Below are 56369 nucleotides of genomic sequence, written 5' to 3'. Positions count from 1 at the left end.
GTCACCCCCGTAATCCCGCCTTGAAATTCCCCTCTTTTGCAGCACTCAAGGCCTTCTCGAACCTTATGGGCGATGTTCGGTGCGTTACCTGCACAGGTCCAGTGAACAGATATTTAATATTCGTTTATGGTCTAAATAAATCGATATTTATTCTTTTTAATCATTGAGAAATGCAGGCACAGTTGAGCTCAACACGCACTCATCAGGAGCAGCACCATGAGCCTCAGACTGGGCGACATCGCCCCCGACTTTGAACAGGATTCCAGCGCCGGCACCCTCCGTTTCCACGAATGGTTGGGCGATAGCTGGGGCGTGCTGTTTTCCCATCCGGCAGACTTCACCCCGGTGTGCACCACGGAGCTGGGGTTTACCGCCAGGCTCAAGGAGGCGTTTGCCGAGCGTGGCGTGAAAGCCATCGCCCTGTCGGTTGATCCGGTGGACTCGCACCACCGGTGGATCGAAGACATCAACGAAACCCAGAACACGCTCGTCAACTTTCCGATCCTCGCCGACGCCGACCGCAAGGTGTCGGACCTTTACGACCTGATCCACCCAAACGCCAACGACACCCTGACTGTGCGCTCGCTGTTCGTGATCGACCCGAACAAAAAAATTCGGCTGACCATCACCTACCCGGCGAGTACCGGTCGAAATTTCCACGAAATCCTGCGGGTGATCGACTCGTTGCAACTCACCGACAACTACAAAGTCGCCACCCCGGCCAACTGGCAGGACGGTGATGACGTGGTGATCGTGCCATCGCTCAAGGATGAAGATGAAATCAGCAAACGCTTTCCCAAGGGCTACCGTGCGGTGAAACCGTACTTGCGTCTGACGCCGCAGCCGAACAGGTAACCATTGAAGTCTTGTTGTTGATCGTTCCCCCCGTTCCGCGTGGGAATGCCTCTAGGGACGCTCCGCGTCCAGTGACGCGGAGCGTCACGGGCTGCATTCCCACGCAGAGCGTGGGAACGATCACCCAATACCGCAAAGCAGGGGTTTTCAGGCCGTTTCGACGGCCTTTTTTTATGCCTTGAAATCCGTCCTTTATATATCTCTATATCGAATAACCAAATGAATAAATATGATTTATGGATATATAAATCACCTGTTAAGGTCACTCCCATCACAGCGAGATCGCAAGCCGCGAATCGCTAGTACCGCTCAAGGAATCTTTTGAATGTTGGTCGTCTCACTCGGTGGCAGTCCTAGCCAACGCTCCCGTTCCGGCGTGTTGCTGGAGCGCTCCAAGCGCTGGTTGCAAGAGCAAGGGGTGGAAGTGGTGAGTTACCAGGTTCGCGACTTCCCGGCCGAAGACCTGCTGCACGCACGCTTCGACAGCCCCAAGGTTGTTGACCTGCTTCAACAAATTGAAAACGCCGACGGCCTGCTGATTGCCACACCGGTTTACAAGGCGTCGTTCTCGGGTGCACTGAAAACCGTGCTGGACTTGCTGCCCGAACGCGCACTGAGCCACAAGGTGGTGTTGCCAATGGCCACCGGCGGCAGCATCGCCCACATGCTGGCGGTGGATTACGCGCTCAAACCGGTGCTGTCGGCGCTGAAAGCTCAGGAAATGCTGCAGGGCATTTTTGCCGAGGACAGCCAGATCGCTTACGGCGAAGGCAGCGCCCAGGCGCAATTGACGCCGCAACTTGAACAACGATTGAACGAAGCGCTGGAGCAGTTTCTCAGCGCCATGGCGAGACGGCCCAAGCCGCTCGATCCGAACCTGTTGAATGAACGTTTGTTGAGTGCTCGCTGGAGCATTTAAACCTCGCCCGAAATTGAAGTACTCACCTTACTCAGCCGCCAACGGCCAAGCAGGTGCAGCCAAAACCCAACAGCAAAAAGGAGAGCGCTATGCGCACTGTCATTTTGCGTCGTGGTCTGGTCGCTCTGTTTGTTGCGGCTGTGTCCTTCGGCGCCATTACTCAAGCTCAAGCCGAGACGCTTCGGATCGGTTATCAAAAGTACGGCACGCTGGTGCTGCTCAAAGCCAAAGGCACATTGGAAAAACGCCTCGCCGCCCAAGGCGTGGATGTGCAATGGACGGAATTCCCTGGTGGCCCGCAACTGCTCGAAGGCCTGAACGTCGGCTCCATCGACTTTGGCGTGACGGGTGAAACCCCGCCAGTATTTGCCCAGGCTGCCGGTGCCGACTTGCTCTACGTCGCCTATGAACCTCCAGCACCGCACGCCGAAGCCATCCTGGTGCCGAAGGACTCGCCGATCAAATCGGTGAAGGACCTCAAGGGCAAGAAAGTCGTGCTCAACAAGGGCTCCAACGTTCACTACCTGCTGGTCCGCGCGCTTGAAGACGCAGGCCTCAAATACACCGACATCCAGACCGTGTTCCTGCCACCGGCCGATGCCCGCGCCGCCTTCGAGCGTGGCAGCGTCGACGCCTGGGTCATCTGGGATCCGTACCAGGCTGCCGCCGAACAGCAGCTGCAAGCGCACACCCTGCGCGACGGTCAAGGCATCGTCGACAACCATCAGTTCTACCTGGCCACCAAGCCTTACGCGCAGAAAAATCCCGAGGTGATCAAGACCCTCGTCGAAGAAGTGCGCGCCGTCGGTGAATGGGCCAAAGCCAATCCTGAAGACGTCACCCAACAGGTTTCGCCACTGCTCGGTCTGCCGGCAGACATCACCCTGACCTCAATGAAGCGCCAAGGCTTCGGCGCGATATTCCTCACACCTGAAGTCGTCGCCGCCCAACAGAAAATCGCCGACAGCTTCTATCAGCTCAAGCTGATTCCGAAGCAGTTGAGCATCAAAGACGTGATCTGGACGCCACCGGCAACTGTTGCCCAAAGCTCAGTAACCAAAGCGCAGTAATCCGATTCCCTTAGGAGACCACTCCATGAGCCTCAATATTTTCTGGTTCCTGCCTACCCACGGCGACGGCCATTACCTTGGCACCGCCGAAGGCGCTCGCGCCGTCGACCACGGTTACCTGCAACAAGTCGCGCAAGCGGCGGATCGTCTGGGGTTTGGCGGCGTGCTGATTCCTACCGGTCGCTCCTGCGAAGACTCTTGGCTGGTGGCCGCATCGCTGATCCCGGTGACCCAGCGTTTGAAATTCCTTGTCGCCCTGCGCCCCGGGATCATTTCCCCGACGGTGGCGGCGCGTCAGGCCGCGACGCTGGATCGTCTGTCCGGCGGCCGTGCGCTGTTCAACCTGGTGACCGGAGGCGATCCGGAAGAACTGGCCGGTGACGGTTTGTTCCTCAGTCACGAAGAGCGCTATCAGGCCTCGGTGGAATTCACCCGTATCTGGCGCCGCGTGCTGGAAGGCGAAACCGTTGATTACGACGGTCAGCACATCAGCGTGAAAGGCGCGAAGTTGCTCTATCCGCCGATCCAGCAACCGCGCCCGCCGCTGTACTTCGGCGGTTCGTCGGAAGCGGCGCAAGACCTTGCGGCAGAGCAAGTGGAAATGGTCCTGACCTGGGGCGAGCCGCCGGCCGCCGTGGCCGAGAAAATCGAACAAGTGCGCGCCAAAGCCGCGAAGCTCGGCCGTACCGTGCGCTTCGGCATTCGCCTGCATGTGATCGTTCGCGAAACCAACGCCGAAGCGTGGCAAGCGGCCGATAAATTGATCTCTCACCTGGACGACGAAACCATCGCTCGGGCCCAGGCGTCACTGGCGCGTTTCGATTCGGTCGGCCAGCAGCGCATGGCCGCACTGCATGGCGGTAGCCGCGACAATCTGGAAGTCAGCCCCAACCTCTGGGCCGGTGTCGGCCTGGTGCGCGGTGGCGCCGGGACAGCGCTGGTGGGTGACGGTCCGACCGTGGCCGCCCGTGTGAAGGAGTACGCGGAACTGGGCATCGACACGTTCATTTTCTCCGGTTATCCACACCTGGAAGAGTCGTACCGCGTCGCCGAGTTGCTGTTCCCGCACCTGGACGTCGAACGTCCCGAGTTACCCAAAAGCGCCGGTTACGTCAGCCCGTTCGGCGAGATGGTTGCCAACGACATTCTTCCCAAAGCCGCGTCCCAAAGCTGAGGCGCGTCATGAAGAAAATCATCCACAGCTTCGCGCCTTGGGCGTTGCCGGTGTTGTTGCTGGCGGTGTGGCAGTTGTCGGTGTCGGCGGGCTGGTTGTCGACGCGGATTCTGCCCGCCCCCATCGCGGTGATTGAAGCCGGCGTGAGCCTGGTGCGCAGCGGCGAAATCTGGACGCACCTGGCAATCAGCGGCTGGCGCGCCGCGCTGGGCTTCACCATTGGTGGCGGCATCGGTCTGGCGCTGGGCTTCATTACCGGCTTGTCGAAATGGGGTGAACGCCTGCTCGACAGTTCGGTACAGATGATCCGTAACGTGCCGCACCTGGCGCTGATTCCATTGGTGATCTTGTGGTTCGGTATTGACGAGTCGGCGAAGATTTTCCTGGTGGCGTTGGGCACTTTGTTCCCGATTTACCTCAACACTTATCACGGCATCCGCAACGTCGATCCGGCACTGGTGGAGATGGCACGCAGTTATGGCTTGTCCGGTTTCAGCCTGTTCCGTCAGGTGATTCTGCCGGGCGCGCTGCCTTCGATTCTGGTCGGGGTGCGTTTCGCCCTTGGCTTTATGTGGCTGACGTTGATCGTCGCGGAAACCATCTCCGCCAGTTCCGGCATCGGCTACCTGGCGATGAACGCCCGGGAGTTTTTGCAGACCGATGTGGTGGTGCTGGCAATTCTTCTGTACGCGGTGCTCGGCAAACTGGCCGACCTCGCGGCTCGTGGACTTGAGCGCGTGTGGTTGCGCTGGCATCCGGCTTATCAGGTAGCCAAGGGAGGTGCGGCATGACGGCTCAACAACCTCCGCGCCTGCTGCGTGGGATTCCGCTGGTGGTGCGCAAGCTGCAAAAAACCTTTGGCGCGCGGCAAGTGCTGCGTGAGATCGATCTGCACATTCCGGCCGGTCAGTTCGTCGCGGTGGTCGGTCGCAGTGGCTGCGGCAAAAGCACCTTGCTGCGACTGCTCGCCGGACTCGATCAGCCTACGGGTGGTCAATTGCTGGCCGGCGCTGCACCGCTGAGCGATGCGCGAGAAGACACACGGCTGATGTTCCAGGAAGCGCGTTTGCTGCCGTGGAAAAAGGTCATCGACAACGTCGGCCTCGGGTTGACGGGCAACTGGCGGCCGCAAGCGCTTCAGGCGCTGGAATCGGTCGGTCTGGCAGACCGTGCCAACGAATGGCCGGCAGCATTGTCCGGTGGGCAGAAACAACGTGTGGCCCTGGCGCGCGCGCTGATCCATCAACCGCGTTTGCTGTTGCTCGACGAGCCGCTGGGTGCGCTGGATGCCCTGACCCGGATTGAAATGCAGCAACTGATCGAACGGCTCTGGCAGCAGCATGGTTTTACCGTGTTGCTGGTGACGCACGACGTCAGTGAAGCGGTGGCGATTGCTGATCGGGTGATCCTGATCGAAGAAGGCGAAGTCGGCCTCGACCTGCTTGTGGAGCTGCCGCGCCCTCGGGTTCGCGGCTCCCATCGGCTGGCGGCGCTGGAAACTGAAGTCCTCAACCGCGTACTTGAACTGCCCGGTGAGCCGCCGGCACCGGAACCCGTTTCACCCTTGCCCACGCAATTGCGCTGGGCGCACTGACCCAAGTCTTACTCAACGACAGGAATTGACCTCATGACTATCAAAGCCATCAACGTTCGCAACCAGTTCAAAGGCTCCATCAAGGAAATCGTGCTGGGTGACGTGCTGTCGGAAATCGACGTGCAGACCGCCTCCGGCATTGTCACTTCAGTGATCACCACACGCTCGGTGAAAGAGCTGGAACTGGTGGTCGGCAGTGAAGTGATCGCGTTTGTGAAATCCACCGAAGTGTCGATCGCCAAGTTGTAAGCCCGTGGGCAAACAGCAACCCCGGAGGGTGTGAGCCCTTCGGGGTTTTTTATGTCAGGGCGCGGGGGCGCAGCGCCAACCTGCAGCGGGTGAATAAGTGCCGAGCGAAGACAGCACGCGCGGGTCGCTGAATAGCGCCTGCGCATTGGGGTCGATGTCTGCCGGCAACAAGGGCTGGCCGGTTAGCGCGGGCAACGTGGAATAGTCGATCTGCCACGGGGTTTGCCCGCCCTGGTGACGACCAAAGGACAATTCAGTCGTGAGCAGTTCGTGTGCTGCCGCAGCGCTCATGTGCTCACGCAAATGACCGCCGGGTGCCAGCGCGACAATCCGGCTGGCGGCAAACAGAAAGTAATCGCCGGCCAACACCAGGCAGGCAACTCGCACTGGATCATCGGCTGCCTGCAACCACTGACCGCGACAGATGCCGCGAGAGTCGGGCAGTCGCTCCCAGATTTCGTAGTAGTCATCGTCCAGGGCGGTTTCGATCAGGCGCTCACTGGTTTCAAAGTGCATGTGTCCGATGTCCTGCTCGGCGCTGGCAGGTTGATAGTCGAGTTTGCGATGCCACTGGCAAATGTCACCTTCGACCTCGGTCACACCGGCGAAGCCCTTTTGTTCGCTCAAGGTCAACAGGTCCGCGTGATTCAATTGTTCCAGGGGCAGCGCTGCGAGCGTGGCCGGCGGGATGCGCAGGTCGGCAAACAGGCGTGGGGTTTGCAGCCAGTACACCGCCGATTCGCTGTCGGTGCGCCCGGACTGGAAGGAGATCAGGCGTCGTTTCCACACGCCAAGGTAGTTGTCGGGTATGTGCGCCATGAGCAGAACACCTCGTTGCGTTATACGTCGCGCCTGGCCAGGTACGGCGGCAGGTACAGGCCCAGATAGGCATCAAATACGCGCATGCCTTCTTCGGCCATGCGTGGCGTGATCTGCTCGTGTTGTTGCACCGAGCGTGCGTAGACGCGGTCGCCAAGCTCCATGGCCAGCGCAAACACGTCGACGTCCGTGGGCAACTTCGGCAGTTCGAAGTGGTGATCGAAGAGTTTGTGCATCAAGTCGCCCAGTTCGATGTCGTGCTGGCGGTCAGCCTGGGTGACCTCGGTGAGGCCATGCTGCGCGAGGATCAATTGGCGAGCGGCGGCATCCTCGCTGTAGATCGCGAGCATGCGTTGTTCCACCAGTCGCGACAAATCGCGCCAGCTGTTGAGGGACGCATGATCGATGGGGGCTTGCAGGCATGCGCGGAACGCGGCGTGGACGTCGGCCGTCAAGGCTTCGAGCAGCGCCGGTACGCTGGCGAAAAAGTGGTAGACGGAAGAGGGTGGGATCTGCGCACGTTCGGCGACACTGTAGATCGACAGACTGGCCACGCCCTCGGCGGCCAGCAGTGTGCGGGCGGCATCGAGGATCGTATCGATCCGCGCCTGGCTGCGGGCGCGGGGTTTGCGTGGGGTGGCGAGTCGGGTCATCGAAGTCTCCTGCGGGGGCAGCGGGCATTGTACGAGGCGACTGACACCTTGTCTGTATGGGCACCGCTGCCCGGCTGGCAGGAGAAGGAAGGTCAGCCGCCGACGTTCACGGTGCGGTCATTGAGCGGTTGAACAGGGCGTGCGTTCATCGGGTACAACGCCTTAAAGGCCTCCAGCTGGGCATGGGACAATTGCACTGGTTCGGTCAGGATGTTCCAGCGCACCCCCTCGCTGCAGGGAGGGGTGGTTAGCGATCCCATATAGGAATAGTAGTGACGGTTGGCCGGCAGCAGGTCTGCGATGTTTTGCATGTCCAGCGTTGTCTGGTCGCCCACTTTTTTGGGCATTGCGGCAAGAATGGGTTCCAGTGCCGGGTTGTGGGCGCCTTCTTCAAACAGCACGGCAACTACGGCTAGTTCGCCGGCAGCGTTGCTGTGGACAAAATGCGCATCCAGCGGATAGGCGCGTCCCTGGATGTTTTCTTCACTGGGCGTATGAAAGTGAAACTGCACGAGCGAGTAGTCGCCGGTAGGCAAGGTGATACCGCCCGCGTCCTTTGGTGAAACCTGAATGGTGTGGCCATTGTTCAGGATGGTGACCGGGCTTGCCCGATAGTTAAAGGTCAGGGGGGCCAGGCTGACCTTGACCGCGCTACTGATATCGATGGGTGACTGCGCCTTGCCGGTTGAGCAGAGTTTGTAGTCACTCTTGAGGTCGCCCCAGTGCTCCGGGCCGGAGTGATCGCTGTAGGTCCAAGTGGAAGTGTGGTCGTCCCCGGCAACGGCAGGGATGCACATGCTAGCGCCGATCAGTGAAAGAGCTGCGCCCATCAGGATTATTTTCATGGTAATTGATCCTCAAAATTCAGGCGGGTGTCGAGTCTTGCCTGGCATACCAAAGTGTGAGATTCAAATGATGGCGAGTCTATGGTCTTTCTTGCGTGCAGCGCTCCAAAGGGGGACAAAAAAACGCCGCAGGCTGTGAAGCCGGCAGCGTTGTTTTTTACTGCAACCGCTTACACGGTATGCAGGTACCAGTTGTACTCAAGGTCGGAGATGGAGTGTTCGAACTCCTCCAGCTCGCTCTCTTTGCACGCGACGAAGATATCGATGTACTTCGGATCGATGTACTTGGCCATGACTTCGCTGTCGTCCAGCTCGCGCAATGCATCGCGCAGGTTGTTCGGCAGGCTTTGCTCGTTCTGCTCGTAGGAGTTGCCTTCTACGGGTGCGCCTGGCTCGATCTTGTTGGTCAGGCCGTGGTGCACGCCTGCCAGGACCGAGGCCATCAACAGGTACGGGTTGGCATCGGCGCCGGCAACACGGTGTTCGATACGTACGGCATCGGAAGAGCCGGTCGGTACGCGAATCGCCACGGTACGGTTGTCCAGGCCCCAGCACGGCGAGTTCGGCACGTAGAACTGTGCGCCGAAACGACGGTAGGAGTTGACGTTCGGGCAGAGGAAAGCCATCTGCGCGGGCAGGGTCTCGAGCACACCGCCGATCGCGTGACGCAGTGCGGCGTTCTGCTCGGGATCCTCGCTGGCAAAAATGTTTTTGCCGTCTTTATCAAGAATCGAGATATGGACGTGCAGACCGTTGCCCGCCTGGCCCGGGTAAGGCTTGGCCATGAAGGTGGTGTCCATTTCATGGTCGTAGGCGATGTTTTTGATCAGGCGCTTGAGCAGAACCGCGTAGTCGCAGGCCTTGATCGGGTCGGCCACGTGGTGCAGGTTCACTTCGAATTGCGCCGGGGCACTTTCCTTGACGATCGCGTCGGCAGGGATGCCTTGCTCTTTCGCACCTTCCAGAATGTCCTGGAGGCAATCGACGTATTCGTCGAGGTCGTCGATCAGGTAGACCTGAGTCGAATGCGGGCGTTTGCCAGAGATCGGCGAGCGTGGCGGCTGTGGACGGCCGTTCACGTTTTCCTGGTCGATCAGGTAGAACTCCAGTTCGAACGCGGCGCAGATGGTCAGGCCCATCTCGTCGAACTTGGTCACGACTTGACGCAGCACTTCACGGGGATCCGCGAAGAAAGGGTCACCTTCGAGTTCGTGCATGGTCATCAACAGCTGCGCGGTAGGGCGTTTCTGCCAAGGCTCATTGCACAGGGTGTCGGGGATTGGATAGCAGATTCGGTCAGCATCACCGATGTCCAGGCCCAGGCCGGTGCTTTCCACCGTCGAGCCATTGATATCCAGAGCAAATAGAGAGGCCGGCAGGTTGATGCCTTTCTCGTAAACCTTGTGGAGGCTGGTGCGTTCAATGCGCTTGCCGCGCACCACACCATTCATATCCGCAATCAGAAGGTCAACGTACAGAACCTCAGGATGTTCCTTAAGGAACGCGTTCGCTTCGTTAAGCTGAACGGCACGCGGGGGTACCGACATGATGCAACACCTTTGTTGTTAAAAATATCAATCATTGATCTCTTCGGATTCCAGTCAACCCGAACGGCATGCCGAAGTCAAGCGAGGCCTTTTTTGCCCTAAAAAAGCGCTCGTAAGGCTTTTTTGAGGCACTTTGGGGCGTTTTTATGCCTTTGAACGCTTTAGCCGACGCGGGGTTGAGCGGGGCGTGTTGTATTTTTTACGGGGGTGTTGTGTAAAAAAATGAACAAGGCTAAGCTCGATTCAAACCCATAACACCAATAATACCGGGGTGCTTCATGTCTCGCCTGCCGATAATCGGCATCACCGACTGCTCTAGGCAGATTGGTCTGCATGCTTACCACATCAGTGGCGACACTTGCGTCCGCGCCGTAGCCTCATCGGCTTCGGGCCCGCTCAAAACTCTGCGGTCGCTGGCGGCTCATCGGTCTGCGTCCGATATTCTGGACGGTCCTGATGGCACCCCCATTACGGTTACTCCATTCAATATAGAACCGATTCACAATAGCGGCCTGGCTATCGCACAGGACTCCGCTCGTGATTCTGCACGCCCGGCCGTTGGCGCGCAGTCCGCAAGAAACACGATAGCCTGTCGCAGACACCCGTTTCAACGCGACGCCGATGCGTCAAACATCGCCTGACTTGCAAGAGTCAGGAAACTCAAAGCCTAGAGGCATTTATGAGTAACAACCTCGACCAGCTCACCGATTGGTTGAAAGACCACAAGATCACAGAAGTCGAATGCATGATCGCCGACTTGACCGGGATTACCCGGGGCAAGATTTCGCCGACCAACAAGTTCATTGCCGAAAAAGGCATGCGCCTGCCTGAAAGCGTTTTGTTGCAGACCGTGACAGGCGACTACGTCGAAGACGACATCTATTACGAGCTGCTCGACCCGGCCGACATCGACATGATCTGCCGCCCCGACCAGAACGCTGTGTTTCTGGTGCCGTGGGCCATCGAGCCGACTGCCCAGGTGATCCACGACACCTACGACAAGCAAGGCAACCCGATCGAGCTGTCGCCGCGCAACGTGCTCAAGAAGGTCCTGAAACTCTATACCGACAAGGGCTGGCAGCCGATCGTGGCGCCGGAAATGGAGTTCTACCTGACCAAGCGCAGCGACGACCCCGACTATCCGCTGCAGCCGCCGATCGGTCGCTCCGGGCGCCCGGAAATCGGTCGCCAGTCGTTCTCGATTGAAGCGGCGAACGAATTCGATCCGCTGTTTGAAGACGTCTACGACTGGTGCGAATTGCAGGAGCTGGACCTCGATACGTTGATCCACGAGGACGGCACGGCGCAGATGGAAATCAACTTCCGTCACGGCGATGCCCTGTCCCTGGCCGACCAGATCCTGGTGTTCAAGCGCACCATGCGCGAAGCCGCGCTCAAGCACGACGTGGCGGCGACCTTCATGGCCAAGCCCATGACCGGTGAACCGGGCAGTGCGATGCACTTGCACCAGAGCATCATCGACATCGAGACCGGCAAGAACATCTTCTCCAATGAAGACGGGACCATGAGCCAGTTGTTCCTGCACCACATCGGTGGCTTGCAGAAACTCATTCCCGAGCTGTTGCCGCTGTTCGCGCCCAACGTCAACTCGTTCCGCCGCTTCCTGCCGGACACCTCGGCACCGGTGAACGTGGAGTGGGGCGAAGAGAACCGCACCGTGGGCCTGCGGGTTCCGGACGCCGGGCCGCAAAACCGCCGGGTGGAAAACCGTCTGCCGGGCGCCGATGCCAACCCGTACCTGGCGATTGCCGCGAGCCTGCTCTGCGGTTACGTCGGCATGGTCGAAGGCCTCAATCCGAGTGCCCCGGTGGTGGGCCGTGGCTATGAACGCCGCAACCTGCGCCTGCCGCTGACCATTGAAGATGCGCTGGATCGCATGGAAAACAGCTCAACCATCGAGAAGTACCTGGGCAAAAATTTCATTACTGGCTACGTCGCGGTCAAGCGGGCCGAGCATGAAAACTTCAAGCGCGTGATCAGTTCGTGGGAACGGGAATTCCTGCTCTTTGCCGTCTGATACGCCGGGCGCCGTCGTTGTCGGGCGGCGCTTTCACCTGATTTTTTAGGAGATTTACATGACCAGTAACAATCCGCAAACCCGTGAATGGCAAACCCTGAGCAACGATCACCACCTGGCTCCGTTCAGTGATTTCAAGCAGCTGAAAGAGAAAGGCCCGCGGATCATCACCAACGCCAAGGGCGTTTACCTGTGGGACAGCGAAGGCAACAAGATCCTCGACGGCATGGCCGGCCTGTGGTGCGTAGCGATCGGTTACGGTCGTGATGAACTGGCCGATGCCGCTAGCAAGCAAATGCGCGAACTGCCTTACTACAACCTGTTCTTCCAGACCGCTCACCCTCCGGTTCTGGAGCTGGCCAAGGCCATCGCCGACATCGCCCCAGAAGGCATGAACCACGTGTTCTTCACCGGCTCCGGCTCCGAAGGCAACGACACCATGCTGCGTATGGTTCGTCACTACTGGGCGATCAAGGGCCAACCGAAAAAGAAAGTCATCATCAGCCGCAAGAACGGCTATCACGGTTCTACCGTGGCCGGCGCGAGCCTGGGTGGCATGACGTACATGCACGAACAAGGCGACTTGCCGATTCCGGGCATTGTCCACATCGCACAGCCGTACTGGTTCACCGAAGGCGGCGACATGACGCCTGAAGAGTTCGGCGTCTGGGCGGCGAATCAGCTGGAAGAGAAAATTCTGGAAATCGGCGTGGATAACGTCGGTGCCTTTATTGCCGAGCCGATCCAGGGCGCCGGTGGCGTGATCATTCCGCCAGACACCTACTGGCCGCGCATCAAGGAAATCCTCGCCAAGTACGACATCCTGTTCGTGGCGGACGAAGTGATTTGTGGTTTTGGCCGTACCGGTGAGTGGTTCGGTACCGATTACTACGACCTCAAGCCCGACATGATGACCATCGCCAAAGGCCTGACCTCCGGCTACATCCCCATGGGTGGCCTGATCGTGCGTGACGAAGTCGTCGAGGTGCTGAACGAAGGCGGCGACTTCAACCACGGCTTCACGTACTCCGGTCACCCGGTGGCCGCTGCGGTGGCGCTGGAAAACATCCGCATCCTGCGCGAAGAAAAAATTATCGAGCGCGTTCATGCAGAAACGGCACCCTATTTGCAGAAACGTCTGCGGGAACTGAACGATCACCCGTTGGTGGGAGAAGTGCGTGGTGTCGGTCTGTTGGGGGCCATTGAACTGGTTCAGGACAAAGCCACTCGCAAACGTTACGAAGGCAAGGGCGTCGGCATGATTTGCCGCCAGTTCTGCTTCGACAACGGCCTGATCATGCGCGCCGTGGGCGACACCATGATCATTGCTCCGCCACTGGTGATTACACCGGCTGAAATCGATGAGTTGGTGGCCAAGGCACGCAAGTGTCTGGACCTGACCCTGAGTGCGTTGCAGGGCTAAGTGCTAGGCTCTGAGCGTAAGTGGCCGGGGTTTGTATCAAAACAGCTACTTTCGCTCAGCGCTGTCAGAAAGCGTGGCCTTTCCTTGAAAGACCGATGTGGATCTTGCCAGACTAGCCGCGGTTCCAGTTGCCCGGGTTCGGTCGCTGAAAACAAGTGGTTCAAAAAAGAAAAATTTGGAGCATTACGCATGAAGGCACTAGGTAAAAAGCTCGCTGGTAAGACTCTCCTTGCCATGTCGTTGATGGGGTTGATGGCGGGCGCGGTTCAGGCCGATGACAAAGTACTGCACGTGTACAACTGGTCCGATTACATCGCACCGGACACCATCAAGAAGTTCGAAGACGAGTCGGGGATCAAAGTCGTCTACGACGTGTTCGACAGCAACGAAACCCTTGAAGCCAAGTTGCTGGCCGGCAAATCCGGTTACGACATCGTCGTACCGTCGAACAACTTCCTGGCCAAGCAAATCAAGGCCGGCGTTTACCAGAAGCTGGACAAGTCCAAGCTGCCTAACTGGAAAAACCTGAACACCGACCTGCTCAAGGCGGTATCGGTGAGCGACCCGGGCAACGAACATGCCTTCCCGTACATGTGGGGCTCGATCGGCATTGGCTACAACGCCGAGAAGGTCAAGGCTGCACTGGGTGCCGACGCACCGGTCGATTCCTGGGACCTGATCTTCAAACCTGAAAACGCCGCCAAGCTGAAGTCCTGCGGTATCAGCTTGCTGGACTCGCCAACCGAGATGATTCCGGTGGCGCTGCACTACCTGGGCCTGCCAACCGACAGCCAGAAGAAAGAAGACATCGACAAGGCTGAAGCGCTGATCATGAAGGTCCGTCCTTCGATCGCCTACTTCCACTCGTCCAAGTACATCTCCGACCTTGCCAACGGCAACATCTGTGTAGCCGTGGGTTACTCGGGTGACGTGTATCAGGCCAAGTCCCGCGCGGCTGAAGCCGGTGACAAGGTCAAAGTCAGCTACAACATTCCGAAAGAAGGTGCTGGCAGCTTCTACGACATGGTCGCCATCCCTAAAGATGCCGAGAACGTCGAAGGCGCCTACAAGTTCATGACCTTCCTGCAGAAGCCGGAAATCATGGCTGAAATCACCAACGCCGTGCGCTTCCCGAACGGTAACGCGGCTGCCACGCCACTGGTGGATAAAGACATCACCGCGGATCCAGGCATCTACCCGCCAGCGGACGTGCTGGCCAAGCTGTACGCGATTGCCGACTTGCCGGCCGCGACCCAGCGGATCCTGACTCGCAGCTGGACCAAGATCAAATCGGGTAAATAAGGCGTAAAACCCTGTAGCAGCTGCCGCAGGCTGCGTCCAACTGCGAAGCAGTTGTGCTGTTGAAAACGCGGGAAGGTCCTTCGGACCTTAACGCTGCCTTCGGCAGCTGCTACAGGTATCTGCATAAAAGTTTTGCTGGAACGGTTTTTCGAGGGTAAGTTGCGCGCCGGTTTTGTTGCTGGGCAATCACGGTTGTCATGTAACGCGGGGCAACTTGGGCCCAACTAATTTTAGAGGACCTCCACTTGCCTATTTTTTCTTTGTTTCGCAATGCCTTGCTGGCTGGCGCTGGACTGACACTTGCCGTTAGTGTCCAGGCCGCCGGTACTGTGCATATTTATAACTGGTCGGACTACATCGGTCCGACCACCCTGGCTGACTTCCAGAAAGAGACCGGCATCAAGCCGGTCTATGACGTCTTCGACTCCAACGAAACCCTGGAAGGCAAGTTGCTGGCCGGGCGTACCGGTTACGACGTGGTCGTGCCGTCCAACCACTTCCTTGGCAAGCAGATCAAGGCGGGCGCCTTCCAGAAACTCGACAAGTCGAAGCTGACTAACTATTCCAACCTCGACCCGGTGCTGCTCAAGCGCCTGGAGCAGAACGATCCGGGCAACCAGTACGCGGTGCCGTACCTGTGGGGCACCAACGGCATCGGTTACAACGTCGACAAAATCAAAGCCGTGCTGGGCGTCGACACGATCGATTCATGGAGCGTGCTGTTCGAGCCGGAGAACATCAAGAAGCTGCACAGCTGCGGCGTGGCGTTCCTCGACTCGGCCGATGAAATGATGCCGACCGTGCTCAACTACATGGGCCTGAACGCCAACAGCACTGATCCCAAGGATTATGAAAAGGCCACCGCCAAGTTGCTCGCCGTGCGGCCGTACGTGACTTACTTCCATTCCTCCAAGTACATCTCGGACCTGGCCAACGGCGACATCTGCATCGCCATCGGTTTCTCCGGCGACATGTTCCAGGCCCGCAACCGTGCGGAAGAAGCCAAGAAAGGCGTGAACATCGTCTACACCATTCCCAAGGAAGGCGGCGCTCTGTGGTTCGACATGCTGGCGATTCCCAAGGATTCGGCCAACACCAAAGAGGCCCACGCGTTCATCAACTATTTGTTGAAACCCGAGGTGATCGCACAGGTCAGTGATTCTGTTGGCTATGCGAATCCCAACCCTGCTTCGGACAAACTGATGGAACAGTCCATCCGCACAGACGAGTCGGTTTATCCACCGCAAGCAGTCCTCGACAAGACCTACGTGTCGGTCGAATTACCACCGAATATTCAACGTTTGATGACCCGCAGCTGGACCAAGGTCAAGACGGGTAAATAGCTTCAAGGCTCAAACTATCCAAGGTTGGCTCACCTTGAGCGAACTGCACTCTTTTTTTCTGGGAGTTTCGTAAATGGCAGTTGCCTCCGGCGCCTATAAGAAAGCCCTCGAGGGCGACCAGTCACCTAAACAGGTGCTGGTCAAAATCGACCGGGTCACGAAAAAGTTCGACGAGACGATTGCCGTGGACGATGTGTCCCTGGAAATCAAGAAAGGCGAAATTTTCGCCCTGCTCGGCGGTTCGGGATCGGGCAAGTCCACGTTGCTGCGCATGCTCGCTGGCTTCGAACGGCCAACGGAGGGGCGCATTTTCCTCGACGGCGTAGACATCACTGACATGCCGCCGTACGAGCGGCCGATCAACATGATGTTCCAGTCCTACGCCTTGTTCCCGCACATGACCGTGGCGCAGAACATCGCCTTCGGCCTCAAGCAGGACAAGCTGCCTGCCGCCGAAGTCGATGCGCGCGTGGCCGACATGCTCAAACTCGTGCAGATGAGCCAGTACGCCAAGCGCAAGCCGCATCAGTTGTCCGGTGGCCAGCGTCAGCGTGTGGCACTGGCGCGCTCGCTGGCCAAGCGACCGAAGCTGTTGCTGCTCGACGAGCCAATGGGCGCCCTGGATAAAAAGCTGCGTTCGCAGATGCAACTGGAGCTGGTGGAGATCATCGAGCGCGTCGGCGTAACCTGCGTCATGGTGACCCACGACCAGGAAGAGGCCATGACCATGGCCGAGCGCATCGCGATCATGCACCTGGGCTGGATTGCCCAGATCGGCAGCCCGATCGACATCTACGAAACCCCGACCAGTCGCCTGGTCTGCGAATTCATCGGCAACGTCAACATCTTCGACGGTGAAGTGATCGACGACGCCGAAGGTCACGCGACCATTACCTGCAAGGACCTGGATCGCCAGATCTACGTGGGCCACGGCATCAGTACCTCGGTGCAGGACAAATCCGTGACCTACGCGATCCGTCCGGAAAAACTGCTGGTGACGCCGACGCAGCCGACCTGCGAATACAACTGGTCCAGCGGCAAAGTGCACGACATCGCCTACCTCGGCGGGCACTCGGTGTTCTACGTCGAACTGCCAAGCGGCAAGATCGTCCAGTCGTTCGTCGCCAACGCCGAGCGCCGTGGTCAGCGCCCAACCTGGGGTGACCAGGTTTACGTGTATTGGGAAGACGACAGCGGCGTGGTACTTCGCTCATGAACATGCGCAAATTCAAACGCCGCCTCAATCGAATAATTCCCGGTGGCCGTCAGCTGGTCATCGGGGTTCCGTTCATCTGGCTGTTCATGTTCTTCATGCTGCCGTTCTTCATCGTCTTGAAGATCAGCTTCGCCGAAGCCGATGTGGCCATTCCGCCGTACACCGAAATCTACAACTTCGTCGACCAGAAGCTGCAGGTGCTGCTCAACCTCGGCAACTACGCCATGCTGGCGGGCGACGAGTTGTACATCGCCGCTTACCTCGGCTCGTTGAAGATGGCGCTGATCAGCACCGTCCTCTGTTTGCTGATCGGGTACCCGATGGCCTACGCCATTGCCAGTGCCCGTAAAGAGCTGCAAACGGTCCTCGTGCTGCTGATCATGATGCCGACCTGGACCGCCATCCTGATCCGCGTTTACGCGTGGATGGGCATCCTCAGCAACAACGGTCTGCTCAATGGTTTCCTGATGAGCATGGGCTGGATCAGCGAACCGCTGCAGATCCTCAACACCAACCTCGCCGTCTATATTGGTGTCGTTTACTCCTATCTGCCATTCATGATCCTGCCGCTCTACGCCAACCTGGTGAAGCACGACCACAGCCTGCTGGAAGCCGCATCCGATCTGGGTTCTAGCACCTTCAACAGCTTCTGGAAAATCACCATTCCGCTGTCCAAGAACGGCATCGTCGCTGGCTGCATGCTGGTGTTCATTCCGGTGGTGGGCGAGTTCGTGATCCCGGAACTGCTCGGCGGCCCGGAAACCCTGATGATCGGTAAAGTGCTTTGGCAAGAGTTCTTCAACAACCGTGACTGGCCCGTGGCGTCAGCCCTGGCGGTGGTGATGCTGGCGATCCTGATTGTGCCGATCATCCTGTTCAACCGCAGTCAGGCCAAAGAAATGGAGGGCAAAGAATGAAGCGCTTCAGATTCTCAAGCTTGATGCTGGTGCTGGGTTTGCTGTTCATCTACGCGCCGATGCTGATCCTGGTGATCTACTCGTTCAACGCCTCAAAACTGGTGACGGTGTGGGGCGGCTGGTCGATCAAATGGTACGTCGGGTTGATGGACAACACTCAGTTGATGGGCTCGGTGGTGCGCTCGCTGGAAATCGCCTGCTACACGGCGGTGGCGGCGGTGGCGCTGGGTACATTGGCCGCGTTCGTCCTGACCCGTATCACCCGCTTCAAAGGTCGCACGCTGTTCGGTGGCCTGGTCACCGCACCGCTGGTGATGCCCGAAGTCATCACCGGTCTGTCGCTGTTGCTGCTGTTCGTGGCCATGGCGCAGATGATCGGTTGGCCACAGGAACGCGGCATCGTCACTATCTGGATCGCCCACACTACGTTCTGTGCGGCGTATGTGGCGGTGGTGGTGTCGGCGCGTTTGCGTGAGTTGGACTTGTCCATCGAAGAGGCGGCCATGGACCTTGGTGCGCGGCCGTGGAAGGTGTTCTTCCTGATCACCATCCCGATGATCGCGCCCTCGTTGGGAGCAGGCGGCATGATGTCTTTCGCGCTGTCGCTGGATGACCTGGTGCTGGCGAGCTTCGTCTCGGGGCCGGGTTCCACGACCCTGCCAATGGAAGTGTTCTCGGCGGTGCGTCTGGGCGTGAAACCGGAGATCAACGCCGTGGCCAGCCTGATTTTGCTGGCGGTATCGCTGATGACGTTCCTGGTCTGGTTCTTCAGCCGTCGTGCCGAAGAGAGCCGCAAGCGTGCGATTCAGCAGGCCATCGAAGAAGGCGCTGCCGACTCCTGGAAGCAACCGGACGTACGCCGCGCGCAGGCGCCGGAAGCGGCTTGATCTACGGATGATCGTTCCCACGCAGAGCGTGGGAACGATCAGTAACCCAAATCCCCTGTGGCTTCATGCCAACCAAGGGGATTTGCGGATGATCTCGACAAAGTTCATCGGCTTGAACCCCGCCTCGCTGTCGACCAGCACATCGGCGTTCACCGTGCCGAACGTGGTATCCGGCTTGTGTTTGAAGCCGTTGGCGAACGCACACAGGATGCATTCCTTGAAGCCTTCACCCCGTGGATGCGCATGCACCACCGCCTCACGCTGCACGGTGGAAAACGCCGCGTAGTCGATGCCCAGCACATCCATTTCAACCCCGGCGGTCACCAGCGCCACATTCGGGCGCAAGTGTTGCGGCACACCCGGTGTGGTGTGCAGCGCAATCGACAGCCAGACTTGCTCGATATCGTCGTCGCTCAACCCGTAAGGCTTGAGGAATGCCTTGGCGGCATTGGCGCTGTCGACTTCAAAACGTTCGTCATCGCTGCGATGTCCTTCCACCAGGCCCAGGTCATGGAACATCGCGCCGACGTACAGCAACTCCGGATCGTAGGCCAGTTGCTTGCGTTCACCGCTCAACGCACCGAACAGAAACACCCGGCGCGAGTGGTGATACAGCAAGTCGGACTCGACATCGCGGATGTATTCGGTGGTGGCCTTGGCCAATGCGCTGTCGGGAATGTTGATACCGGCAATGATGCTGCTCATGGGTGCTGTCCTCGTGGGCAACGCCGTGGCGGCGCTGATGGAACAAGTCTGTTGCGTCACCCAAAACCGGACAATCGATCCATGGCTGCGATCCTTGCCAATGAACCTGCATATCGCGCCAACCTCGCTTGTTGCGCGTGGATTGGCTAAGTTTGATGCAGATAATCGAATCACAAACGGCGCCTGTAGCAGCTGCCTCGCAGGCTCGGCAGCTGCTACAGGTCTTGCGGTGTAATCAAAGTATTGAGGGCGTTTCCCGCCATGAGTAAAACCGTAGCCATCGTGGTTTTTGCCGGGGTTCAGTCCCTGGACGTTACCGGTCCCATGGATGTGTTTTGCGAGGCCAACCGCTTCCTCGAACCGCAAGACCATTACCGGTTGGAGGTGATCGGTGTCGAGCATGGGATGATGCCGTGTTCCAACGGTTTGTCGCTCAATGCTCACCGGCATTTCAGCGACGCGCTTGAGGCGTATGACCTGCTGCTGGTGGCCGGCGGCCCGCAATTACCATTCCTGGATTTCGGTGCGGTGTTCGATGCCTGGTTGCGTGGTGCCTGCGGGCGGGCGCAACGTTTTGGTTCGATCTGCAATGGCGCGTTCATGCTGGCGCGGGCCGGCCTGCTTGATGGGCGGACCGTGACCACCCATTGGAGCGATGCTGCCGCGTTGGCACAGTTGTGCCCGTCGACCCGGGTCGAGGCGGATCGCTTGTACGTGCAGGACGGCGAGCTCTACACCTCGGCCGGGGTCACGGCGGGGATTGATCTGTCGTTGTACCTGCTGGCCAGGGATCACGGGCCGGAAGTCGCGCTGCACGTGGCCAAGCGTCTGGTGGTATTCACGCAGCGCTCAGGCGGGCAATCGCAGTTCAGCCCGTTCCTCACGCCCCACGCCGAACCCACGTCGGCGGTGGCGCTGGTTCAGCTCTACGTGCTGGCGAACCTCACCGGCGACCTGACCCTCGCTGACCTGGCGAATGCGGCCAACATGAGCACCCGCAACTTTTCCCGTGTGTTTGCCAAGGAAGCCAAAATCACCCCGGCGGAATTTGTCGAACAGGCGAGGGTGGACGCGGCGCGGGTGCTGTTGGAAAGCACCCATTCGCCACTGAAAACCGTGGCCTACCAATGTGGGTTTCGCGATGCCCAGCACATGCGCAGCGTGTTCAACCGCCGATTGGGGGTAACGCCACAGCAGTTCCGGCTGAATTTTTCTGCGATGGTTTGAGCAGGCATTTCTGTCGTTTGTGAGGGCCTCATCGCGGGCAAGCCCGCTCCCACATTGGACCGCGTTCGAGCGGACAACTCAGTCACTTGTGGGAGCGGGCTTGCCCGCGATGACGGCAGCCGAAACAACAAAAATCTACGGCGCAGCCCGCGCCGGCAAGAACTTCAACGTGCTGCGCGTATTGGCCGTGACTTCTTCATCGTTGAAGTGCGCCTCGTAATAAACCCCTTCGACATACGCCTCCGCCTGGTCATCGTAGTGGCTGTCGAACGGCACACCACTCTGGCCGACCGGGTTGATGGTCAGGCTGTGGGCCGGGTCGGCAAAGTCGACCAGGCGTCGCGTCGACGGGCCGTAAGTCACCGGCCACGGCGCCGGGCCGATTTTGGCCGAGAGGTTGTTCGGCACTTCATGCGTGCCGGGTGCCGCAAACGGCCCGACGTTGTAGATAAGGTCCAACGGCTTCTGCATGCCCAGTGGATGGCCGTGCGTCAGGGTGTGCGCCTTGCCCCACTGCCATTGAGCCGAATCCGCACCCAGCGTTGTCTTGAGGTGGGTGATGCTCGCTTGCCAGGCCACCTTGACCGTATCGGCGCGGGTTTCCTTGCCGAGGGTGTTGCGGTTGTCCCACCACGGCGAATCAGGCGTAGCGGCCAGACGTGGCAGCGCGGCGTCGATCACCCGGGTCGAGAGCAAAGTGTCGAAGAAATCATTGCCCAGTTCATCGTGCATCGTCGCGTCAGCCAGGTTGAACAGGAACTGGTTGAACAGCGTCGCGCTGGTCGAATCCAGCGGGTAATCGCCTTTCCACTGCGCCAGTTGTTCCACCAGTTTCAGTTCGGCGGGATCGCTGACGACTTCACGCAGTACCGGCAACAACGGCGCCAATAGACGCGGGCCGTAAGCCGTGGTGGTGCCCAGTTGCAGCTTCTGGCTGGCGTCGATGTCCCACTTCACGTTCTTGTCACTGAGCTGGCGATTGAGCTGCTGGCCGCGATCGGCAAGGTTGTAGTAACCGGGGATCTCCATGCCGGTCGGCGATAGCGGCTGGAAGTTGGCTGAGACGATATAGCCGCGTGGCGGGTTCTCTTCCTGCGGGTTGGCGCTGAACGGGTAAAAGCCGTCCTTGTCCGCCTGATTGGTGCTGCCGTCGAGGATGAAGCCGGGTTTCACCCCGGTCGGGCGTTTGGGCAGCAGAGCCGCCGCCCACCAGCCGATGTCGCCCTTGGCGTTGGCGTAGACAATGTTCAACCCCGGCGCCTGAACCTTGGCGGCGGCGGCGCGTGCCTTGGCCAGCGTGTCGGCGCGGTTGAGCTGGTAGAAACCTTCGAGAATCGGGTTTGGCGTTTCAAGGAACGCCCACCACATGGCCACCGGCGTCTTGCCTGCCGCGGTGCCGAGTGCATCATTGATGATCGGGCCATGGGGCGATTGACGCAGGGTCAGCGTGACCGGCTCCTGGCCCTTCACGGCAATTTTCTGTTCGGTGTTGACCATGTCCACCCACTTGCCGCGATACCAGACCTGGTTAGGGTTGTCCGGGTTGATCTTCTCGGCGATCAGGTCCAGATCGTCGTTCTGGAACATGGTCAGGCTCCAGCCGAAGTCCAGGTTGTGGCCGAGAAAGGCAAACGGCACCAAGGCCTGATGGTGGCCGTACAGCTCAAAGCCCGGCGCCGAGAGTTGTGCCTCGTACCAGACTGCGGGCACTGAAAAGCGAATATGCGGGTCGCCCGCCAGCAGCGGTTTGGCGCTTTTGGTGCGGTTGCCGGAAATCACCCAGGCGTTGCTGCCTTCGAATTGGGGCAGGCCATTGTCGGCCAGCGCTTGTTCGCTCAGGCGGGCGAGGGCGTTCAGGTCTTTCCAGTCACTGGCTGTCAGTGTCAGGGCAGGTTTGGAATGCCCCTTGGCCAATACGCCTTTGGGCTGCCAGTCGAGGTCGAAGATGTTCAGGTAGTCGGCGCCCAATTGGTCGCGCACGAACGTCAGCAAAGGTTCGGTGCGGAACGCCGCGGCAAAGCTGTATGCCATGTAGCCGGCGACGCTGATGCTGTCTTGCGCCGTGAACGGACGCTTGTGGATGCCCAGCACGTCGAACTCGGCGGGTGCGGCGTGAGTGTCCTGATATTGATTGATGCCATCCAGGTACGCTTCCAGCGCCTTCCATGCCGGCGACTGCCGATCCAGCGACGCCACGTAGCTGTCGGCCCGCTCACGAATGCGCAGGCTGCGGAAGAGTTTGTCGGTCTCGATCAGTTTCGGGCCGAGGATTTCGGCCAGTTCACCCCGGGCCAGGCGCCGCATGGCTTCCATCTGGAACAAGCGGTCCTGGGCTTGCACATAGCCGAGGGTGCGGTAGAGGTCGGCTTCGTTTTCCGCGCGGATATGCGGCACGCCACGCTCGTCGTAACGCACGGTCACCGAACCTTGCAGGCCTTGCAGTTCGACCAGGCCCTGACGCGACGGCTGTTTGCTGTACACATACCCGCCGACTCCGATGGCGAGCACGACAATCAGCAAGGCAAGTACGGTCAGGACGCGTTTCATGGTGACTCCTTGTTCTTATAGGTTTGCCGCCCGTGTGGGCTGCCAACATGTAGCACAGACCTTCCGTGGCGGGCATCGCGGTCCTGCAAAAGTCAGGAATGCCTTACTTCACTTCAACGGGCCATGGGCAGTAACAACCGATGGCCAGCGTATGGGTAGCGTTCACCGCGCGACCTTCGCTCAGTGCTTGCAGAATGGGTTCGATGAAGCTGTTGTTCGAATTGCAGGTCAGGCCTTCGCTGTACGGGCCGAAGTAGGCCAGTTTGCCGTTGCGGTCCCAGATCGCCACGGCCGGGCTGGCGGGAATCTGTTCGGAGCCCGGCAGGACGGTAATGGTTTTCAGGCTGCTCAGTGTGGCGGGTAACTGGCCATGGCTGCCGGGTTTTTGCACTGCATAAAACTCGACGCCCTGCGGTACATAGCGCTCGACCAGTTCGCTCAGGTGTTGTTGATTGCCGACGTTGCACGGGCAGGCCGGGTCCCAGAAGTGCACCAGCCGGATGGCGCCGGGGCCGGCGAGGTCGTCGGGCAGGCGCAGCGGGTCACCGGAAAATACCGCGGTGTGTTCGCTGAAGGCTCGCAAGTAGCGTCCTTGAAACCAGTCATACGCGGCCCACAGGATGCCGGCGCACACGAGGGCGAGCAGGCTGGCAAGCAGTGTGGTGCGATAGGCCGGGCGCATGGGTTTCAATCCTCGAAGGTCGGCTAGCTTGCCATGCTTGCCGCGACAGATGAATATCGCAGGCCTATAAAGTCTGTTTACCGCTCTGGAATCGTTCATGTCAGCGACGTTTGCCCCCGATCATTTACGCGCCAGCCTGCGGCCATTGGCCGAAGGGCAGCCGTTGTCGACCGAGGCCATGGCGTATCAGCGTTTTTATGGCCTGGATTTTCCGGGGCGTACGCTGCGTGGGGGGCTGGGGCGTTTCGAGGTCGATGGCTATGAATTGGTCAGCCAGTTCTGGTGGCCGGAGCGGGCGAAGGCGACGTTGTTCATGTTCCACGGTTTCTACGATCACACCGGACTCTACCGCCATGTGATCGAGTGGGCGCTGGACCAGGGGTTTGCCGTAATCGCCTGCGACCTGCCGGGGCATGGTCTGTCCAGTGGCGAGCGGGCGAGCATCAAGGCATTCGCCGAGTATCAGCACACGCTAGAAGGGTTGTTCGCCGAGGCCTTGTCCATCGATCTGCCGCAGCCGTGGCACCTGTGCGGGCAAAGCACGGGTGGGGCGATCGTGATTGATCATGTACTCAATCAAGGCTCTAACAGTCCCGCTCAAGGGCAGGTGATTCTGTTGTCACCCCTGGTCAGGCCTCGCGCCTGGGGTTGGTCCAAACTCAGTTATTACCTGCTCAAGCCTTTCGTCAAAGCCATCGCCCGGCGCTTCAGCGAGAACTCCAACGATCCTGATTTCTTGCCGTTCCTGCAGGCTGATCCTTTGCAGCCGTTACGCCTGCCCACGGCCTGGGTGGGGGCATTGGCGCGCTGGATCAAGCAGATCGAAGCCGCACCCAACAGCCCGCGCAGGCCGCTGATCGTGCAGGGGCAGGCAGACATGACGGTGGATTGGGAGCATAACCTTGGGGTGTTGAAGGCCAAGTTCGACCGGCCTCAGGTGTTGATGTTGCCAGAGGCGCGGCATCATCTGGCGAATGAGACGCTGGTGTTGCGGCAGGAGTATTTCGGGTTTTTGACCAAGCGGATCAAAGGCCGGAATTCATAGCGGCCGTTTTGGCCCCATCGCGGGCAAGTCGATCAGACAGCAAAAATCATTGGCTGAGGTTCGAAGTATTCTGCCCCACCGCCAACCCCGCCCGAATTGCCGCCAGTGCGGCCTGGTAATAGGCCTGGCCCTCGGTGGACTCGGCAAACGTGGCGAATTCTTCCAGTTCGTCATCCGACAGGTCGCGATACACGTAGAGCAGCGTGTTGTTCAGGTCGCTGCCGATCTGTTCCATCAAACGCTGACGCTGACCGTTCAACATCATCTGCGCCTGACCACCGCCCAACAGGCCGGGAATCATTGAACTCAGGCTGTCGGCCGCGACACCGGCAATGGCCAGGCTCACTTCAGCGCCCGCCTCGCGAGCGGGCAGGGCCTGGGCCAGGTGGCCGATGATCAATTGACGGCTATCGCTGGCCTGAACCTTGGGCAGGCCCTTGGCGTTTTTTGCCAGTTGATCACGACGGGTGGCCAGCAGTTCGGCGGCTACGACTTTTTTGCCCAAGGGCGATTGAAAGAAGGCCAATGCCGGTTTGGGATCAGCGAGGCTCTTGCGCAATTGCGCTTCGGCACGCTGATCGACGGACTGGGGAGCGAAACGCTGATTGCTGTTATTCACCAGCGCCTGAAACACGGCCGGTGGCAGGCTGCTTTCGTAGCGTTGTTGTGCGGCCGTGAGCGCGTCGTTGAAATGCGCACGTTGGTCTGGCCAGCCGGCGACTTTATACAACTGGTCGTGGCCGTCTGCCCAAGCGGGCAAAGCACAGAGCATCAACAGTGAAAAAAGCAAACGGCGCATAGGGACTCCTGTCGGCAGGCGACTATTCTCCGTGTGGCACCCGTACTTGTCGAGAATTCGTATCAACCCGCTGCGTGGCTCTGTCGGATTTTCAAGCACAGGAATACTATGCGCGGCATGCAAATACCCTCTGATCACCCGCTGCTGTTACGTATCGTTGATGACCTGGCTGCACATGGCTGGTCGCAGCAGAATATTTTCCTGCCTCTGGATCTGACCCGGGCGTTGGCGGCTGAGTGCCGTAAACGTGCAGCCGAGGGTGAACTGGCCCCGGCCGCCGTGGGCCGAGGCCCGTCATCGGAAGTTCGCGAGGGGATTCGTGGTGACCACATCCAGTGGATCGATCCGGGCCAGGCCGAAGCCTGCGACAGCTACCTGGCGTTGATGGACAGCCTGCGTGAAGCACTGAACCGCGGCTTGTTCCTGGGGCTGGAAGATTTCGAAAGCCACTTCGCGATGTACCCACCCGGCGCGTTTTACCTCAAACACGTCGACCGTTTCCGCGATGACGACCGGCGCATGGTGTCGGCCGTGGTGTATCTCAATGACGGCTGGCTGCCTGAACACGGTGGTCAGTTGCGCATGTACCTCGACGACGACCGCGCCTACGACGTGCAACCTATCGGCGGTTGCCTGGTGGTCTTCCTCTCGGGCGAAGTGCCCCACGAAGTCCTGCCCGCCACCCGGGATCGCCTGTCGTTGACCGGCTGGTTCCGGCGTCGGGGTAACGAGCCGTTCTGATCATGCAAAAGATTCTGGTAAGCCGCTGCCTGCTGGGCCATCGCGTTCGTTACGACGGCGGGGCGAGTGGGCCATTTGATCAGCTTCAGCAATGGCTGGATGAGGGCCGGGTCGTACCGCTGTGCCCCGAGGTGGCCGGCGGTTTGCCGACGCCGCGGGCCGCGGCGGAAATCCCGGGCGGGCAGGGCGGTGAAGTGCTTGATGGCCACGCCAGTGTGATCACCACCGAAGGCGCGGATGTCAGTGCCGAGTTTCTGTCGGGGGCGTATCAGGCGCTGGCACTGGTGCAACAGCATGGCATCCGCATCGCTGTGCTCAAGGCCAACAGCCCGTCCTGCGGGAATTTGCTGACGTATGACGGGACGTTCAGCGGCGTAAAGGTCAGTGGCGAGGGTGTGACGGCGGCGCTGCTCAAGCGCCATGGCGTGCAAGTCTTCAGCGAGCTGGAGTTGCCGCAAGCTGATGCCGCACTGAGCTCTCTCGACTGACACCCCCCCCCTTTGTAGGCGCGAGCAGGCTCACTCTTGCAGGGGTTAGTCATTTACCCTCTGTCAGGGCTTGGGCGACACACTCGCATCCGCCGTAAACCACTTCTTCTCCAGCGCCGCCATCCGGCCATCGTCCTTGATCCGTTGCAGCGCGTTTTCCAGGCTGGCGTGAAACGCCGGGTTACCTTTCTGAAACGGAATCGCCAGGCTCACGGGTGCGGCGGCTTTCGGTTTCGCATCAGTCAACGACTGCACCAGCAACATTGAGCGCGGTTCTTCTTTCTGCGCGATCAATTGCGTGGTGGTTTGAACGTAAGGTTCGCTGAAATCGAAACGATCCGAGAGCGCCGAGGTCACTGTAATGTGATTGATGGCGATGTCGTACTTGCCGCTTTCAACGCCAGTCAGCAGATCGCCCGAATCGGTGACGACGAAGTCGGCCCGTACATCGAGCTCGTTGGCCAGCAGTTGACCCAGCTCGACTTCGAAGCCGGTGAGCTTGCCTTCATCCTTGAAGTTGAAGGGCGGTGTATTCGCTTCAAGAGCGATGCGCAGTTCGCCGCGGTCGTTCACGTCGTCAATCAGTTCGGCATGAGCCAAAGGGCTCAAAAGGGGTAGCAGACAGATCAGGCCAGGCAAAAAGCGCATGGTCACTCCTTTGAATTTATTATCGCGACCCTCTGGTTCAGGTTCGCTTTGCTATGGTTGTCGAGTGCCTTCGACAACGATTGACCATGAAGTTGTATTGGTCACGCGGATTTTACGGAAAAACAGGAGAAGAGAATGAAAACCTTTATGTCACGTGCTGCTTTGGCTGGCCTGCTGATGGGTGTTTCGGTGTTGGCCAGTGCTGCTACACCGGCGCCCAAGGGGGCTGAAGTATCCATCGTTTCTCCTGAAGACGGGGCGACGGTGCCGCAGACTGTCGTCGTCAAGTTCGCGGTCGAGAACGTTGCGCTGGCGCCTGCGGGTGATACCACCAAGAACACCGGCCATCACCACTTGCTGATCGATGTCGATGAACTGCCAGCCGCCGGTGCGGCGATCCCCAAAGATGACAACCACAAACATTTCGGCAAAGCCGAGACCCAGGCTGAAATAACGCTGACGCCGGGCAAGCACACCTTGCAGCTGGAACTGGGCGACAGCAACCACATACCGTTCGATCCGCCGATCGTGTCGAAAAAGATCACCGTCAACGTGAAGTAACCTGCTCGGTATAAAGAACCGCGCCCATGAAAAAGGAGACCACTAGGTCTCCTTTTTTTGTCGCTCAAGTCGCTATCAGAACAACACGCGGCAACGAATGGTGCCGTTGATGTGCTGCAGCTTCTCTTGCGCCAGGTCCGAGTACTCGGCGTCGACGTCGATTACCACGTAGCCGACTTTCTCGTTGGTCTGCAGGAACTGACCGGAGATGTTGATGCCGTTTTCGGCGAAAACCTTGTTGATCTCGCTGAGCACGCCCGGAATGTTTTCGTGGATGTGCAGCAGACGGTGCTTGCCAGGGTGAGCCGGCAGGGCCACTTCCGGGAAGTTCACGGACGATACCGACGTACCGTTGTCGCTGTACTTGACCAGTTTCTCTGCCACTTCCAGGCCGATGTTGGCCTGGGCTTCAGCGGTGGAGCCACCGATGTGCGGGGTCAGGATCACATTGTCCAGGCCGCGCAGCGGGCTTTCGAACTCTTCGTCGTTGGAGCGAGGCTCCACCGGGAACACGTCGATGGCCGCGCCGATCAGGTGCTTGTCCTTGATGGCGGCAGCCAGGTGGTCCAGCTCGACCACGGTGCCGCGAGCGGCGTTGATCAGGATGCCGCCTTTCTTGATCGCGCGGATTTCCTTCTCGCCCATCATCCACTGGGTGGCGGCGGTTTCCGGAACGTGCAGCGAGACGATGTCGGACATCGCCAGCAGCTCGTGCAGGTTGCCTACCTGAGTGGCGTTGCCCAACGGCAGCTTGGTGATGGTGTCGTAGAAGTACACCTGCATGCCCAGGCCTTCAGCCAGGACCGACAGTTGCGTACCGATCGAACCGTAACCGACGATACCCAGCTTCTTGCCGCGGATTTCGAAGGAGTTGGCCGCGCTCTTGATCCAGCCGCCACGGTGGCAGGAAGCGTTCTTCTCAGGGATGCCGCGCAGCAACAGGATCGCTTCGGCCAGCACCAGCTCGGCTACGGAGCGAGTGTTGGAGTACGGTGCGTTGAACACCGCGATGCCGCGTTCGCGAGCCGCGTTCAGGTCAACCTGATTGGTGCCGATGCAGAAACACCCTACAGCCACGAGCTTCTTCGCGTGATCGAAGATCTCTTCGGTCAGTTGCGTGCGGGAGCGAATGCCGATGAAGTGCGCATCAGCAATCTTTTCCTTCAGCTGGGCTTCCGGCAGAGAACCGGTGAGGTACTCAATGCTGGTGTAGCCCGCCGCCTTGAGGACGTCGACAGCCGATTGGTGGACGCCTTCGAGAAGAAGGAACTTGATCTTGCTCTTATCGAGAGAAGTCTTGCTCATCTGCGTAAACCTGTATCCCGGAGAAAAATGGCAGGAAATGGTCAACAGATGCTGACCCGGACGGCAAGAAAGCCGTCGCCGCAGAACAGCCGTTGGGCACTATCCTGCGGGGTCGATATGCTAGCATAGGCGCCCCGCTAAACACTCATTCCTGCGACGTGAAGCGTTCTCAGGATGACCATGAATTGTTCGAGAGTTCTGTCGATGACCAATCCTGCCCTGATTGATGAGCTGAAGACCCTGGTTGAGCCTGGCAAGGTGCTGACCGATGCCGACTCCCTGAATGCTTATGGTAAGGATTGGACCAAGCATTTCGCCCCGGCCCCGACGGCCATCGTGTTTCCCAAGACCACCGAACAGGTCCAGGCCATTGTCCTGTGGGCCAATAAACACAAGGTGGCGCTGGTGCCGTCCGGTGGTCGTACCGGGTTGTCTGCCGCTGCCGTGGCGGCCAATGGCGAAGTCGTTGTGTCCTTCGACTATATGAACCAGATTCTTGACGTGAACCTCACTGACCGCACGGCCGTATGTCAGCCAGGCGTGGTCACTGAGCATTTGCAGAACGTCGCCGAAGAAAAAGGCCTGTACTACCCGGTGGACTTCGCTTCGGCAGGTTCCAGCCAAATTGGCGGCAATATCGGCACCAATGCCGGCGGGATCAAGGTCATTCGCTATGGCATGACCCGTAACTGGGTAGCCGGCATGAAAGTCGTGACCGGCAAGGGTGATGTGCTGGAGCTGAACCGCGACCTGATCAAGAACGCCACTGGCTACGACATGCGCCAGCTGTTCATCGGCGCTGAAGGCACCCTGGGTTTTGTGGTCGAAGCGACCATGCGCCTGGACCGTGCGCCGAAAAACCTGACCGCGATGGTCCTCGGTACTGCCGATTTCGACGCGATCATGCCGGTATTGCACGCGTTCCAAAGCAAGCTCGACCTGACGGCCTTCGAATTCTTCTCCGATAAAGCGCTGGCCAAAGTCATGGGCCGCGGCGATGTGCCGGCGCCTTTCGAAACTGATTGCCCGTTCTACGCGTTGCTCGAATTCGAAGCGACCACCGAAGAAGTGGCCAACCACGCCCTGGAAACCTTCGAGCACTGCGTCGAGCAGGGCTGGGTACTGGACGGCGTGATGAGCCAGAGCGAAACCCAGCTGCAGAACCTGTGGAAGCTGCGCGAATACATCTCCGAAACCATTTCCCACTGGACGCCGTACAAAAACGACATTTCGGTCACTGTGTCGAAAGTCCCGGCGTTCCTGAAGGAAATCGACGCGATCGTCGGCGAACACTACCCGGACTTCGAAATCGTCTGGTTCGGCCACATTGGCGACGGCAACCTGCACTTGAACATCCTCAAGCCGGATAACCTGAGCAAGGACGAGTTCTTCGCCAAGTGCGCAACCGTCAACAAGTGGGTGTTCGAAACCGTCGAGAAGTACAACGGCTCGATCTCCGCCGAGCACGGCGTGGGCATGACCAAGCGTGATTACTTGACCTACAGCCGCTCGCCGGTTGAGATCGAGTACATGAAAGCCGTCAAAGCGGTGTTCGACCCGAACGGCATCATGAACCCGGGCAAGATCTTCGCTGTTTGATTTTCGAACGTTAAGAGCACGAATCAGGAGTCGGTAATGAGCTATCAGCACCAGTATGTCGACGGCACGCGTATTCACTTCCCGCTGGGGAAAGTGGTGTGCATTGGCCGTAACTATGCCGAACACGCCAAGGAACTGGACAACCCGGTGCCTACCGAGCCGTTGCTGTTCATCAAACCGGGCAGTTGCGTGGTGCCGCTGGACGGCGGTTTCAGCATTCCGACCGAGCGTGGCTCGGTGCATTACGAGGCGGAAATCGCTGTATTGATCGGCAAGTCGTTGTCGACCAAGCCGAGCCGTGAGGAAGTGCTGGACGCCATCTCCGGTTTCGCGCCGGCCCTGGACCTGACGCTGCGCGACAAACAGGCCGAGCTGAAATCCAAGGGCCTGCCTTGGGAAATCGCCAAGTCCTTCGATGGCGCGGCGGTGATCGCGCCGTTCGTGTCCGGCAGTACCTTTGCGGACCTGGCCGACATCGGCATCCGCCTGACCATCAATGGCGAAGTGCGCCAGGACGGCAACAGCAGCGCAATGCTCAACCCGATCGTGCCGATGATCCAGCACATGGCCGGTTGCTTTTCGCTGCAGGCCGGTGACGTGATCCTGACCGGCACGCCAGTGGGCGTTGGTCCGCTGAATGTCGGTGACGAGATCGTCCTGGAACTGCCTGGCGCGAGCCGCTTCACCAGCAGCGTTCGCTAACCCAAACACCGCAAACCCCCGTAGGAGCCGAGCTTGCTCGCGATGGCGTCAGCACATTCAACCTGGATGTTGAATGAACGACCGCTATCGCGAGCAAGCTCGGCTCCTACAAGGGTTTTGTGGTTGGCCGCCGTAGGGCCTTCCTGTCATTTGCCGATTTTTTCACATGTTCTCTGGATAATTCCGGGGCGTTCGGCGTCTGAGCCGGCCCCAATTGTGCTATTACCCCTAGCCTGAATTTCTGGAACGCATTCCCCGATGGCCACTCCTCCGCTTTCCACGTTTAAACCTGCCCGCCGCTCGCGCTTCGCGCTGCGTTGGTATACCTGGCTACTGTTGGTGGCCGTTGTCGCCTACGGCGTCGCCTTTGCCATGCATTGGGATGCGCGAGGCGTGCTCTGGGTGAAAGAGCAATTCAAGAGCCCGGCCGAGCGCCAGGCCAGTATCTGGCTTCCGGACTACCGGGCAGTGATCGATGCCAAGCCGTTGCCGGGCATGGAAAAGGACGAAGCATCGGACCTGTCTTACGATCCCCAGACCAAGACCCTGTTTTCGGTCATGGGCAAGAACCCGTTCTTGGTCGAATTGAACCTGCAGGGCGATGTGTTGCGCAAAATGCCGTTGGTCGGCTGGAGCAACCCTGAAGGCGTCACCGTGCTGGGCGATGGTCGGTTGGCCATTGTCGATGAGCGCGAGCATCTGATCGCTATCGTCAAGGTTGACGCCGACACCCGCGAACTGAACATCGCCGACTTCCCGAAATACGACCTCGGCCCTTCCAAAGACCAGAACAAGGCCTTCGAGGGTGTCACCTGGGATCCGCGCAATCAGCAACTGGTGCTGGGCGAAGAGCGTCCGCCGGCCTTGTTTACCTGGAAAGGTGACGGCAAGGTCCTGACCGGTGACAAGCTGAAACTGGCCAGTCATGCGCTGGATATGCGCAACCTGTCGGCACTGGCCATCGACCCGCGGACCGGCCACATGCTGGTGCTGTCCGCCGATTCGCACCTGTTGCTGGAGCTGGACAAGAAGGGTGAACAGGTCAGTTTCATTACGCTGCTGCGTGGCTTCAACGGCCTGAAGAACACCATTCCCCGGGCCGAAGGCGTGACCATGGACGAAGCGGGCACCTTGTACATGGTGAGTGAGCCGAACCTGTTCTACCGCTTCGAAAAGCAGAAATAAGCGCCGCAAACCCGCAGTTGTGGTCGCAGGCTACGGGCCATTAAGCTTGAATTCATACGGGCGTGATATTTCATCCGCCCGTTTTGTTTTCGAGCTGGCCTGAATGCAACGACTTGCCCGTCCCAAACCCCTTGTCCTGATCCTGACGGTGATTGCCCTGATCGCGCTGGTTGCGATCGGCCAATACATGCGCTTGTTCGAGCGTGGCTGGTTCAACCTGCAGACCCTTTGGCAGCCGCAGAGCAGCGAATCCATCGGCCTGGATCAATACCGGGTGGAAATCGAAGCACGGGTGATCGACGGTCTGGACGATAACGTCTCGGCGCTGACGTTTGATCCGGTGCGCAAAAGCCTGTTCACGGTGACCAACAAAAACTCTGAGCTGATCGAGCTGTCGCTTGAGGGCAAGGTCCTGCGGCGGGTGGCGTTGATTGGCTTCGGCGACCCGGAAGCGGTGGAGTTCATCAGCGCCGACACCTACGTGATCACCGATGAGAGCCAGCAGCGGCTGATCAAGATTCATCTGGAGCAGGACACCACTTTCCTCGACGGGGCGGATGCCGAACAGATGGTCCTTGGCGTGCACATGGGCAGTAACAAGGGGTTTGAAGGGTTGGCGTACGATTCGGTGGGCAAGCGCCTGTTCGTCGCCAAGGAGCGCGACCCGATGCTGATCTACGAAGTGCAGGGCTTTGCGCATTACAACCCGGAGAAATCCTACGCCGTGCACGTGGTGAACAACCCCAAGCGCGATGCAGGGATGTTCGTGCGGGACTTGTCGAGCTTGCAATACGACGAGCGCAGCGGTCATCTGTTGGCGCTGTCTGACGAGTCGCACTTGATTCTGGAGCTGGATGTGGATGGGCGACCGCTGAGCACCCTGTCATTGATCAAGGGGCGCCAGGGTTTGCAAAAAACCGTGCCGCAAGCGGAAGGCATCGCGATGGATGACGAGGGTACGATGTACCTCGTCAGCGAGCCCAATCTGTTCTACGTCTTCAAAAAACCAGCGCAACCCTAAAAACACCCCAAAACCACTGTGGGAGACATGCACAGATTGTGTGTGTGCCACAAAACACTGTAGGAGCCGAGCTTGCTCGCGATAGCGGTGCATCAGTCGACAGAGATGTTGAATGATGCACCGCTATCGCGAGCAAGCTCGGCTCCTACAGGTTTTGCGTTGTAAATGGCTTACTCGGCGCGCAGGGTTTTCACGCCTTCGCTGGTGCCCAGCAACAGCAAGTCCGCCGGGCGTGCCGCGAACAAACCATTGGTGACCACGCCAACAATGGCGTTGATCTGACGTTCCAGTTCTACCGGGTTGGTGATCTGCATGTTGAACACATCAAGGATGATGTTGCCGTTGTCGGTCAGCACGCCTTCGCGGTAAACCGGGTCGCCGCCCAGTTTCACCAGTTCGCGGGCCACGTGGCTGCGGGCCATCGGGATGACTTCGACCGGCAGCGGGAACGCGCCGAGCACTGGCACCAGTTTGCTGGCGTCGGCGATGCAGATGAACGTCTTGGCCACGGCCGCCACGATCTTCTCGCGGGTCAGGGCCGCGCCACCGCCCTTGATCAGGTTCAGGTGCTCATCGCTTTCATCGGCGCCGTCGACGTAAAACTCCAGGTCGCTGACCGTGTTCAGCTCATACACCGGAATTCCGTGGCCCTTGAGGCGGGCGGCGGTGGCTTCGGAGCTGGCAACAGCGCCGTCGAACGCACCTTTGTGCTTGGCCAGGGCATCGATGAAGCAGTTGGCGGTGGAGCCGGTGCCGACCCCGACGATGCTCTTGTCGTCGAGTTTCGGGAGGATGAAGTCGACGGCGGCCTGAGCCACTGCCTGTTTGAGTTGATCCTGGTTCATGCGGGCTCCGAGATGCCGGGGAGGGAACGAAAGGCCGGCATTATAGCCCTAAGCGGGGCTAAAACCGCTGTATTCGTGTGGTCGTACAGCTGAAAGCCGGGTTAGACTCCGTGGTCCTGCCCAACCCGCTCAGTGATGCTTTCCGATGCTCGAACAGTACGTCAAAAAGATCCTCACCTCGCGCGTTTATGACGTTGCCGTAGAAACCCCATTGCAGACAGCCCGCCAGCTCACCGAGCGGCTGGGCAACACGATCTGGCTCAAGCGTGAAGACTTGCAGCCGGTGTTCTCGTTCAAGATTCGCGGCGCTTACAACAAGCTGACCCAGTTGAGCGACGAAGAGCGTGCGCGCGGCGTCGTGACGGCTTCGGCGGGTAACCATGCGCAAGGCCTGGCCCTGGCGGCGAAAGTGCTGGGCGTCAAAGCCACCATCGTCATGCCCAAGACCACCCCGGAAATCAAAGTCGAAGGCGTGCGTTCGCGCGGCGGCAAAGTGGTGCTGCACGGGGATTCGTTCCCGGAAGCCCTGGCCTACTCGCTGAAACTGGTCGACGAAAAAGGCTACGTCTACATCCATCCTTACGACGATCCCCACACTATTGCCGGGCAGGGCACCGTGGCCATGGAGATTCTGCGTCAGCACCCGCAGCCACTGGACGCGATCTTCGTTCCGGTGGGCGGTGGCGGGCTTATCGCCGGCATTGCGGCGTACGTGAAGTACCTGCGCCCGGACATCAAAGTCATCGGCGTCGAACCGGACGATTCCAACTGCCTGCAAGCCGCCATGGCGGCGGGTGAGCGCGTGGTATTGCCGACCGTGGGCCTCTTCGCCGACGGCGTTGCGGTGGCACAGATCGGCCAGCACACCTTCGACATCTGCAAAGACTATGTCGATGAAGTGATCACCGTCAGCACCGACGAGATCTGTGCGGCAATCAAGGATATCTACGACGATACCCGCTCGATCACCGAGCCTGCGGGCGCGCTGGGCGTGGCCGGGATCAAGAAGTATGTCGAGCAGCGCGGTGTCAGCGGCCAGACCTTCGTGGCCATCGACTCCGGCGCTAACGTCAACTTCGACCGCTTGCGCCATGTCGCCGAACGCGCCGAGCTGGGCGAAGGTCGTGAAGCAATCATCGCCGTGACCATCCCCGAGAAACCGGGCAGCTTCAAGGCGTTTTGCGAAGCCATCGGCAAACGCCAGATCACCGAATTCAATTACCGCTACAACACTGGCAGCGAAGCGCACATCTTCGTTGGCGTGCAGACGCACCCGGAAACCGACCCGCGCAGTGCGCTGATTGCCAGCCTCGGCGAACAGGGCTTCCCGGTGCTGGACCTGACCGACAACGAACTGGCCAAGCTGCACATTCGCCACATGGTCGGCGGTCGAGCGGCCCACGTTGTTGATGAAGTGATCCTGCGCTTCGAATTCCCGGAGCGTCCGGGGGCGTTGTTCAATTTCCTCAACAAGTTGGGCGGGCGCTGGAACATCTCGATGTTCCACTACCGCAACCATGGTGCGGCGGACGGCCGAGTAGTCGCGGGCCTGCAAGTACCGCACGACGAACGTCATCTGGTGCCGGCCGCGCTGGAAGAAATCGGTTACCCGTACTGGGATGAAAGCGACAACCCGGCCTATAAGCTGTTTCTGGGCTGAACGGCTACGCTGATGGGCAGGCCATAAGGAAATCGAACAATGGAAACGTTATCTGCCCTGAAAGCGGCGCACATGGTCGCAACGGTTGTGTTGCTGATCAGCGCACTGGGCCTGGGCGTCTGGGTTTTACTTGCGCGGCGCAAGGGTGACGCGACGGCGGGAAGCCGCACCTTGCAACGGCCAAGGGTGTTTGTCTGGCTGCTGATGGGCCTGGCGCTGCTGAGCATGCCGGTTACAGGCTGGTGCATGGTGCATCTGGTGGGTTGGCCGCTGGGGCAGACGTGGTTGCTGGCCTCCAGCGTGCTGTACACCGTGGCGGCGCTGGCGTGGTTCTGGTTGCTGGTGCGGCTGAACAAACTGCGCAAGGCGCCGGGTAGCGTCGGTAAATTTACCTTTGCGTTGGCGTTGTTCAGTTTTGTCTGTTTTGTGGCCATTGCGGGGTTGATGGGAGCCAAACCCATCTAAGGCAGTCTCTGTAGCAGCTGCCGAGGTACGAGGCTGCGATGGGCTGCGAAGCTGCCCTTGAGGACGGCCCTGCGGACCGCAACGCAGCCTCGTGCCTCGGCAGCTGCTACAGATGTAATCAGAGGCGCAGACTGATCACCGGCCAGCCACGCTTCTGGGCTTCGGCACGCAGATTCGGATCAGGATCAACCGCGATCGGGTGGGTTACCTGCTCCAGCAACGGCAAATCATTCATCGAGTCGCTATAGAAGTAGCTGCCTTCCAGTGAATGCCCGGTCTCGTCCAGCCAACGATTCAAGCGCGTTACCTTGCCTTCACGGAAGCACGGTACGTCGGTACTGCGCCCGGTGTAGCGGCCATCGACCATCTCGCACTCGGTGGCGATCAAGGTTTCAACGCCCAGGCGCTGGGCAATCGGCCCGGTGACGAAGCGGTTGGTCGCGGTGATGATCACCAGTTTGTCGCCGGCGTCGCGGTGCTTGGCCAGCAGTTCGAGGGCCTTGGGCAACATGATCGGTTCGATGCAGTCGCGCATGTAGTCGCTGTGCCACTGATCGAGCACGGTCATCTCGGTGCGGCCGAGGACTTCCAGGCAGAAGTTCAGGTAGGCGGCGTTATCCAGCTTGCCGGCCAGGTAATCCTGATAGAACTCGTCGTTGCGAGTCTTGTAGGCGACGGCGTCGAGGAAGCCGCGTTCGCACAGGTAATCGCCCCAGGCGTGGTCACTGTCGCCGCCCAGAAGAGTGTTGTCCAAGTCGAATAAAGCCAGGCGCATTGCAGTTACTCGCTGAAAAGTCTGTAGAAAGGCGCCCAGAATACGGACTTTTCACAAGAGTGCACATAAGGTTGGCCGGCTCGTTGCTGCCTTCACAACCTTTGTGGAACAATGCGGCGACATGCGTTTGCGAGGTTGTTGCCGTGATCGACCCCGATGGTTTCCGCCCCAATGTCGGGATCATTCTCACGAATGATGCCGGACAGGTGCTATGGGCTCGCCGTATCAATCAAGATGCCTGGCAGTTTCCACAGGGAGGGATCAACCCCCAGGAGACGCCGGAAGACGCCTTGTACCGCGAGTTGAACGAAGAAGTGGGTCTGGAGCGCGAAGATGTTGAAATTCTCGCCTGCACCCGGGGCTGGTTGCGCTATCGTTTGCCGCAACGTCTGGTCCGTACCCACAGCCAACCGCTGTGCATCGGCCAGAAACAGAAATGGTTTCTCCTGCGCCTGATCTCCAACGAGCAGCGGGTGCGGATGGATTTGACCGGTAAACCGGAGTTCGATGGCTGGCGCTGGGTCAGCTATTGGTATCCGTTGGGCCAGGTGGTGACATTCAAGCGCGAGGTGTATCGACGCGCTCTCAAAGAGCTTGCCCCGCGCCTTTTAACGCGCGACTGACGACGGAGTTCGACCCCGAGCCATGCTCAATACGCTGCGCAAGATCGTCCAGGAAGTTAACTCCGCCAAGGATCTCAAGGCGGCGTTGGGGATTATTGTGTTGCGCGTCAAAGAGGCCATGGGCAGCCAGGTCTGCTCGGTCTACCTGCTTGACCCCGAGACCAACCGCTTCGTGCTGATGGCTACCGAGGGCTTGAACAAGCGCTCGATCGGCAAAGTCAGCATGGCACCCAACGAAGGTCTGGTTGGCCTGGTCGGTACGCGCGAAGAACCCCTGAACCTCGAAAACGCTGCGGACCACCCGCGCTACCGCTACTTCGCCGAGACCGGTGAAGAGCGCTTCGCTTCATTCCTCGGGGCGCCGATCATTCACCACCGCCGGGTCGTCGGCGTGTTGGTCATCCAGCAAAAAGAACGCCGCCAGTTCGATGAGGGTGAAGAAGCCTTCCTCGTGACCATGAGCGCGCAACTGGCTGGCGTTATCGCCCACGCCGAGGCCACCGGGTCGATCCGTGGCCTGGGCCGTCAGGGCAAAGGCATCCAGGAAGCCAAGTTTGTCGGCGTGCCGGGTTCGCCAGGTGCAGCGGTCGGTACGGCGGTGGTCATGCTGCCGCCCGCCGATCTGGACGTGGTGCCGGACAAGACTATTGTCGACATCGACGCCGAACTCGGGCTGTTCAAGACCGCCATCGAAGGCGTGCGCGCCGATATGCGCACGCTGTCGGCCAAGCTCGCGACACAATTGCGCCCGGAAGAGCGCGCCTTGTTCGACGTCTACCTGATGATGCTCGACGACGCCGCGCTGGGCAGCGAAGTGACCACCGTCATCAAGACCGGTCAGTGGGCCCAGGGCGCACTGCGTCAAGTGGTCACCGATCACGTCAACCGTTTCGAATTGATGGACGACGCCTACCTGCGTGAGCGTGCCTCGGACGTCAAGGACCTCGGTCGCCGCCTGCTCGCCTATTTGCAGGAAGAGCGTCAGCAAACCCTGGTTTATCCCGACAACACCATTCTGGTCAGCGAAGAACTGACGCCGGCCATGCTCGGCGAGGTGCCGGAAGGCAAGCTGGCCGGTCTGGTGTCGGTACTCGGTTCCGGTAACTCCCACGTCGCGATCCTGGCGCGAGCCATGGGTATCCCGACGGTGATGGGCCTGGTCGACTTGCCGTACTCGAAAGTCGACGGCATCCAGATGATCGTCGACGGCTACCACGGCGAGGTCTACACCAACCCCAGCGATGTACTGCGCAAGCAGTTCGCCGAAGTGGTCGAGGAAGAGAAGCAACTGGCCCTTGGGCTGGATGCACTGCGCGACTTGCCGTGCGTGACCCTCGATGGTCACCGCATGCCGTTGTGGGTCAATACCGGTTTGCTGGCGGACGTGGCGCGGGCGCAGAAGCGTGGCGCTGAAGGCGTGGGTCTGTACCGCACCGAAGTGCCGTTCATGATCAACCAGCGTTTCCCGAGCGAAAAGGAACAACTGGCGATCTACCGCGAGCAGCTCGCCGCGTTTCACCCGCAACCGGTGACCATGCGCAGCCTCGACATCGGCGGCGACAAGGCCTTGTCGTACTTCCCGATCAAGGAAGACAACCCGTTCCTGGGCTGGCGCGGGATTCGCGTCACCCTCGACCACCCGGAAATTTTCCTGGTCCAGACCCGCGCCATGCTCAAGGCCAGCGAAGGCTTGAACAACTTGCGGATTCTGCTGCCGATGATCTCCGGCACCCACGAACTCGAAGAAGCCTTGCACCTGATCCACCGGGCGTGGGGCGAAGTGCGCGACGAAGGCACCGATGTGCCGATGCCGCCGATTGGCGTGATGATCGAGATTCCGGCGGCGGTGTATCAGACCAAGGAACTGGCGCGGCAAGTGGACTTCCTGTCGGTCGGCTCCAACGACCTGACTCAGTACCTGTTGGCCGTCGACCGCAACAACCCGCGGGTGGCCGACCTTTACGACTACCTGCACCCGGCGGTGCTCCAGGCCTTGCAGAACGTGGTGCGTGACGCCCATGCCGAAGGCAAGCCTGTGAGTATCTGCGGTGAGATGGCCGGTGACCCGGCGGCGGCGGTGCTGTTGATGGCGATGGGCTTCGACAGCCTGTCGATGAACGCCACCAACTTGCCGAAAGTGAAGTGGATGCTGCGCCAGATCAACCTGAGCAAGGCCAAGGAATTGCTGGCCGAGCTGATGACCATCGACAACCCGCAAGTTATCCACAGCTCGCTGCAACTGGCGCTGAAAAACCTCGGGTTGGCGCGGATGATCAATCCAGCGGCGATCAAGCCCCTCTAATTCTGCGGCGGCCCCATCGAGGGCAAGCCATGCTCCTACGGATTTGTGTCGTGCAGCCACAGACCTGTAGGAGCAAGGCTTGCCGTCCAGCCAACACAAAACTAAAGCCTGATCTCCACTTCCCCAAGATGCCCGCCATACGGCCCGAAACTCCGTTCGACCAGATGCCGCGAGCCATCCGCCTGCACAATCAACGCCGTGCTCGCCCGGGTCCCGTAGCTTTGGCTGGCAATAAACACACTCGACAACAACGTCTCGGTCGCCAGCCCCACCCCTGTATCCGGCAGCTCGGCAAATGGCGCAGTCTGCGAATCGCTCAACAGCGCCAATAGTGCTTGAGGTTGTGGGTCTTCCAGCACCTCACTCAATGCCGCCTTGGCCTTGAGCAACTTCGGCCAGGGCGTATCCAGCCCGGCGTTGGATAACCCATACACCCCAGGCACCAGCATCACGGCCTCGGATTCCCGGGCATTGAAGTGCCAGAGCTCATTGCCATTGCCGACCAGCAGGTTAAATCCGCCATATTCCGGCGAGCGGGCGACAACGTCGGCTAAATAGTCGTCAATCGGCAGCTCCCCGGTGAGAAACCGCGCCACCAGTTCACCGCGAGACTTGCGTCCGGGTGGTCGGTGCGGATCACGAATATTGGTCAGCGCCGCAAAGCGCCCATTGGCGCCGACACCGAGCCAGGTGCCGCCGGCCTCCAGGTCGCGACCGGCATGAACGTGCGCAGCTTCTGGCCATTGCGCCAAGGGCAGGCTGGGGCGCGCGTAGAACTCGTCGCGGTTGGCCGCCACGATCAGCGGCTGGGCGTGACCCGGTCGCCAGGCGAAAACAATCAGGCACATAAGGTGGTCCTTGTGTGTTTTTTGCTCACTCTACGCAGACATCGCACGGGTATCCATCGCCATCCAGTGGAGCCTTGGGCCCCGCATCCGTTACTATGCCGGTGCTTTTTTGAGAAGCGTACAAGGAAGGTCATGGAATTTCTGCTCTATCTGGCGCTGGGCGCCTGCGCAGGCGTGCTGGCCGGGCTGTTCGGGGTCGGCGGCGGGATCATTATCGTCCCCGTGCTGGTATTCAGTTTCACCTTGCAGGGCTTCGATGCATCGATTCTGACCCATCTGGCGGTCGGTACCTCCCTGGCGACGATTATCTTTACCTCGGTCAACGCCGTGCGCGAACACCATCGTCGTGGCGCGGTGCGTTGGCCGATTTTCGTCTGGATGACCGTGGGCATTTTGATGGGCGCCGGTTTCGGCGCACTGACGGCCGAAGCGATCTCCGGTCCGAATTTGCAGAAAATCATCGGTGTGTTCGCCCTGGTCATCGCCGCGCAACTGGCGCTGGACGTCAAGCCCAAGGCCAGCCGCACGGTGCCGGGCAAACTCGGTCTGACCATGGCCGGCAGTGTGATTGGCTGGGCCTCGGCGATTTTCGGGATTGGCGGCGGCTCCTTGACCGTGCCGTTCCTGACCTGGCGCAGTGTGCCGATGCAACAGGCCGTGGCCACATCGTCGGCCTGCGGTCTGCCGATCGCATTGGCCAGTGCGTTAAGTTTCATGATCCTGGGCTGGCACGATCCGTTGCTGCCGGCCCATAGTCTCGGTTTTATTTATTTGCCGGCACTGTTGGGCATTGCCCTGACCAGCATGGTCTTCGCCCGTATCGGCGCGCGACTGGCCCACAGGCTGTCGCCGAAGTTGCTGAAAAGACTGTTTGCCGCTTTGCTGTTCTGCGTCGGCCTGAGTTTCTTGCTCTGACGACCCGCGCAATCCTGACTTAATCCTGAGGTGGCAGCGTCGCCCGGGAATTTTGGTTTCAACTCTAACGAGGAGTCGCAATGCTGCCTTACCCGCAGATCGACCCGGTGGCCCTGGCCATCGGTCCGCTGAAAATCCACTGGTACGGCTTGATGTACCTGATCGGCATTGGCGGCGCCTGGCTGCTGGCGTCCCGTCGGATGAACCGTTTCGACCCGACCTGGACCAAGGAGAAGCTCTCCGACATGGTCTTCTGGATGTCGATGGGTGTCATTGTCGGTGGCCGTTTGGGGTATGTGCTGTTCTACGATCTGCACGCGTACCTGGCCAACCCGGCGCTGATTTTTGAAGTGTGGAAGGGCGGCATGTCGTTCCACGGCGGGTTCATCGGCGTGATGCTGGCGGCGTTGTGGTTTGGTAAAAAGAACAACAAGTCGTTCTTCCAGCTGATGGATTTCGTCGCGCCGATGGTGCCGATCGGCCTGGGCGCCGGGCGTATCGGCAACTTCATCAACGCCGAATTGTGGGGCAAGCCGACCGACGTGCCGTGGGCAATGATCTTCCCGCCGTTCAGCGATCCGTCGCAGTTGCCGCGCCATCCGTCGCAGCTGTACCAGTTCGCGCTGGAAGGCGTGGCACTGTTCCTCATCCTCTGGTTGTTCTCGCGCAAGCCGCGGCCGACCATGGCGGTGTCCGGGATGTTCGCGCTGTTCTATGGCATCTTCCGTTTCATCGTCGAATTCGTCCGCGTACCGGACGCGCAACTGGGCTATCTGGCCTGGAACTGGCTGACCATGGGCCAAGTGCTCTGCGTGCCGATGATTGTCGGCGGCCTGTTCCTGATCTGGCTGGCGTATCACCGTGCCCCGGCGACGCCAGCAGCAGCCGTATAAATTCGAACCCCGGGGGCAACGGTCTCCGGGTTCAAGGACACAGGTAACTCATGAAGCAATATCTCGAACTGGTCGCCCACGTCATCAAGAACGGCACCAAGCAAGCCAACCGCACGGGCGTGAACACCATCAGCTTTCCGGGTGCGATGCTGCGCTATGACCTCAAGGAAGGTTTCCCGGCGATCACCACGCGCAAGATGGCTTTCAAATCGGCCATCGGCGAGATGTGCGGTTTTCTGCGTGGCGTTAACAACGCCGCCGAATTCCGCGCGTTGGGCTGCAAGGTCTGGGACCAGAACGCCAACGAAAATGCGCAGTGGCTGGCCAACCCGTTCCGCCAGGGCGAAGACGACCTCGGCGAAATCTACGGTGTGCAATGGCGCAAATGGCCAGCGTACAAACAGATCCCGGTCAGCAATAAGGCCGCTATCGAACAGACATTGGGCCAAGGCTACCGCCAGATCGCTGAAGGCGAAGAAGACGGCCAGGCTTACGTCGTGCTGTACAAGGCGATTGACCAGATTCGTCAGTGCGTCGACACCATCATCAAAGACCCGGGCAGCCGCCGCATTCTGTTCCACGGCTGGAACGTTGCCCAGCTCGATGAAATGGCCCTGCCGCCGTGCCATCTGCTGTACCAGTTCCACCCGAATGTCGAGACCAAGGAGATTTCCCTGACCCTCTACATCCGTTCCAACGACCTAGGCCTCGGTACGCCGTTCAACCTCACCGAAGGCGCGGCGCTGCTGAGCCTGATCGGTCGCCTGACCGGCTACACGCCGCGCTGGTTCACCTATTTCATCGGCGACGCGCACGTCTACGAGAACCATTTGGACATGCTCAATGAACAGCTCAAGCGTGAGCCGTTCCCGATGCCGAAACTGGTGATCAGCGACCGTGTGCCGGAGTTTGCCAAGACTGGCGTTTATCAGCCGGAGTGGCTGGAGCTGATCGAACCGAGCGATTTCTCGCTGGAAGGTTACGAGCACCACGCGCCGATGACCGCGCCGATGGCGGTTTAATAGATGGGCGGATAGATTTTTATATTAGAAAAAGGTCTATCTGGCTGTCATTTTTGACAGTGGGCGAACGAATGCTAGGGTGTTTGAATGGCCATTAGGACGTGGTCAGCAACACCCTTTCTTTATTTCAGGAGCTTCGTCATGACAATCATTGCGCCCCGTGCAACTACCGGGTTTTCGCAAAGCCCTATCGGTCTCTCGCCAGAGCACTTGAGTAGTCAATTAACCGGTTTACCGCTTATTGGCTGCGAAAGCCGATCCGGACTTTTTCATTTCATCCCAAGCCTCGCTCCATGGGATTGCGTGGTGCCTATGGAAATATTCACTGGCGCACCTATCTTCGTCGATTCTCTGCGCGTGGTTGTGTCAGTAAATGACAGGGAATTTCAGATCGGTGATCAGGTTCGGGTGCAGTGGCAGGCGCTTGGTGGCAGCGGGAAAAGTTACCAGTCACCACCTCAGCCAGTACTGAGTTTCACCTCGTTGCAGTTTGCTGTTCCTGACGAAACGGCACGCCCGTTTGAAGGCGACCGGGTTGAGGTTATTTTTGTTATCGAAAGAGGGGGGAGCGCATTACCTTCCGCATCGTTGTACATGACGTTCGCCCAGGCACTGATTCAAACCGCCCCGATTTCTATTGACGACGTATCGGAGGGAGTTCTGGATATTGATCAACATCCCGATGGCGTTTTCCTAACCATTCCACTGATTGAAAACCTGCGAACAAACAACGCCATTGAAATGCACTGGAAAAGCAGCCCGAACGGCGGGCAGGGTGGCGCCTGGAGGGACTATCAGCGCAAGTTAACGGTCAGTCCCGATTCACCCCTCAAGTTTCGGATTGATTCTTCTGTCTATCAGGCGCATCGCGGAGAGTCCGTTCACCTGCTTTGCAGTTTGTTTCTGGGTTCCGGGATGGTCCCCGGCCTGAATTATGGCATGGGCCCCCGGGGTACCTTGGAGTTCACATTGGTCTGAGCGTTAATTGGCGAAGGACTAATGTCCATGACTGCGGCCGACATGGGAATGCCCCACCTCGGTCGCCACAACCCCGCCACTCACTTCCAGCCGTTGCAAAATCCCGCACTGATCAATCTCCGGCCCTTCGCCACAGCGTTGGCGCAGGTCGAGCAATTGTGTCTGCAACGCCAGTAACCCATCGATCCGCGCCTTGACGTGGTGGATGTGCTCGTCGATCAACGCATTCACGCTTTCGCACTGATCCTGCGGGCTGTCGCGAAACGCCAGCAGGCTGCGGATTTCTTCCAGCGTCATGTCGAGGGTGCGGCAGTTGCGGATGAAGGTCAGGCGCTCGGCGTGGGCCTGGGTGTAGACGCGGTAGTTGCCGTCGCTGCGAGCCGGCTCCGGCAACAGGTTTTCGCGCTCGTAATAGCGGATGGTTTCCACGGCGCAGTCGGTCAGTTTGGCCAGTTCTCCGATCTTCATGACGGCAGTCTCCAAATAGGTGCTTGACCCTATAGTGGCTACAGGGTCTTTACTTGGCAACAGGCACCTTATGGACGCGACCTGATGAGCGATTCCCAACACACCCACACCCCCAAGGCTGAGCACGATCACAGCCACACACTGCAGCCTGTAAAGAAGCACGAGCATGGCGGCCACGGCGATTCCTGCTGTTCCACCAAAGCGGCTGCGCCGTCGCTGATCAAGTTGAGCGAAACGCCAACGGCCGGTGCACGCCTGAGCAGCTTTCGCATCGATGCGATGGACTGCCCGACCGAGCAGACGCTGATCCAGAACAAACTCGGCAAACTCGCCGGTGTGCAGCAACTGGAGTTCAACCTGATCAACCGGGTGTTGGGCGTGACCCACGACTTGCCAAGCACTGCGCCCATCATCGAGGCGATCAAATCCCTCGGCATGCAGGCAGAACCGCTTGAGCAAGGCGTCGAAGCACCCGCTCCCGCGCCGGAGAAAAAACCGTGGTGGCCATTGGCGCTGTCCGGTGTGGGGGCGCTGGCCGCCGAAGTCATTCACTTCACCAACGCTGCACCCACTTGGGTGGTGGCGGTCATTGCGCTGGTCTCGATCCTCAGTGGTGGCCTGACCACGTACAAAAAGGGCTGGATCGCCCTGAAAAACCTCAACCTGAACATTAACGCGCTGATGAGCATCGCGGTGACCGGCGCGATCCTGATCGGTCAGTGGCCGGAAGCGGCGATGGTGATGTTCCTGTTCACCGTGGCCGAGTTGATTGAAGCCAAATCCCTGGACCGCGCACGCAATGCGATCAGCGGCCTGATGCAGATGAGCCCGGAACAGGCCACGGTGCAGCGGGCCGATGGCAGCTGGGTCGAGCAAGACGTCAAAACCATCGAGCTGGGGGCGCGGGTGCGGGTACGACCCGGTGAGCGCATCGGGCTGGACGGTGAAGTGGTGGCCGGCAGTTCAACTATCGATCAGGCGCCGATCACGGGTGAAAGCTTGCCGGTCGAGAAAACCGTCGGCGACAAAGTATTCGCCGGCACCATCAATCAGGCCGGGTCTCTGGAATATGCCGTGACCGCAGCGGCGGACAATTCGACGCTGGCGCGAATCATCCACGCCGTCGAACAGGCCCAGGGCGCGCGGGCACCGACCCAGCGTTTCGTCGACAGCTTCTCGAAAATCTACACGCCAGCGGTATTCATCCTGGCCCTTGCCGTTGCGCTGATTCCTCCGCTGTTCATGGGCGCCGCATGGTTCGACTGGATCTACCGGGCGCTGGTGTTGCTGGTGGTCGCTTGCCCTTGTGCGCTGGTGATTTCCACCCCGGTGACCATCGTCAGCGGCCTCGCGGCGGCGGCACGCAAAGGCATTCTGGTGAAGGGGGGCGTGTATCTGGAGGGCGGTTACAAGCTCGATTATCTGGCGTTGGACAAGACCGGAACGATCACCCACGGCAAACCGGTACAGACGGATTACCTTTCTCTCGACACAACCACCGTCGAAACAGCCCCGGCGATTGCCGCCGCGCTGGCCGGACGTTCCGATCACCCGGTGTCGCTGGCCATTGCCAATGCGGCTGTGGATAAACAACTCGCGCCGCTGTTTGTGGATAACTTTGAAGCGCTAGCCGGTCGCGGTGTGCGCGGTGAGATCAACGGTCAGGTGTACCACTTGGGTAACCACCGTTTGGTCGAAGAGCTGAACCTGTGTTCGCCGGCGCTGGAAGAGAAACTGTTCGCGCTGGAGAAACAGGGCAAGTCGGTGGTGCTGCTGCTCGATAAATCCGGCCCGCTGGCGCTGTTTGCGGTGGCGGACACGGTAAAAGAGTCGAGTCGCGAGGCGATCCAGCAACTGCATGACCTGGGCATCAAAACCCTGATGCTGACCGGCGACAACGTCCACACCGCTCAGGCGATTGCCGCACAAGTGGGCATCGACGAGGCCAAGGGTGATCTGCTGCCGACCGACAAACTGCAAGCCATCGAAGCCCTTTATGCACAGGGTCATAACGTCGGCATGGTGGGCGATGGCATCAACGATGCGCCGGCACTGGCCCGGGCCGAGATCGGTTTTGCCATGGCCGCGGCGGGCACCGACACGGCCATCGAGACCGCCGATGTCGCCTTGATGGACGACGACTTGCGCAAGATCCCGACGTTCATCCGGCTGTCGCGGCAGACCTCCAGCATCCTGAAACAGAACATCGCGCTGGCATTGGTGATCAAGGCGATCTTTCTTGGGGTAACCTTCGCCGGGCTCGCTACCATGTGGATGGCGGTGTTCGCCGACATGGGCGTCAGTTTGTTGGTGGTGTTCAACGGTTTGCGCCTGCTGCGCAAATAAGGAAGAGGGAAGGGTGTGCTGAGTGCGGAGCTGAAGGCGTTTTACATGGTGGCCCGCCTGGGCAGCATTACCCTGGCGGCGAAGAAGCTCGGCCTGAGCCAACCGACGGTCACGACCCAGATCCGCAACCTGGAAAACCAGTATTCGGTGGAACTGTTCTACCGTGGCGGCCGCCGCCTCAGTGTCAGCGATGAAGGCGCTCGGCTGTTGCCGATGGTCAAGGCGCTGTTGCAACAGGAAGCCGACATCGAGTTTTTCCTGCGCAACAGTGGCCAGGTCCAGGGCACGTTGCGCATTGCCGCCACGGCGCCGTATTACATCCTGGATCTGGTGAAAACCTTTCGCGAACGCTTGCCGCAAGTGGAAGTGTCGGTGGAAATCGGCAACTCGCAGCAAGTGCTCGAAGCGCTGGAGGATTACCGGGTGGATGTCGCAGCGTCCTCGCAATTGCTGGACGATGCGCGACTGATTCGCCGGGTGCTCGGCAGCGATCCGCTGGTGCTGGCCGTGCATCGCAATCACCCGCTGGCGATTCACGATCATGTGCCACTCAGCGCCTTGGCCGGGCATACGTTGCTGATGCGCGAGTCGGGCTCGACCACCCGTCGATTGACCGAAGAGTTGCTGGTCAATGCCGGGGTGAGTTTCGGGCCGTTGCTGGAAATTGGCAGCCGTGAATCGATTCGTGAGGCGGTGCTGCGCAACATCGGCATCAGCATCATTGCCCGCCAGGAAGTGCCGCACGATCCGCAATTGCGCGTGCTGACCATCGAAAATGCACCGCAGATTCCCGAGTACCTGTATTGCCTCAAGGAGCGCAAAGGCGCGCGGCTGCCGGCGGCGTTCCTGGGGTTGGCGCAGGAAATGGCCCCGGCCTGAAATATCCATCACTTGAGCTGGCCTCATCGCGGGCAAGCCTTGCTCCTACAGTTGACCGCGTTCCCCTGTAGGAGCAAGGCTTGCCCGCGATGGCGTCAGTTCAGGCGCCGCATGACTTCAACCAAAAATCCTGAATACCACTATCAGTCGTTTTTGCCTCACTGCCATATGACGGACGCATTACAAATCTAGGATGGCTCTCATCTGCTTGATGAGGCCTGTCCATGAACCACTCGATCGCAACTGCCCTGACCAACCCCGGCGCCCCAATGAAAGTGCGCGGCGTGCAGAAACGCTTTGGCGCCTTCACGGCGCTGGATAACGTTTCCCTCGACGTGGCGGCCGGTGAGCTGGTGTGTCTGCTGGGCCCGTCGGGTTGTGGCAAAACCACGTTGCTGCGCTGCATCGCCGGTCTGGAAAAACAGGACAGCGGCGAGTTGTACCTGGGTGATCGCGACGTTTCCCATCTGGCCCCCCAAGCGCGGGACTACGGCATTCTCTTCCAGTCCTACGCGTTGTTCCCCAATCTCACCGTTGAAGCGAACATTGCCTACGGCCTCGCGGGCAGCGGTCGTGATGAAGTGCGTAAACGTGTCGGTCAGATGCTGGAACTGGTCGGCCTGATCGGCAGTGAGAAAAAGTACCCCGGCCAGTTGTCTGGCGGCCAACAGCAACGCGTTGCACTGGCTCGGGCCCTGGCGCCAGCGCCCTCGTTACTGTTGCTGGACGAACCGATGTCGGCACTCGACGCCCGGGTCCGCGAGCATCTGTGCACCGAACTGCGCCAACTGCAGCGCAACCTCGGCATCACCACCCTGATGGTCACGCACAATCAGGACGAAGCCATGCTGATGGCCGACCGCATCGCCGTGATGAACAACGGCAAGGTCGAGCAGTACGCCACGCCGCAGGAAATCTACGACCGCCCGGCCACACCGTTTGTGGCGGAGTTCGTCGGCCAGGGCAACTGGTTGCCGTTCAGCCGTAGCAGTGACAGCCACGCCCAGGTCGGCGGGATGAGCCTGCGCCTGGCCGATGGCAGCGCCCAAACCGCGTCGGGCCGACTGTTCTGCCGCCCGGAAGCGATCAACGTGAACCCGGTGGTGCACGAGGAAAACCTGTTCCCGGCCAAGGTTCGCGAAATCACCTTCCTCGGCAACCGCTGCCGCATGAGCTTCGAGCTCGATCAATTGCCGGGCCATGCGCTGCTGGCCGAATTGGCACCGGAAGCCATGCCGCGCCTCGGCGCCCAGCAAATCATGGTCGCCTTGCCGCCACGCAGCCTGCAGGTGTTTGCCTGATGAGCGCGAACATCGCGCTGCCGATACCGCACAAGCAGTTTCGGCAGACCTCCCGTGCCGAGATCGGCGACCGGGTGTTCGTGGTCGGCGGCAAAGTCCTGTTGCTGGTGCTGCTCGGTGTCGCCGTGTTGATGCCGTTGCTCGCCATTTTCTGGCGTGGTTTCAGTTCCGAGGCGGGGCAGGGCGGTGGTCTGGTTGCAGCGCGCGAATTGGTGACCAGTGCGAATTTTCACTGGCTGTTGGGTAACAGCCTGAAGGTTTCCCTCAGTGTGGCGGCGATCGTCGTACCGTTGGCGTACCTGTTTGCCTACGCCCTGCAACGCACATTGATTCCCGGCAAAGGCGTCTGGCGTGCGATATCCCTGCTGCCGTTGATGGCACCGTCGATGCTGCCCGGCATCGCACTGGTTTATCTGTTCGGCAACCAGGGCCTGTTGCGCGGTCTGCTCTCGGACAACATCTACGGTTTCTGGGGCATTGTGCTCGGTGAGGTCATCTACACCTTCCCGCATGCCTTGATGATTCTGCTGTCGGCGCTGTCCCTGGCGGATGCGCGATTGTTCGATGCCGCCTCCAGCATGGGCGCAAGTCCCGCCAAAGCCTTTCGCAGCATCACCTGGCCGGCGACCCGTCAGGCCGTGTTCGCCGCGTTCTGCCTGGTGTTCACCCTGACTATCACCGACTTCGGTGTGCCCGTGGTGGTCGGTGGCGACTATCAAGTGTTGGCGCTGGAGGCCTACAAAGCGGTGGTCGGTCAGCAGCAGTTTGGTCGCGGCGCATTGATTGGCATGGTCCTGCTGTTGCCGGCGCTGTTCAGCTTCGGTGTCGATGCGTGGTTGCGTCGACGTCACGGTGATTCCATGAGCGGTCGTGCCCAGGTATTCAAACCGGCGGCATCGACACTGCGAGACGGTTGCTACCTGGCCATCGTGTTGCTGATCTGCGCCGCGTTGTTACTGGTGTTCGGCATGGCGGTGTTCTCATCCCTGGTCAAATTCTGGCCGTACAACCTGTCGTTGTCGCTCAATCATTACCAGTTCAACGACACGGCGGGCGGCGGCTGGCTGGCTTACGGCAACAGCGTGAAGATGGCGTTGTGCACGGCGTTGATCGGCAGCGTGCTGATTTTTACCGGCGCTTACCTGATGGAAAAAACCAAGGGCCAGCGTGGGCTGAACCTGACCCTGCGCATGCTCAGTTTCGTACCGATGGCGGTGCCGGGACTGGTGTTGGGCCTGGGTTATGTCTTTTTCTTCAACCTCACCGGCAACCCGCTGCATGTGCTCTACGGGACCATGACCCTGCTGGTGGTCTGTACCATTGCTCACTATTTGACCACCGCACAAATGACCGCGACCACCGCGCTGCGTCAGCTCGACGCCGAGTTCGAAGCCGCTGCGCTGTCGCTCAAGGCGCCGCTGTATCGCCACTACCTGCGGGTGACGGTACCGATCTGCCTGCCGGCGCTGCTGGACATCGTGCGCTACCTGTTCGTCTCGGCCATGACCACTGTTTCGGCGGCGATCTTCCTCTATAGCCCCGACACCATCCTCGCGGCAGTGGCGGTGCTGAACATGGATGACGCCGGCAACGTCGGCGGTGCGGCAGCGATGTCGACTCTGATTCTGTTCACCTCGGCGGGCGTGTCCCTGCTGCTGGCCTGGGCTTCGCGCGGTTTGCTGCGTCGTTCCCAAGCCTGGCGGCAGACCGCGCCTGGCCATTGATTCGTACAACCCACTCAACTCAACAACAGGAAAAGATCATGTTCAAGCCCCTGGCCTTGGCCGCTGCTGTCCTCACCGCTTTCAGCCTGAACGCCTTCGCGGCGAAAACCGAGTTGACGGTGTACACCGCCCTCGAAGCCGAACAACTGAAGACCTATAAAGAAGCGTTTGAAAAGTCCAACCCGGACGTCGAAATCAAATGGGTGCGCGATTCCACCGGGATCATCACCGCCAAACTGCTGGCCGAAAAAGCTCGCCCGCAAGCTGATGCTGTCTGGGGCCTGGCCGCGTCGAGCCTGGCGATCCTCGATCAACAAGGCATGTTGCAAAGCTACGCGCCGAAGGACCTGGGCAAAATCGGCAACAACTACCGCGACGCCGCCAACCCGCCAGCCTGGGTCGGCATGGACGTCTGGGCCGCGACCGTTTGCTTCAACACCGTCGAAGCCGAGAAGCAGGGCCTGACCAAGCCCGTGAGCTGGCAAGACCTGACCAAGCCTGAGTACAAAGGCAAAATCGTGATGCCGAACCCGGCCTCGTCCGGCACCGGTTTCCTCGACGTCAGCGCCTGGCTGCAAACCTTCGGCGAGAAGCAGGGCTGGCAGTACATGGATGACCTGCACCAGAACATCGGCCAGTACGTTCACTCCGGTTCCAAGCCTTGCAAACTGGCGGCGGCTGGCGAATTCCCGATCGGTATTTCCTTTGAATACCCGGCTGTTCAACTGAAGCGCCAGGGTGCGCCACTGGACATCATCCTGCCGAAAGAAGGCCTGGGCTGGGAGATCGAAGCGACTGCCGTGATCAAAGGCACGCCGCATGAAGACGCCGCGAAGAAACTCGCTGACTTCTCGGCAAGCCCGGCGGCGATGGAGCTGTACAAAGAAAACTTCGCCGTACTGGCTCAGCCAGGTATCGCCAAGCCACAGACCGAACTGCCGGCTGACTACGAGCAGCGTTTGATCAAGAACGACTTCGCCTGGGCCTCGAAAAACCGCGACGAGATCCTGACCGAATGGCGCAAGCGCTATGACGGCAAGTCCGAGAAAGTGGTTGCCAAGTAAGATCTTCATCGGCTGACAGGTCCCCATCGCGGGCAAGCCCGCTCCCACATGATCTGTGGCGTTCACAAAACCTGTGGGAGCGGGCTTGCCCGCGATAGCGGTCTGTCATTCAGGACAAATTTCAATGACACAACACAACGACATGCTGATCGTCGGCGCCGGCATTCTCGGTCTGTCCCACGCCTACGCCGCCGCCAAACGCGGTCTGAAAGTCACCGTTTTCGAACGCAGCGAAACACCTTTAGGGGCTTCGGTGCGCAACTTCGGTCAGGCATTGGTCACCGGCCAGCCGCCGGGCCCGATGCTCGAACTGGCCAGGGCCAGCCGCGAGATCTGGGGCCAATGGGCGCAACTCGCCGGCCTGCAACTCAAGCGTAATGGCTCTTACTTGTTCGCCCGTACCGAAGCGGAAGAGCACCTGCTCGAAGCTTTTTGCGCCGGTCGCGCCGTGGAACACGGCTACCGCGTCGAGCTTCTGCGCGGTGCTGCCTTGCGCGATCTGTACAGCGGCCAGTTCAGCCATCACCGCGCCGCGTTGCACGGGATGGACGATCAACAACTGTATTCCCGCGAGGCGATACCGGCACTGATCGACTACCTGCGCCGCGAGCTCGGCGTCACCTTTCACTTTTCGACCCTGGTTCGCGACATCGAGCCGGGCCGCTTGCACAGCACCACCGGCACGTTCAGCGCCGAGCAGATCATCCTGTGCTCGGGCCACGACTATCAGACCTTGCTCGCCGAGCCGATTGCCGAACTCAACCCACAAATCTGCCGTCTGCAAATGCTCCGCGTCCGCCCGCAGGTCAACCTCAACTTGCAACACGCCTTGCTCACCGGTTTGAGCTGCGTGCACTACGGCGCCTTTGCCGACCTGCCGGAAGCGGCGGCGGTGCAGGCGCAGATCCTGCGCGACGAGCCGCACTTGCACGAAAACGGTATCCACCTGCTAATCAGCCCGACGCCCTACGGCGAATTGATCATCGGCGACTCTCACCATTACGGTCGCGATCCATCACCGTTCAATGCCGAGCAAGTGGACAACTGGATGATCGAGCTGGCCGAGCAGACGTTGGGCTGCAACGTGCAAGTGGTCGAGCGCTGGCAGGGGGTCTATGGTTCACGGGGGCCGGGGCCATTTTCATTCCTGCGACCGCAGCCGGGCGTCAGCATTGCGCTGATGCACACCGGCGTCGGCATGAGCGTCGGGCCCGCGATGGCGGAGCGTAACGTGGCGACTTTATTGGGAGAGCGTTGATGGGTAGCAGTGAGCACGTGATCGCCGAAGTATTCGGCTTGTATGAACGTTTTGGCGACAGCGATTACATCGGCGAGCCGGTGTCGCAGATCGAGCACATGTCCCAGGCTGCGCAACTGGCAATGGCCGAGGGCTTCGATGATGAAGTGGTGCTGGCGGCGTTCTTTCACGACATCGGGCACATCTGCGCCGAGAGCGCCGAGAACATGGGCGGCTTCGGCGTGGTCAGCCACGAGCGATTGGGCGCCGATTACTTGCGTCGCGCCGGTTTCAGCGAACGCATGGCGCGACTGGTGGAATACCACGTGCAGGCCAAGCGGTATCTGACGCTGAAAGAGCCTGGGTACTACGAGCGCTTGAGCGAAGCCAGCCGCCGCACCCTGGAATACCAGGGCGGGGTGATGACACCGGCCGAGGCTGCCGCCTTCGAGCAAGACCCGTTGTGCGAAGTCAGTTTGCGCATGCGCCAGTGGGATGAACTGGCGAAGGAAATGCAGGTGCCAGTGATCGACCTTGGGGTCTTGAAGGAAAAAGCGGCGCGACTGTTGGCTGCGTGAAGGCTGCGCCGCTTAAAGCTGTTGCGCCAACACCTCAATTTGCTCTTGGCGCTCGGCCTGATTCAACTTCGCCTGCGGATTAAGCGACGACCATTGCGGATACGCCCGTGCCTTGTTCAATGCTTCGGGCAATTTGCCTTCGCGCCAGGTCTTGTCCTGGGGCGTGGCCACGTGAATGCTGTCCATCGCGGCATGCCCGCGCTGATTCAGCGCCTGTAGCAGTTGCCGCTGACGCAACGCCAATAACCGCAATACGCTGTCATCGACGGTCAGCTCTCGCTGACCTTTGATTTTGCCCAGCAAACGGCTGCCATAGCTTCGCGCGGTTTGCAGCGCGCCACCGGCGATCGCTCCGGCCAAGGCTGCCGCACCCAGGGTAATGCCGCCCACCAGCAAATCGACCCCGGCGCCCGCGGCCGCACCGGCCGCGATTCCACCGCCGACCCTGACGCCGAGTTGCTTGAGGGTTTCGGGGTTGAACAAGTCATCGCCCCAGCGCCCATCGAGCAGCGGCAAGTCACTGGCCGCCGCGTCCTGTGGGCGGAAGGCGTACAGCTTGAGCAGTGCTTCAACGCAACGTTGTTCGCGCTGGCGCACGGCTTTGTGCAGTTCACCAATGGCCTGTTGTTCTTGCGCCGCGTCGCTGGCAACGCTGCGCCGGCACGCGGCGCAATCAATCAGCAATTCGGCAATCAACCGCACTGCGCTTTGCTGACGGGCGAGGCGTTGGGCCTGTTGATCGGCGATCAAGCGCTCCAGTTGCTCACGGGAGCTTTCCAGCAGGAGGGCGAGGCTTTCATAGAGTCGACGCTCACCATCCTCTGGCGGCGCGACGCTGTCGAAACGCACCAAGGCATGCAAGCCCAGGCGCGCCAACGCTTCACGCCAGGCCGGTTCGCGATGGTTGGCACTGCTGACGAAATTCAGCACCGGCAGCAACGGTTTGCCACAGCTGGCCAACACTTCCAGTTCATCGCGGTACTTGGCCAACACCGGCTCGCGGGCGTCGATCACGTAGAGGCCGGCGTCGCAGGTGAGCAGTTGGCGCAACACTTTGGCTTCCTGCTCAAAGCGCTGCCGGGCTTCGCTGCCCTCAAGGAACCGCGCCAGGCGGGCCGGGCCGTCGAGGCGTTCGCCGGGACGTTCCAGCCGTTCGAGGTAGTCGAGCAGGGCGATGGCGTCTTCCAGGCCGGGCGTGTCGTAGAGGTCGAGCAGCGGCTCGCCGTCCACCGACAACCTCGCGCCTTCGACATGGCGCGTGGTGCTGGGGCGATGGGACACTTCGCCGAAGCCGACATCACGGGTCAGTGTTCGCAGCAATGAGGTTTTGCCGACGTTGG

53 protein-coding genes (1 of these 53 running past the window's edge) are annotated in these 56369 nt (G+C 59.9%); 38 read left to right on the top strand and 15 right to left on the bottom strand.

Annotation, left to right across the window (positions count from 1 at the left end):
• Nucleotides 1–216 precede the first annotated feature (216 nt).
• The 7 genes from C7534_RS10150 to C7534_RS10120 all read left to right on the top strand — a co-directional run bounded on the left by C7534_RS10150 (nucleotide 217) and on the right by C7534_RS10120 (nucleotide 5861).
• Entirely contained in the window at nucleotides 217–855 is a 639-nt protein-coding gene (locus C7534_RS10150; protein ID WP_046032280.1) for a peroxiredoxin, read from the top strand.
• Nucleotides 856–1180: 325 nt separating this feature from the next.
• Entirely contained in the window at nucleotides 1181–1774 is a 594-nt protein-coding gene (gene ssuE / locus C7534_RS10145; RefSeq protein WP_046032281.1) for an NADPH-dependent FMN reductase, read from the top strand.
• 89 nt (nucleotides 1775–1863) lie between these two features.
• Nucleotides 1864–2844, top strand: coding sequence for a sulfonate ABC transporter substrate-binding protein (locus tag C7534_RS10140; protein WP_046032282.1), 981 nt, complete (start codon nucleotides 1864–1866; stop codon nucleotides 2842–2844).
• A 25-nt stretch (nucleotides 2845–2869) separates the two neighbouring features.
• Entirely contained in the window at nucleotides 2870–4018 is a 1149-nt protein-coding gene (ssuD, locus tag C7534_RS10135; RefSeq protein ID WP_109785677.1) for an FMNH2-dependent alkanesulfonate monooxygenase, read from the top strand.
• An 8-nt stretch (nucleotides 4019–4026) separates the two neighbouring features.
• Nucleotides 4027–4809: an aliphatic sulfonate ABC transporter permease SsuC gene (gene ssuC, locus C7534_RS10130; protein ID WP_046032284.1), complete on the top strand. Its 783-nt coding sequence runs from the start codon at nucleotides 4027–4029 to the stop codon at nucleotides 4807–4809.
• Nucleotides 4806–5612, top strand: coding sequence for an aliphatic sulfonates ABC transporter ATP-binding protein (gene ssuB, locus C7534_RS10125; protein ID WP_046032285.1), 807 nt, complete (start codon nucleotides 4806–4808; stop codon nucleotides 5610–5612). The genes ssuC and ssuB overlap by 4 nt, the downstream gene beginning before the upstream one ends.
• 33 nt (nucleotides 5613–5645) lie before the next feature.
• Entirely contained in the window at nucleotides 5646–5861 is a 216-nt protein-coding gene (locus C7534_RS10120; protein WP_003229256.1) for a TOBE domain-containing protein, read from the top strand.
• Between the two features lie 54 nt (nucleotides 5862–5915).
• Here C7534_RS10120 and C7534_RS10115 read toward each other — a convergent pair whose 3' ends face one another.
• The 4 genes from C7534_RS10115 to C7534_RS10100 all read right to left on the bottom strand — a co-directional run bounded on the left by C7534_RS10115 (nucleotide 5916) and on the right by C7534_RS10100 (nucleotide 9725).
• Complete coding sequence (locus tag C7534_RS10115) at nucleotides 5916–6680, bottom strand: hypothetical protein (protein WP_109785676.1); 765 nt, start codon at nucleotides 6678–6680, stop codon at nucleotides 5916–5918.
• 20 nt (nucleotides 6681–6700) lie between these two features.
• Nucleotides 6701–7333 (bottom strand): TetR/AcrR family transcriptional regulator, encoded by a 633-nt coding sequence (locus C7534_RS10110; protein WP_046032287.1) that lies wholly within the window; start codon nucleotides 7331–7333, stop codon nucleotides 6701–6703.
• Nucleotides 7334–7425: 92 nt separating this feature from the next.
• On the bottom strand, nucleotides 7426–8178 hold the full coding sequence (locus C7534_RS10105; protein WP_046032288.1) for a carbonic anhydrase: 753 nt from the start codon (nucleotides 8176–8178) through the stop codon (nucleotides 7426–7428).
• A gap of 170 nt (nucleotides 8179–8348) precedes the next feature.
• Nucleotides 8349–9725 carry a glutamine synthetase family protein gene (locus C7534_RS10100; RefSeq protein WP_017341358.1) on the bottom strand — a complete coding sequence of 459 codons (1377 nt, stop codon included), beginning with the start codon at nucleotides 9723–9725 and terminating at the stop codon, nucleotides 8349–8351.
• A gap of 679 nt (nucleotides 9726–10404) precedes the next feature.
• Here C7534_RS10100 and C7534_RS10090 point away from each other — a divergent pair.
• The 7 genes from C7534_RS10090 (at nucleotide 10405) to C7534_RS10060 (ending at nucleotide 18851) form a co-directional block, all read left to right on the top strand.
• Nucleotides 10405–11763 (top strand): glutamine synthetase family protein, encoded by a 1359-nt coding sequence (locus tag C7534_RS10090; protein ID WP_046032289.1) that lies wholly within the window; start codon nucleotides 10405–10407, stop codon nucleotides 11761–11763.
• Nucleotides 11764–11821: 58 nt separating this feature from the next.
• The gene (locus C7534_RS10085) at nucleotides 11822–13186 is read left to right on the top strand and encodes an aspartate aminotransferase family protein (RefSeq protein WP_109785674.1); all 1365 of its coding nucleotides are present in this window, start codon (nucleotides 11822–11824) and stop codon (nucleotides 13184–13186) included.
• 189 nt (nucleotides 13187–13375) lie between these two features.
• Entirely contained in the window at nucleotides 13376–14488 is a 1113-nt protein-coding gene (locus C7534_RS10080; RefSeq protein ID WP_109785673.1) for a polyamine ABC transporter substrate-binding protein, read from the top strand.
• A 245-nt stretch (nucleotides 14489–14733) separates the two neighbouring features.
• Nucleotides 14734–15831, top strand: coding sequence for a polyamine ABC transporter substrate-binding protein (locus C7534_RS10075; RefSeq protein WP_046032292.1), 1098 nt, complete (start codon nucleotides 14734–14736; stop codon nucleotides 15829–15831).
• Nucleotides 15832–15904: 73 nt separating this feature from the next.
• Nucleotides 15905–17047 (top strand): ABC transporter ATP-binding protein, encoded by a 1143-nt coding sequence (locus C7534_RS10070; protein WP_046032293.1) that lies wholly within the window; start codon nucleotides 15905–15907, stop codon nucleotides 17045–17047.
• Between the two features lie 35 nt (nucleotides 17048–17082).
• Nucleotides 17083–17964, top strand: a complete 882-nt coding sequence (locus C7534_RS10065) for an ABC transporter permease subunit (protein WP_175649027.1) — start codon at nucleotides 17083–17085, stop codon at nucleotides 17962–17964.
• Nucleotides 17961–18851, top strand: coding sequence for an ABC transporter permease subunit (locus C7534_RS10060; RefSeq protein ID WP_046032295.1), 891 nt, complete (start codon nucleotides 17961–17963; stop codon nucleotides 18849–18851). The genes C7534_RS10065 and C7534_RS10060 overlap by 4 nt, the downstream gene beginning before the upstream one ends.
• A gap of 63 nt (nucleotides 18852–18914) precedes the next feature.
• Here the strand turns inward: C7534_RS10060 and C7534_RS10055 are convergent, their stop codons facing one another.
• Nucleotides 18915–19556: an HD domain-containing protein gene (locus tag C7534_RS10055; RefSeq protein ID WP_109785672.1), complete on the bottom strand. Its 642-nt coding sequence runs from the start codon at nucleotides 19554–19556 to the stop codon at nucleotides 18915–18917.
• 261 nt (nucleotides 19557–19817) lie between these two features.
• Here C7534_RS10055 and C7534_RS10050 point away from each other — a divergent pair, with 261 nt between their 5' ends.
• The gene (locus C7534_RS10050; protein WP_109785671.1) at nucleotides 19818–20783 is read left to right on the top strand and encodes a GlxA family transcriptional regulator; all 966 of its coding nucleotides are present in this window, start codon (nucleotides 19818–19820) and stop codon (nucleotides 20781–20783) included.
• 135 nt (nucleotides 20784–20918) lie between these two features.
• On the opposite strand, the gene C7534_RS10045 is transcribed toward C7534_RS10050, so the two are convergent.
• Complete coding sequence (locus tag C7534_RS10045; protein WP_109785670.1) at nucleotides 20919–23330, bottom strand: penicillin acylase family protein; 2412 nt, start codon at nucleotides 23328–23330, stop codon at nucleotides 20919–20921.
• A gap of 103 nt (nucleotides 23331–23433) precedes the next feature.
• Nucleotides 23434–24012, bottom strand: a complete 579-nt coding sequence (locus tag C7534_RS10040) for a DUF6436 domain-containing protein (protein ID WP_109785669.1) — start codon at nucleotides 24010–24012, stop codon at nucleotides 23434–23436.
• A gap of 97 nt (nucleotides 24013–24109) precedes the next feature.
• Between C7534_RS10040 and C7534_RS10035 the strand changes: the two genes are divergently transcribed.
• Nucleotides 24110–25057, top strand: a complete 948-nt coding sequence (locus C7534_RS10035) for an alpha/beta hydrolase (RefSeq protein ID WP_109785668.1) — start codon at nucleotides 24110–24112, stop codon at nucleotides 25055–25057.
• Between the two features lie 46 nt (nucleotides 25058–25103).
• On the opposite strand, the gene C7534_RS10030 is transcribed toward C7534_RS10035, so the two are convergent.
• Nucleotides 25104–25856 carry a DUF2059 domain-containing protein gene (locus tag C7534_RS10030; RefSeq protein WP_046032301.1) on the bottom strand — a complete coding sequence of 251 codons (753 nt, stop codon included), beginning with the start codon at nucleotides 25854–25856 and terminating at the stop codon, nucleotides 25104–25106.
• Between the two features lie 108 nt (nucleotides 25857–25964).
• Between C7534_RS10030 and C7534_RS10025 the strand changes: the two genes are divergently transcribed.
• A complete protein-coding gene (locus C7534_RS10025; RefSeq protein WP_046032302.1) occupies nucleotides 25965–26597 on the top strand; it encodes a 2OG-Fe(II) oxygenase in 633 nt (210 codons plus the stop codon).
• Nucleotides 26598–26599: 2 nt separating this feature from the next.
• Nucleotides 26600–27085: a DUF523 domain-containing protein gene (locus C7534_RS10020; RefSeq protein WP_109785667.1), complete on the top strand. Its 486-nt coding sequence runs from the start codon at nucleotides 26600–26602 to the stop codon at nucleotides 27083–27085.
• Between the two features lie 63 nt (nucleotides 27086–27148).
• On the opposite strand, the gene C7534_RS10015 is transcribed toward C7534_RS10020, so the two are convergent.
• Nucleotides 27149–27733, bottom strand: a complete 585-nt coding sequence (locus C7534_RS10015; protein WP_109785666.1) for a transporter substrate-binding domain-containing protein — start codon at nucleotides 27731–27733, stop codon at nucleotides 27149–27151.
• Between the two features lie 135 nt (nucleotides 27734–27868).
• On the opposite strand from C7534_RS10015, the gene C7534_RS10010 reads away from it, so the two are divergent.
• Nucleotides 27869–28294, top strand: a complete 426-nt coding sequence (locus C7534_RS10010; protein ID WP_109785665.1) for a DUF4399 domain-containing protein — start codon at nucleotides 27869–27871, stop codon at nucleotides 28292–28294.
• 75 nt (nucleotides 28295–28369) lie between these two features.
• Here C7534_RS10010 and serA read toward each other — a convergent pair whose 3' ends face one another.
• Nucleotides 28370–29599: a phosphoglycerate dehydrogenase gene (serA, locus tag C7534_RS10005; RefSeq protein ID WP_046032306.1), complete on the bottom strand. Its 1230-nt coding sequence runs from the start codon at nucleotides 29597–29599 to the stop codon at nucleotides 28370–28372.
• 204 nt (nucleotides 29600–29803) lie between these two features.
• On the opposite strand from serA, the gene C7534_RS09995 reads away from it, so the two are divergent.
• From C7534_RS09995 to C7534_RS09980, 4 genes are all read left to right on the top strand, one after another.
• On the top strand, nucleotides 29804–31198 hold the full coding sequence (locus tag C7534_RS09995) for an FAD-binding oxidoreductase (RefSeq protein ID WP_046032307.1): 1395 nt from the start codon (nucleotides 29804–29806) through the stop codon (nucleotides 31196–31198).
• Between the two features lie 36 nt (nucleotides 31199–31234).
• The gene (locus C7534_RS09990) at nucleotides 31235–31900 is read left to right on the top strand and encodes a fumarylacetoacetate hydrolase family protein (RefSeq protein ID WP_046032308.1); all 666 of its coding nucleotides are present in this window, start codon (nucleotides 31235–31237) and stop codon (nucleotides 31898–31900) included.
• A 258-nt stretch (nucleotides 31901–32158) separates the two neighbouring features.
• Nucleotides 32159–33085, top strand: coding sequence for an SdiA-regulated domain-containing protein (locus tag C7534_RS09985; protein ID WP_046032309.1), 927 nt, complete (start codon nucleotides 32159–32161; stop codon nucleotides 33083–33085).
• A gap of 103 nt (nucleotides 33086–33188) precedes the next feature.
• Entirely contained in the window at nucleotides 33189–34106 is a 918-nt protein-coding gene (locus C7534_RS09980) for an SdiA-regulated domain-containing protein (RefSeq protein ID WP_109785664.1), read from the top strand.
• A gap of 170 nt (nucleotides 34107–34276) precedes the next feature.
• On the opposite strand, the gene rpiA is transcribed toward C7534_RS09980, so the two are convergent.
• Nucleotides 34277–34951: a ribose-5-phosphate isomerase RpiA gene (gene rpiA / locus C7534_RS09975; protein ID WP_046032311.1), complete on the bottom strand. Its 675-nt coding sequence runs from the start codon at nucleotides 34949–34951 to the stop codon at nucleotides 34277–34279.
• 145 nt (nucleotides 34952–35096) lie between these two features.
• Here rpiA and ilvA point away from each other — a divergent pair, with 145 nt between their 5' ends.
• Both ilvA and C7534_RS09965 read left to right on the top strand, forming a co-directional pair.
• Nucleotides 35097–36611, top strand: coding sequence for a threonine ammonia-lyase, biosynthetic (ilvA, locus tag C7534_RS09970; RefSeq protein ID WP_046032312.1), 1515 nt, complete (start codon nucleotides 35097–35099; stop codon nucleotides 36609–36611).
• Nucleotides 36612–36650: 39 nt separating this feature from the next.
• A complete protein-coding gene (locus C7534_RS09965; RefSeq protein WP_109785663.1) occupies nucleotides 36651–37076 on the top strand; it encodes a DUF2269 domain-containing protein in 426 nt (141 codons plus the stop codon).
• Nucleotides 37077–37194: 118 nt separating this feature from the next.
• Here C7534_RS09965 and C7534_RS09960 read toward each other — a convergent pair whose 3' ends face one another.
• A complete protein-coding gene (locus C7534_RS09960; RefSeq protein ID WP_109785662.1) occupies nucleotides 37195–37851 on the bottom strand; it encodes an HAD family hydrolase in 657 nt (218 codons plus the stop codon).
• A 143-nt stretch (nucleotides 37852–37994) separates the two neighbouring features.
• Between C7534_RS09960 and C7534_RS09955 the strand changes: the two genes are divergently transcribed.
• Nucleotides 37995–38474 carry an RNA pyrophosphohydrolase gene (locus C7534_RS09955; RefSeq protein WP_007945562.1) on the top strand — a complete coding sequence of 160 codons (480 nt, stop codon included), beginning with the start codon at nucleotides 37995–37997 and terminating at the stop codon, nucleotides 38472–38474.
• A 22-nt stretch (nucleotides 38475–38496) separates the two neighbouring features.
• Complete coding sequence (gene ptsP, locus C7534_RS09950) at nucleotides 38497–40776, top strand: phosphoenolpyruvate--protein phosphotransferase (protein WP_046032315.1); 2280 nt, start codon at nucleotides 38497–38499, stop codon at nucleotides 40774–40776.
• A gap of 101 nt (nucleotides 40777–40877) precedes the next feature.
• Here the strand turns inward: ptsP and C7534_RS09945 are convergent, their stop codons facing one another.
• Nucleotides 40878–41624: an NRDE family protein gene (locus C7534_RS09945; protein ID WP_046032316.1), complete on the bottom strand. Its 747-nt coding sequence runs from the start codon at nucleotides 41622–41624 to the stop codon at nucleotides 40878–40880.
• A gap of 132 nt (nucleotides 41625–41756) precedes the next feature.
• Here C7534_RS09945 and C7534_RS09940 point away from each other — a divergent pair, with 132 nt between their 5' ends.
• From C7534_RS09940 to C7534_RS09925, 4 genes are all read left to right on the top strand, one after another.
• Entirely contained in the window at nucleotides 41757–42539 is a 783-nt protein-coding gene (locus C7534_RS09940; RefSeq protein ID WP_109785661.1) for a sulfite exporter TauE/SafE family protein, read from the top strand.
• Between the two features lie 80 nt (nucleotides 42540–42619).
• Nucleotides 42620–43432, top strand: coding sequence for a prolipoprotein diacylglyceryl transferase (gene lgt / locus C7534_RS09935; protein WP_046032318.1), 813 nt, complete (start codon nucleotides 42620–42622; stop codon nucleotides 43430–43432).
• Between the two features lie 50 nt (nucleotides 43433–43482).
• A complete protein-coding gene (locus tag C7534_RS09930) occupies nucleotides 43483–44454 on the top strand; it encodes a thymidylate synthase (protein WP_046032319.1) in 972 nt (323 codons plus the stop codon).
• Nucleotides 44455–44595: 141 nt separating this feature from the next.
• Nucleotides 44596–45432, top strand: coding sequence for a hypothetical protein (locus tag C7534_RS09925; protein WP_146206164.1), 837 nt, complete (start codon nucleotides 44596–44598; stop codon nucleotides 45430–45432).
• An 18-nt stretch (nucleotides 45433–45450) separates the two neighbouring features.
• Here the strand turns inward: C7534_RS09925 and cadR are convergent, their stop codons facing one another.
• Nucleotides 45451–45900 carry a Cd(II)/Pb(II)-responsive transcriptional regulator gene (cadR, locus tag C7534_RS09920; RefSeq protein ID WP_109785659.1) on the bottom strand — a complete coding sequence of 150 codons (450 nt, stop codon included), beginning with the start codon at nucleotides 45898–45900 and terminating at the stop codon, nucleotides 45451–45453.
• Between the two features lie 84 nt (nucleotides 45901–45984).
• On the opposite strand from cadR, the gene C7534_RS09915 reads away from it, so the two are divergent.
• The 7 genes from C7534_RS09915 (at nucleotide 45985) to C7534_RS09885 (ending at nucleotide 55029) form a co-directional block, all read left to right on the top strand.
• Nucleotides 45985–48246, top strand: coding sequence for a heavy metal translocating P-type ATPase (locus C7534_RS09915; RefSeq protein WP_109785658.1), 2262 nt, complete (start codon nucleotides 45985–45987; stop codon nucleotides 48244–48246).
• Between the two features lie 15 nt (nucleotides 48247–48261).
• Entirely contained in the window at nucleotides 48262–49125 is an 864-nt protein-coding gene (locus C7534_RS09910; protein ID WP_109785657.1) for a LysR family transcriptional regulator, read from the top strand.
• Nucleotides 49126–49349: 224 nt separating this feature from the next.
• Nucleotides 49350–50426: a putative 2-aminoethylphosphonate ABC transporter ATP-binding protein gene (locus C7534_RS09905; protein ID WP_109785656.1), complete on the top strand. Its 1077-nt coding sequence runs from the start codon at nucleotides 49350–49352 to the stop codon at nucleotides 50424–50426.
• Nucleotides 50426–52150 carry a putative 2-aminoethylphosphonate ABC transporter permease subunit gene (locus C7534_RS09900; RefSeq protein ID WP_109785655.1) on the top strand — a complete coding sequence of 575 codons (1725 nt, stop codon included), beginning with the start codon at nucleotides 50426–50428 and terminating at the stop codon, nucleotides 52148–52150. Before C7534_RS09905 ends, C7534_RS09900 begins: the two co-directional genes overlap by 1 nt.
• A 38-nt stretch (nucleotides 52151–52188) precedes the next feature.
• Nucleotides 52189–53214, top strand: a complete 1026-nt coding sequence (locus C7534_RS09895) for a putative 2-aminoethylphosphonate ABC transporter substrate-binding protein (protein WP_109785654.1) — start codon at nucleotides 52189–52191, stop codon at nucleotides 53212–53214.
• Nucleotides 53215–53338: 124 nt separating this feature from the next.
• Nucleotides 53339–54472, top strand: a complete 1134-nt coding sequence (locus tag C7534_RS09890) for a TIGR03364 family FAD-dependent oxidoreductase (RefSeq protein ID WP_109785653.1) — start codon at nucleotides 53339–53341, stop codon at nucleotides 54470–54472.
• Nucleotides 54472–55029 carry a phosphonate degradation HD-domain oxygenase gene (locus tag C7534_RS09885; protein WP_109785652.1) on the top strand — a complete coding sequence of 186 codons (558 nt, stop codon included), beginning with the start codon at nucleotides 54472–54474 and terminating at the stop codon, nucleotides 55027–55029. The genes C7534_RS09890 and C7534_RS09885 overlap by 1 nt, the downstream gene beginning before the upstream one ends.
• Nucleotides 55030–55041: 12 nt before the next feature.
• Here the strand turns inward: C7534_RS09885 and C7534_RS09880 are convergent, their stop codons facing one another.
• Nucleotides 55042–56369, bottom strand: the 3' portion of a protein-coding gene (locus C7534_RS09880; RefSeq protein ID WP_109785651.1) for a GTPase/DUF3482 domain-containing protein. The gene runs 49 nt beyond the window's last position; the window shows 1328 of its 1377 coding nt (coding positions 50–1377); its start codon lies off the right edge, out of view — the gene reads right to left on this strand; the stop codon is at nucleotides 55042–55044.

The sequence above is a fragment of the Pseudomonas sp. OV226 genome, assembly GCF_003148705.1.
Taxonomy (GTDB): Bacteria; Pseudomonadota; Gammaproteobacteria; order Pseudomonadales; family Pseudomonadaceae; genus Aquipseudomonas.
This window is presented reverse-complemented; position numbering and strand designations above follow the sequence as displayed.

What these genes read in the sequence shown, in the direction of transcription:
- ssuC (WP_046032284.1), top strand. Translation starts at nt 4,027, where the DNA reads ATGAAGAAAATCATCCACAGCTTCGCGCCTTGGGCGTTGCCGGTGTTG.
- ilvA (WP_046032312.1), top strand. Translation starts at nt 35,097, where the DNA reads ATGCTCGAACAGTACGTCAAAAAGATCCTCACCTCGCGCGTTTATGAC.
- C7534_RS10070 (WP_046032293.1), top strand. Translation starts at nt 15,905, where the DNA reads ATGGCAGTTGCCTCCGGCGCCTATAAGAAAGCCCTCGAGGGCGACCAG.
- C7534_RS09960 (WP_109785662.1), bottom strand. Translation starts at nt 37,851, where the DNA reads ATGCGCCTGGCTTTATTCGACTTGGACAACACTCTTCTGGGCGGCGAC.
- C7534_RS09985 (WP_046032309.1), top strand. Translation starts at nt 32,159, where the DNA reads ATGGCCACTCCTCCGCTTTCCACGTTTAAACCTGCCCGCCGCTCGCGC.
- C7534_RS10090 (WP_046032289.1), top strand. Translation starts at nt 10,405, where the DNA reads ATGAGTAACAACCTCGACCAGCTCACCGATTGGTTGAAAGACCACAAG.
- C7534_RS09940 (WP_109785661.1), top strand. Translation starts at nt 41,757, where the DNA reads ATGGAATTTCTGCTCTATCTGGCGCTGGGCGCCTGCGCAGGCGTGCTG.
- C7534_RS09885 (WP_109785652.1), top strand. Translation starts at nt 54,472, where the DNA reads ATGGGTAGCAGTGAGCACGTGATCGCCGAAGTATTCGGCTTGTATGAA.
- C7534_RS10085 (WP_109785674.1), top strand. Translation starts at nt 11,822, where the DNA reads ATGACCAGTAACAATCCGCAAACCCGTGAATGGCAAACCCTGAGCAAC.
- C7534_RS10010 (WP_109785665.1), top strand. Translation starts at nt 27,869, where the DNA reads ATGAAAACCTTTATGTCACGTGCTGCTTTGGCTGGCCTGCTGATGGGT.
- lgt (WP_046032318.1), top strand. Translation starts at nt 42,620, where the DNA reads ATGCTGCCTTACCCGCAGATCGACCCGGTGGCCCTGGCCATCGGTCCG.
- C7534_RS09980 (WP_109785664.1), top strand. Translation starts at nt 33,189, where the DNA reads ATGCAACGACTTGCCCGTCCCAAACCCCTTGTCCTGATCCTGACGGTG.
- C7534_RS09895 (WP_109785654.1), top strand. Translation starts at nt 52,189, where the DNA reads ATGTTCAAGCCCCTGGCCTTGGCCGCTGCTGTCCTCACCGCTTTCAGC.
- C7534_RS09925 (WP_146206164.1), top strand. Translation starts at nt 44,596, where the DNA reads ATGACAATCATTGCGCCCCGTGCAACTACCGGGTTTTCGCAAAGCCCT.
- C7534_RS10120 (WP_003229256.1), top strand. Translation starts at nt 5,646, where the DNA reads ATGACTATCAAAGCCATCAACGTTCGCAACCAGTTCAAAGGCTCCATC.
- C7534_RS09890 (WP_109785653.1), top strand. Translation starts at nt 53,339, where the DNA reads ATGACACAACACAACGACATGCTGATCGTCGGCGCCGGCATTCTCGGT.
- C7534_RS10035 (WP_109785668.1), top strand. Translation starts at nt 24,110, where the DNA reads ATGTCAGCGACGTTTGCCCCCGATCATTTACGCGCCAGCCTGCGGCCA.
- C7534_RS10080 (WP_109785673.1), top strand. Translation starts at nt 13,376, where the DNA reads ATGAAGGCACTAGGTAAAAAGCTCGCTGGTAAGACTCTCCTTGCCATG.
- C7534_RS10150 (WP_046032280.1), top strand. Translation starts at nt 217, where the DNA reads ATGAGCCTCAGACTGGGCGACATCGCCCCCGACTTTGAACAGGATTCC.
- C7534_RS09930 (WP_046032319.1), top strand. Translation starts at nt 43,483, where the DNA reads ATGAAGCAATATCTCGAACTGGTCGCCCACGTCATCAAGAACGGCACC.
- ssuB (WP_046032285.1), top strand. Translation starts at nt 4,806, where the DNA reads ATGACGGCTCAACAACCTCCGCGCCTGCTGCGTGGGATTCCGCTGGTG.
- C7534_RS10140 (WP_046032282.1), top strand. Translation starts at nt 1,864, where the DNA reads ATGCGCACTGTCATTTTGCGTCGTGGTCTGGTCGCTCTGTTTGTTGCG.
- C7534_RS09945 (WP_046032316.1), bottom strand. Translation starts at nt 41,624, where the DNA reads ATGTGCCTGATTGTTTTCGCCTGGCGACCGGGTCACGCCCAGCCGCTG.
- C7534_RS10100 (WP_017341358.1), bottom strand. Translation starts at nt 9,725, where the DNA reads ATGTCGGTACCCCCGCGTGCCGTTCAGCTTAACGAAGCGAACGCGTTC.
- C7534_RS10030 (WP_046032301.1), bottom strand. Translation starts at nt 25,856, where the DNA reads ATGCGCCGTTTGCTTTTTTCACTGTTGATGCTCTGTGCTTTGCCCGCT.
- rpiA (WP_046032311.1), bottom strand. Translation starts at nt 34,951, where the DNA reads ATGAACCAGGATCAACTCAAACAGGCAGTGGCTCAGGCCGCCGTCGAC.
- C7534_RS10050 (WP_109785671.1), top strand. Translation starts at nt 19,818, where the DNA reads ATGAGTAAAACCGTAGCCATCGTGGTTTTTGCCGGGGTTCAGTCCCTG.
- C7534_RS10045 (WP_109785670.1), bottom strand. Translation starts at nt 23,330, where the DNA reads ATGAAACGCGTCCTGACCGTACTTGCCTTGCTGATTGTCGTGCTCGCC.
- C7534_RS10055 (WP_109785672.1), bottom strand. Translation starts at nt 19,556, where the DNA reads ATGAGCAGCATCATTGCCGGTATCAACATTCCCGACAGCGCATTGGCC.
- C7534_RS10015 (WP_109785666.1), bottom strand. Translation starts at nt 27,733, where the DNA reads ATGCGCTTTTTGCCTGGCCTGATCTGTCTGCTACCCCTTTTGAGCCCT.
- serA (WP_046032306.1), bottom strand. Translation starts at nt 29,599, where the DNA reads ATGAGCAAGACTTCTCTCGATAAGAGCAAGATCAAGTTCCTTCTTCTC.
- ssuD (WP_109785677.1), top strand. Translation starts at nt 2,870, where the DNA reads ATGAGCCTCAATATTTTCTGGTTCCTGCCTACCCACGGCGACGGCCAT.
- C7534_RS09915 (WP_109785658.1), top strand. Translation starts at nt 45,985, where the DNA reads ATGAGCGATTCCCAACACACCCACACCCCCAAGGCTGAGCACGATCAC.
- C7534_RS09990 (WP_046032308.1), top strand. Translation starts at nt 31,235, where the DNA reads ATGAGCTATCAGCACCAGTATGTCGACGGCACGCGTATTCACTTCCCG.
- ptsP (WP_046032315.1), top strand. Translation starts at nt 38,497, where the DNA reads ATGCTCAATACGCTGCGCAAGATCGTCCAGGAAGTTAACTCCGCCAAG.
- cadR (WP_109785659.1), bottom strand. Translation starts at nt 45,900, where the DNA reads ATGAAGATCGGAGAACTGGCCAAACTGACCGACTGCGCCGTGGAAACC.
- C7534_RS10025 (WP_046032302.1), top strand. Translation starts at nt 25,965, where the DNA reads ATGCGCGGCATGCAAATACCCTCTGATCACCCGCTGCTGTTACGTATC.
- C7534_RS10110 (WP_046032287.1), bottom strand. Translation starts at nt 7,333, where the DNA reads ATGACCCGACTCGCCACCCCACGCAAACCCCGCGCCCGCAGCCAGGCG.
- C7534_RS09965 (WP_109785663.1), top strand. Translation starts at nt 36,651, where the DNA reads ATGGAAACGTTATCTGCCCTGAAAGCGGCGCACATGGTCGCAACGGTT.
- C7534_RS09900 (WP_109785655.1), top strand. Translation starts at nt 50,426, where the DNA reads ATGAGCGCGAACATCGCGCTGCCGATACCGCACAAGCAGTTTCGGCAG.
- C7534_RS10115 (WP_109785676.1), bottom strand. Translation starts at nt 6,680, where the DNA reads ATGGCGCACATACCCGACAACTACCTTGGCGTGTGGAAACGACGCCTG.
- C7534_RS09905 (WP_109785656.1), top strand. Translation starts at nt 49,350, where the DNA reads ATGAACCACTCGATCGCAACTGCCCTGACCAACCCCGGCGCCCCAATG.
- C7534_RS10060 (WP_046032295.1), top strand. Translation starts at nt 17,961, where the DNA reads ATGAAGCGCTTCAGATTCTCAAGCTTGATGCTGGTGCTGGGTTTGCTG.
- ssuE (WP_046032281.1), top strand. Translation starts at nt 1,181, where the DNA reads ATGTTGGTCGTCTCACTCGGTGGCAGTCCTAGCCAACGCTCCCGTTCC.
- C7534_RS09995 (WP_046032307.1), top strand. Translation starts at nt 29,804, where the DNA reads ATGACCAATCCTGCCCTGATTGATGAGCTGAAGACCCTGGTTGAGCCT.
- C7534_RS10020 (WP_109785667.1), top strand. Translation starts at nt 26,600, where the DNA reads ATGCAAAAGATTCTGGTAAGCCGCTGCCTGCTGGGCCATCGCGTTCGT.
- C7534_RS10040 (WP_109785669.1), bottom strand. Translation starts at nt 24,012, where the DNA reads ATGCGCCCGGCCTATCGCACCACACTGCTTGCCAGCCTGCTCGCCCTC.
- C7534_RS10105 (WP_046032288.1), bottom strand. Translation starts at nt 8,178, where the DNA reads ATGAAAATAATCCTGATGGGCGCAGCTCTTTCACTGATCGGCGCTAGC.